General features: G+C 61.4%; 45 protein-coding genes and 1 pseudogene. 29 read left to right on the top strand and 17 right to left on the bottom strand.

Translation table 11 applies throughout. The features are described from left to right. Positions 1-21 precede the first annotated feature (21 nt). Together ABDB87_RS01730 and rquA are read right to left on the bottom strand one after the other, a co-directional pair. The gene (locus ABDB87_RS01730; RefSeq protein ID WP_345923526.1) at positions 22-225 is read right to left on the bottom strand and encodes a cold-shock protein; all 204 of its coding nucleotides are present in this window, start codon (positions 223-225) and stop codon (positions 22-24) included. Between the two features lie 253 nt (positions 226-478). Next, positions 479-1,237 carry a rhodoquinone biosynthesis methyltransferase RquA gene (rquA, locus tag ABDB87_RS01725; protein ID WP_345923524.1) on the bottom strand — a complete coding sequence of 253 codons (759 nt, stop codon included), beginning with the start codon at positions 1,235-1,237 and terminating at the stop codon, positions 479-481. A gap of 216 nt (positions 1,238-1,453) precedes the next feature. On the opposite strand from rquA, the gene pyrG reads away from it, so the two are divergent. The 5 genes from pyrG to ftsB all read left to right on the top strand — a co-directional run bounded on the left by pyrG (position 1,454) and on the right by ftsB (position 6,116). Further along, positions 1,454-3,088, top strand: a complete 1,635-nt coding sequence (gene pyrG, locus ABDB87_RS01720) for a CTP synthase (RefSeq protein WP_345923522.1) — start codon at positions 1,454-1,456, stop codon at positions 3,086-3,088. After that, complete coding sequence (gene kdsA / locus ABDB87_RS01715) at positions 3,085-3,924, top strand: 3-deoxy-8-phosphooctulonate synthase (protein WP_345923520.1); 840 nt, start codon at positions 3,085-3,087, stop codon at positions 3,922-3,924. Before pyrG ends, kdsA begins: the two co-directional genes overlap by 4 nt. Before the next feature lie 52 nt (positions 3,925-3,976). After that, positions 3,977-4,270 (top strand): Dabb family protein, encoded by a 294-nt coding sequence (locus tag ABDB87_RS01710; protein ID WP_345923518.1) that lies wholly within the window; start codon positions 3,977-3,979, stop codon positions 4,268-4,270. Positions 4,271-4,419: 149 nt separating this feature from the next. Beyond that, on the top strand, positions 4,420-5,709 hold the full coding sequence (eno, locus tag ABDB87_RS01705; RefSeq protein ID WP_345923516.1) for a phosphopyruvate hydratase: 1,290 nt from the start codon (positions 4,420-4,422) through the stop codon (positions 5,707-5,709). 113 nt (positions 5,710-5,822) lie between these two features. Next, positions 5,823-6,116, top strand: a complete 294-nt coding sequence (gene ftsB, locus ABDB87_RS01700) for a cell division protein FtsB (protein WP_345923514.1) — start codon at positions 5,823-5,825, stop codon at positions 6,114-6,116. Positions 6,117-6,129: 13 nt separating this feature from the next. On the opposite strand, the gene ABDB87_RS01695 is transcribed toward ftsB, so the two are convergent. From ABDB87_RS01695 to ABDB87_RS01685, 3 genes are all read right to left on the bottom strand, one after another. Next, on the bottom strand, positions 6,130-6,612 hold the full coding sequence (locus ABDB87_RS01695) for a C40 family peptidase (RefSeq protein WP_345923512.1): 483 nt from the start codon (positions 6,610-6,612) through the stop codon (positions 6,130-6,132). A 73-nt stretch (positions 6,613-6,685) separates the two neighbouring features. Then, positions 6,686-7,123, bottom strand: a complete 438-nt coding sequence (gene dtd, locus ABDB87_RS01690) for a D-aminoacyl-tRNA deacylase (protein ID WP_345923510.1) — start codon at positions 7,121-7,123, stop codon at positions 6,686-6,688. After that, positions 7,120-7,647: a gamma carbonic anhydrase family protein gene (locus ABDB87_RS01685; protein ID WP_345923508.1), complete on the bottom strand. Its 528-nt coding sequence runs from the start codon at positions 7,645-7,647 to the stop codon at positions 7,120-7,122. The genes dtd and ABDB87_RS01685 overlap by 4 nt, the downstream gene beginning before the upstream one ends. Positions 7,648-7,987: 340 nt before the next feature. Between ABDB87_RS01685 and ABDB87_RS01680 the strand changes: the two genes are divergently transcribed. The 3 genes from ABDB87_RS01680 (at position 7,988) to ABDB87_RS01670 (ending at position 10,747) form a co-directional block, all read left to right on the top strand. Next, positions 7,988-8,425: a pilin gene (locus ABDB87_RS01680; RefSeq protein WP_345923506.1), complete on the top strand. Its 438-nt coding sequence runs from the start codon at positions 7,988-7,990 to the stop codon at positions 8,423-8,425. 86 nt (positions 8,426-8,511) lie between these two features. Continuing rightward, positions 8,512-8,928, top strand: a complete 417-nt coding sequence (locus ABDB87_RS01675) for a pilin (protein WP_345923504.1) — start codon at positions 8,512-8,514, stop codon at positions 8,926-8,928. A 124-nt stretch (positions 8,929-9,052) separates the two neighbouring features. Beyond that, entirely contained in the window at positions 9,053-10,747 is a 1,695-nt protein-coding gene (locus ABDB87_RS01670) for an O-antigen ligase family protein (RefSeq protein ID WP_345923502.1), read from the top strand. A gap of 42 nt (positions 10,748-10,789) precedes the next feature. On the opposite strand, the gene ABDB87_RS01665 is transcribed toward ABDB87_RS01670, so the two are convergent. The 8 genes and pseudogenes from ABDB87_RS01665 to ABDB87_RS01630 form a co-directional block, all read right to left on the bottom strand. After that, on the bottom strand, positions 10,790-13,516 hold the full coding sequence (locus tag ABDB87_RS01665; RefSeq protein WP_345923500.1) for a nitrate reductase: 2,727 nt from the start codon (positions 13,514-13,516) through the stop codon (positions 10,790-10,792). A 9-nt stretch (positions 13,517-13,525) separates the two neighbouring features. Then, a complete protein-coding gene (locus ABDB87_RS01660; RefSeq protein ID WP_345923498.1) occupies positions 13,526-14,347 on the bottom strand; it encodes a type IV pili methyl-accepting chemotaxis transducer N-terminal domain-containing protein in 822 nt (273 codons plus the stop codon). Between the two features lie 205 nt (positions 14,348-14,552). Further along, positions 14,553-15,749 (bottom strand): annotated as a pseudogene (locus ABDB87_RS01655) (NAD(P)/FAD-dependent oxidoreductase); the annotation flags it as partial. 303 nt (positions 15,750-16,052) lie between these two features. Then, complete coding sequence (locus ABDB87_RS01650; protein ID WP_345923496.1) at positions 16,053-17,738, bottom strand: bifunctional protein-serine/threonine kinase/phosphatase; 1,686 nt, start codon at positions 17,736-17,738, stop codon at positions 16,053-16,055. An 83-nt stretch (positions 17,739-17,821) separates the two neighbouring features. Beyond that, positions 17,822-19,030 carry a nitrate/nitrite transporter gene (locus ABDB87_RS01645; RefSeq protein ID WP_345923494.1) on the bottom strand — a complete coding sequence of 403 codons (1,209 nt, stop codon included), beginning with the start codon at positions 19,028-19,030 and terminating at the stop codon, positions 17,822-17,824. 293 nt (positions 19,031-19,323) lie between these two features. Then, positions 19,324-20,115, bottom strand: a complete 792-nt coding sequence (locus ABDB87_RS01640; RefSeq protein WP_345923492.1) for an ABC transporter ATP-binding protein — start codon at positions 20,113-20,115, stop codon at positions 19,324-19,326. 10 nt (positions 20,116-20,125) lie between these two features. Beyond that, positions 20,126-21,061, bottom strand: coding sequence for a nitrate ABC transporter permease (gene ntrB / locus ABDB87_RS01635; protein ID WP_345923490.1), 936 nt, complete (start codon positions 21,059-21,061; stop codon positions 20,126-20,128). A 65-nt stretch (positions 21,062-21,126) separates the two neighbouring features. Beyond that, positions 21,127-22,380 carry a CmpA/NrtA family ABC transporter substrate-binding protein gene (locus ABDB87_RS01630; protein WP_345923488.1) on the bottom strand — a complete coding sequence of 418 codons (1,254 nt, stop codon included), beginning with the start codon at positions 22,378-22,380 and terminating at the stop codon, positions 21,127-21,129. A 492-nt stretch (positions 22,381-22,872) separates the two neighbouring features. Here ABDB87_RS01630 and rpsF point away from each other — a divergent pair, with 492 nt between their 5' ends. The 4 genes from rpsF to rplI are packed head-to-tail and all read left to right on the top strand — an operon-like array spanning position 22,873 to position 24,316. Next, positions 22,873-23,259: a 30S ribosomal protein S6 gene (gene rpsF, locus ABDB87_RS01625; protein WP_345923485.1), complete on the top strand. Its 387-nt coding sequence runs from the start codon at positions 22,873-22,875 to the stop codon at positions 23,257-23,259. Further along, on the top strand, positions 23,259-23,573 hold the full coding sequence (priB, locus tag ABDB87_RS01620; protein ID WP_345923483.1) for a primosomal replication protein N: 315 nt from the start codon (positions 23,259-23,261) through the stop codon (positions 23,571-23,573). The genes rpsF and priB overlap by 1 nt, the downstream gene beginning before the upstream one ends. Positions 23,574-23,575: 2 nt before the next feature. Further along, positions 23,576-23,851 (top strand): 30S ribosomal protein S18, encoded by a 276-nt coding sequence (gene rpsR / locus ABDB87_RS01615; protein ID WP_345923481.1) that lies wholly within the window; start codon positions 23,576-23,578, stop codon positions 23,849-23,851. 15 nt (positions 23,852-23,866) lie between these two features. After that, a complete protein-coding gene (gene rplI, locus ABDB87_RS01610; protein ID WP_345923479.1) occupies positions 23,867-24,316 on the top strand; it encodes a 50S ribosomal protein L9 in 450 nt (149 codons plus the stop codon). A gap of 148 nt (positions 24,317-24,464) precedes the next feature. On the opposite strand, the gene thrC is transcribed toward rplI, so the two are convergent. The 4 genes from thrC to ABDB87_RS01590 are packed head-to-tail and all read right to left on the bottom strand — an operon-like array spanning position 24,465 to position 28,975. Next, on the bottom strand, positions 24,465-25,895 hold the full coding sequence (gene thrC, locus ABDB87_RS01605; RefSeq protein ID WP_345923476.1) for a threonine synthase: 1,431 nt from the start codon (positions 25,893-25,895) through the stop codon (positions 24,465-24,467). Positions 25,896-25,939: 44 nt separating this feature from the next. After that, positions 25,940-27,250: a homoserine dehydrogenase gene (locus tag ABDB87_RS01600; RefSeq protein ID WP_345923474.1), complete on the bottom strand. Its 1,311-nt coding sequence runs from the start codon at positions 27,248-27,250 to the stop codon at positions 25,940-25,942. Then, positions 27,247-27,696, bottom strand: coding sequence for a GNAT family N-acetyltransferase (locus tag ABDB87_RS01595; RefSeq protein WP_345923472.1), 450 nt, complete (start codon positions 27,694-27,696; stop codon positions 27,247-27,249). The genes ABDB87_RS01600 and ABDB87_RS01595 overlap by 4 nt, the downstream gene beginning before the upstream one ends. After that, entirely contained in the window at positions 27,689-28,975 is a 1,287-nt protein-coding gene (locus tag ABDB87_RS01590; protein WP_345923470.1) for a pyridoxal phosphate-dependent aminotransferase, read from the bottom strand. Before ABDB87_RS01590 ends, ABDB87_RS01595 begins: the two co-directional genes overlap by 8 nt. A gap of 134 nt (positions 28,976-29,109) precedes the next feature. On the opposite strand from ABDB87_RS01590, the gene ABDB87_RS01585 reads away from it, so the two are divergent. From ABDB87_RS01585 to pgeF, 17 genes are all read left to right on the top strand, one after another. Next, on the top strand, positions 29,110-29,490 hold the full coding sequence (locus ABDB87_RS01585; protein ID WP_345923468.1) for an Mth938-like domain-containing protein: 381 nt from the start codon (positions 29,110-29,112) through the stop codon (positions 29,488-29,490). Between the two features lie 112 nt (positions 29,491-29,602). Further along, positions 29,603-30,058 (top strand): peroxiredoxin, encoded by a 456-nt coding sequence (locus ABDB87_RS01580; protein WP_345923465.1) that lies wholly within the window; start codon positions 29,603-29,605, stop codon positions 30,056-30,058. A 58-nt stretch (positions 30,059-30,116) separates the two neighbouring features. After that, the gene (locus tag ABDB87_RS01575; protein ID WP_345923463.1) at positions 30,117-31,541 is read left to right on the top strand and encodes a PhoH family protein; all 1,425 of its coding nucleotides are present in this window, start codon (positions 30,117-30,119) and stop codon (positions 31,539-31,541) included. 131 nt (positions 31,542-31,672) lie between these two features. Next, entirely contained in the window at positions 31,673-32,209 is a 537-nt protein-coding gene (locus ABDB87_RS01570) for a C40 family peptidase (protein ID WP_345923461.1), read from the top strand. 171 nt (positions 32,210-32,380) lie between these two features. Beyond that, positions 32,381-33,202: an ABC transporter ATP-binding protein gene (locus ABDB87_RS01565; protein ID WP_345923459.1), complete on the top strand. Its 822-nt coding sequence runs from the start codon at positions 32,381-32,383 to the stop codon at positions 33,200-33,202. Further along, the gene (gene mlaE / locus ABDB87_RS01560) at positions 33,202-33,990 is read left to right on the top strand and encodes a lipid asymmetry maintenance ABC transporter permease subunit MlaE (protein ID WP_345924661.1); all 789 of its coding nucleotides are present in this window, start codon (positions 33,202-33,204) and stop codon (positions 33,988-33,990) included. The genes ABDB87_RS01565 and mlaE overlap by 1 nt, the downstream gene beginning before the upstream one ends. 2 nt (positions 33,991-33,992) lie before the next feature. Next, positions 33,993-34,469, top strand: a complete 477-nt coding sequence (gene mlaD / locus ABDB87_RS01555) for an outer membrane lipid asymmetry maintenance protein MlaD (protein ID WP_345923457.1) — start codon at positions 33,993-33,995, stop codon at positions 34,467-34,469. Between the two features lie 15 nt (positions 34,470-34,484). After that, complete coding sequence (locus ABDB87_RS01550) at positions 34,485-35,192, top strand: MlaA family lipoprotein (protein WP_345923455.1); 708 nt, start codon at positions 34,485-34,487, stop codon at positions 35,190-35,192. 24 nt (positions 35,193-35,216) lie between these two features. Further along, entirely contained in the window at positions 35,217-35,825 is a 609-nt protein-coding gene (locus ABDB87_RS01545) for an MlaC/ttg2D family ABC transporter substrate-binding protein (RefSeq protein WP_345923453.1), read from the top strand. After that, a complete protein-coding gene (locus ABDB87_RS01540; protein ID WP_345923451.1) occupies positions 35,822-36,130 on the top strand; it encodes an STAS domain-containing protein in 309 nt (102 codons plus the stop codon). The genes ABDB87_RS01545 and ABDB87_RS01540 overlap by 4 nt, the downstream gene beginning before the upstream one ends. Beyond that, on the top strand, positions 36,123-37,037 hold the full coding sequence (locus tag ABDB87_RS01535; protein ID WP_345923449.1) for an ABC transporter ATP-binding protein: 915 nt from the start codon (positions 36,123-36,125) through the stop codon (positions 37,035-37,037). The genes ABDB87_RS01540 and ABDB87_RS01535 overlap by 8 nt, the downstream gene beginning before the upstream one ends. Further along, entirely contained in the window at positions 37,034-37,789 is a 756-nt protein-coding gene (locus tag ABDB87_RS01530; protein ID WP_345923447.1) for an ABC transporter permease, read from the top strand. Before ABDB87_RS01535 ends, ABDB87_RS01530 begins: the two co-directional genes overlap by 4 nt. 3 nt (positions 37,790-37,792) lie before the next feature. Beyond that, a complete protein-coding gene (locus tag ABDB87_RS01525; protein WP_345923445.1) occupies positions 37,793-38,044 on the top strand; it encodes a BolA family protein in 252 nt (83 codons plus the stop codon). A gap of 11 nt (positions 38,045-38,055) precedes the next feature. Beyond that, complete coding sequence (murA, locus tag ABDB87_RS01520; RefSeq protein ID WP_345923444.1) at positions 38,056-39,306, top strand: UDP-N-acetylglucosamine 1-carboxyvinyltransferase; 1,251 nt, start codon at positions 38,056-38,058, stop codon at positions 39,304-39,306. A 12-nt stretch (positions 39,307-39,318) separates the two neighbouring features. Further along, positions 39,319-39,972 carry an ATP phosphoribosyltransferase gene (gene hisG / locus ABDB87_RS01515; protein ID WP_385918431.1) on the top strand — a complete coding sequence of 218 codons (654 nt, stop codon included), beginning with the start codon at positions 39,319-39,321 and terminating at the stop codon, positions 39,970-39,972. Beyond that, the gene (hisD, locus tag ABDB87_RS01510; RefSeq protein WP_345923443.1) at positions 39,969-41,261 is read left to right on the top strand and encodes a histidinol dehydrogenase; all 1,293 of its coding nucleotides are present in this window, start codon (positions 39,969-39,971) and stop codon (positions 41,259-41,261) included. The genes hisG and hisD overlap by 4 nt, the downstream gene beginning before the upstream one ends. Continuing rightward, positions 41,258-41,988 (top strand): peptidoglycan editing factor PgeF (gene pgeF, locus ABDB87_RS01505; RefSeq protein ID WP_345923442.1); only part of this gene is annotated, 731 nt, incomplete at its 3' end. The genes hisD and pgeF, both read left to right, overlap by 4 nt.

Here is a 41,988-nt window from a genome sequence, read left to right as displayed (position 1 = left end):
CAGAGCAAACAATCCGTCCGCTTATTCGGGGCGAATGTTGGAAGCTTGCTTGCCCTTCGGGCCTTCGGTGATGTCGAAAGCCACGCGCTGGTTCTCAGCCAGGGTGCGGAAACCCTTCGACTGGATGGCGGAGAAGTGAGCGAAAAGATCTTCGCCACCGCCATCAGGCGTAATGAAGCCGAAACCCTTGGAATCGTTGAACCACTTGACGGTACCAGTTGCCATGTTTGAAGCGTCCAGAAAAAAAGTACAAAAGTACCGGGCCGGGCCCGGCGTGGACGAGAATCAAGAAGGAGGGGATCACCACTGGAGCGCCGCCAGAGCGGGCACTGCGAGAAAGCCACTGCAACACTGCTTGAAAATCGTGTTTGTGACTATGGGGTCATAGCGGCGGATTTGGCAAGAACTTTTTGGTCACTTGATGCCGGATGGTTGCATATATGCCCGCAAGTGCCTGCCTGCTTGCGATTTTGATGTTTCAGCGCTGTTTTTTACGCGCACTCACAATCTGATATACACCGCCGAAAATTGTTTCCTTATGCCATTCGAAATCTGAGGCGTTGCTCGCGAAATGCGAGATCTCGTGTTGCCAGAGGGCATCGGCAAAGGGTTCGAGGAGGCGATTCACCCAGTGGAGGATGTAGCGCACGGGCTGCCAGCGACTGGGCCGGTGGTAATCCACGAACAGTACCTCGCCGTGCTCCGGGATCTGGCTCAGCATGTTGTCCACGATGCGCCGCTTCCAGTCGTCCGGCACCTCATGAAGCAGGAAGAAGCTGCAGATCAGGTCATAGGCCTGCGGGCCGGAAGGCTTGTGAAGCGCTGCGTCGTCCCGAATGACGCGTGCCCACGGCAGATGCCCGACCTTGCGTCTGCCATGCGCGATCTGGATCGGTGTGACGTCGGTGAGGTCGAACGCACCGTGTTCGCCGGTGCGTTCGGCGGCCAGTCGGACGAGGTCGCCATACACATGCGCGACCTGCCAGACCCTCATGCCGGGCTGGATGCGGGAAAGGTAGCGGCGCATCAGGCGACGATCGTTGCCGAACAGAAGTGTCTTGACGACTGCGTTGTGGTCAAGCCACCGCACCCAGGCAGGATTGACGTATGCCCAGTCATAGACTTCGCGCATGTATGAAGGCACTTCCTGGGCCCGGCAGGCTGGCGGGGGCAGGGCGTCGGTGTGGCCGGCAAGTCTGGCGGCTTGCTCGACCGTTTCGCAGGAGGACTTGGTCATAGCGGGAGACGGTTTTTGGATCGATCAACGATAGCAGCATTCAATTCTGCGGCCTTTGCGCTGAGCCAAATGCCGGGTATCTCGTGCGCTGAATGATACGGATGCCGTTGTTCTGCGAGGCTTGGTGCAAGCTGTCTCGCGTGTACGGGGCGCGTGTCTCATTTGAGCCTCCGGAGGCTCTGCGGTATCATTCTTATTTCCCGCTCTAGTACTCCCATGACCAAGTACGTTTTCGTCACGGGCGGTGTCGTGTCCTCCCTGGGCAAAGGCATCGCGGCTGCATCCCTCGGGGCAATCCTCGAATCCAGAGGGATCCGCGTCACCCACCTCAAGCTTGACCCCTACATCAACGTCGATCCGGGCACGATGAGCCCCTTCCAGCACGGCGAAGTCTTCGTGACCGAAGACGGTGCGGAGACCGACCTTGATCTTGGCCACTACGAGCGCTTCACCAGCGCCAAGATGACCAAGCGCAACAACTTCACCACCGGCCAGATCTATGACACCGTGATCCGCAAGGAGCGCCGCGGTGAGTATCTGGGCAAGACGGTTCAGGTGATCCCCCATATCACGGACGAGATCAAGGCTTCCGTCAAGCGCGGCGCGGAAGGCGCCGACGTGGCCATCGTCGAAGTGGGCGGTACCGTAGGTGATATCGAATCCCTGCCGTTTCTCGAAGCCATCCGCCAGATGGGTATCGAGGAGGGGCGCAACAACACCTGTTTCATGCATCTCACGCTGCTGCCCTGGGTGGCCACGGCTGGCGAGTTGAAGACCAAGCCGACCCAGCACTCGGTGAAGGAGTTGCGCGAAATCGGCATCCAGCCCGACGTGCTGTTGTGCCGCTGCGATCGCGAGATTCCGGTCGAAGAGCGGCGCAAGATTGCGCTGTTCTGCAACGTGATGCCGGAGGCCGTGATCGAGGTGCAGGACGCGGACTCGATCTACAAGATTCCGGGCATGCTGCATGGCCAGATGCTCGACGAGATCGTCTGTCACAAGCTCAACATCCTGGCCAAGGCCGCGGATCTTTCGATCTGGGACAAGCTGGTCCATTCGCTTGAAAACCCGAAGCTCGAGGTCGATATCGCCTTTGTCGGCAAGTATGTTGATCTGACCGAGTCCTACAAGTCGCTGATCGAAGCATTGAAGCACGCCGGTCTTCACACCGAGAGCAAGGTCAATCTGCACTATCTCGACTCTGAAGACATCGAGAAGAACGGCTGCGGCGTGCTCAAGGATATGGACGCGATTCTGGTGCCCGGTGGTTTCGGCAAGCGCGGCACCGAGGGCAAGATCGCGGCAATCCGCTATGCGCGCGAGAACCGGGTGCCCTATCTGGGGATCTGCCTCGGCATGCAGCTCGCGACCATCGAGTTCGCTCGTCATGTGGCAGGGCTAGAAGGTGCCAACTCGACCGAGTTCGAACCGCAGGGCCCGCATCCGGTTGTTGCCCTGATCACTGAATGGCTTGATCGCGAAGGTCGTATCGAGAAGCGCTCCGAAGGTTCGGACCTTGGCGGCACGATGCGCCTGGGCGCACAGACCTGCCCGATCAAGGCGGACACGCTGGCCGCCAGCGTATACGGCGCGAAGGTGACTGAACGCCATCGTCATCGTTACGAGGTCAACAACGTCTACGTGCCGAAGCTCGAAGCGGCGGGGCTCATCATCTCGGCCCGGACGCCGACCGAAAACCTGCCGGAAATCATGGAGCTGCCCCGCGAAACCCACCCGTGGTTCATGGGCGTGCAGTTCCACCCGGAATTTACTTCCAACCCGCGTACCGGCCATCCGCTCTTCATCGCCTATGTGAAGGCGGCCATCGCTCAGCGTGAGGGCAAGCAATGAAACTGTGCGGATTCGATGTTGGTCTCGACAAGCCCTTCTTCCTGATTGCCGGCCCCTGCGCCATCGAGTCGCGCGAGCTGGCGCTCGAAACCGCCGCCGAGCTGAAGGCGATCACCAGTGAGCTGGGTATCCCTTTCATCTACAAGTCGAGCTTTGACAAGGCCAATCGCAGCTCCGGCAAGAGTTTTCGCGGACCGGGCATGGAGGAAGGTCTGAAGATCCTCGCCGAGGTGCGGGAGAAGATCGGTGTACCGGTGCTGACCGACATCCATGATGAAAGCCAGATCGAGGCAGTGGCCGCGGTTGTCGACGTGCTGCAGACTCCTGCCTTCCTGTGTCGCCAGACCGACTTCATTCACGCCGTGGCGCGCTGCGGCAAGCCGGTCAACATCAAGAAGGGGCAGTTCCTCGCACCGGGTGACATGAAGCAGGTGGTGCTGAAAGCCAAGGAAGCCAGTGGCGGCGCGGACAACATCATGGTCTGCGAGCGCGGCGCTTCGTTCGGTTACAACAATCTCGTGTCCGATATGCGTTCGCTGGCGATCATGCGCGAGACGGGGTGCCCGGTGGTCTTTGACGCGACCCATTCGGTGCAATTGCCGGGCGGGCAGGGCGACAAGAGCGGCGGTGCGCGCGAGCATGTGCCGGTTCTTGCTCGTGCAGCCGTGGCGGTCGGCGTGGCCGGTCTGTTCATGGAGACTCACCCGAACCCGGCCTGTGCGCTGTCTGATGGTCCGAACTCCTGGCCGTTGGGACGCATGCGCGAATTGCTCGGCACGCTGAAAATCATCGACAGCGCCGTCAAGCAGGCGGGTTTCATCGAGACCAGCCTGTGAGGCAAAGGCTGGCAGGGTCTTTCCCGGCGCATCAGCCAGGTGGAGGCGGAGCATGATCACTCATGTCGTGCTTTTTCGCTTCCTGCCGGGTGTGGCGCCGGATGGTCCTGCCGCCCGGGCGTTTCATGACGCCATGATGGGCCTGCCCGGGCAGATCCCGCTGATCCGTTCCTGGCAGTGCGGTTTCAACACGGTGGTGGATACGCAGGCCGCAGACTATGTTCTGGTGGCCGGGTTCGAGAGCGAGGCCGATCTGTATGCCTATTTCGAGCACCCGGCGCATGTGCGCGTACTGGATGAGCTCAAGGATGTTGCCGACCTTCAGTTCGGAGACATCCCGCGCTGAAAGCGTGCAAGTTCTGTGTCCGGTCAACCGGATGAAACCTGAGTTGCGTAGAATTACGCGGTTTTGTAACCGACAGGCGCCCCCTCGTGCCGGTTGGCAAGCCCGGCGAGAGCCGGAAGTCATTGAATCGATTAACAAGGGAATAACAGATGAGTGCAATTGTTGACGTGATCGCCCGTGAAATCCTCGACTCCCGCGGCAACCCCACGGTCGAAGTCGATGTGTTGCTGGAATCCGGCGTGATGGGCCGTGCTGCGGTGCCGTCGGGCGCTTCGACCGGTTCGCGCGAAGCCATCGAACTGCGTGATGGTGACAAGTCCCGCTATCTGGGCAAGGGCGTGCTGAAGGCCGTCGAAAACGTCAACACCGAAATCTGCGAAGCTCTGATCGGCCTGGATGCTGAAGAGCAGGCTTACATCGATAAGGTCATGCTGGACCTCGATGGCACCGACAACAAGAGCCGTCTGGGCGCCAACGCGCTGCTGGCCGTGTCGATGGCGGTTGCCCGTGCTGCTGCTGAAGAAGCCGGCCTGCCGCTGTACCGCTATTTCGGCGGCTCCGCACAGATGATCCTGCCGGTGCCGATGATGAACATCATCAACGGCGGCGCGCACGCCAACAACAGCCTGGACTTCCAGGAATGCATGATCCTGCCGGTGGGCGCCAAGACCTTCCGTGAAGCGCTGCGTTGCGGCGCTGAGATCTTCCACAACCTGAAGAAGATTCTCGACAAGAAGGGCTACCCCACCACCGTGGGTGACGAAGGCGGTTTCGCGCCGAACGTGGCCGGCGCCGAAGAAGCCCTGACCCTGATCGTCGAAGCCATTGGCGCCGCTGGCTACAAGGCCGGTGACGACGTCCTGATCGGTCTGGACTGCGCGGCTTCCGAATACTACAAGGACGGCAAGTACGTCATGGAAGGCGAAGGCAAGACCTTTACCTCCGCTGAAAACGTTGCCTTCCTGGCGAGCCTGGTCGAGAAGTTCCCGATCATCACCATCGAAGACGGCATGGCCGAACAGGATTGGGATGGCTGGAAGCTGCTGACCGACGCTCTGGGCAAGAAGGTGCAGCTGGTGGGTGACGACCTGTTCGTGACCAACACCAAGATCCTCGCTGAAGGCATCGAAAAAGGCATCTGCAACTCCATCCTGATCAAGGTGAACCAGATCGGTACCCTGACCGAAACCTTCGCTGCCGTGGAAATGGCCAAGCGCGCCGGCTACACCGCCGTGATCTCGCACCGCTCGGGCGAAACCGAAGACAGCACCATCGCCGACATCGCCGTGGGCCTGTCCGCTGGTCAGATCAAGACGGGCTCCCTGTCGCGTTCGGACCGCGTTGCCAAGTACAACCAGATCCTCCGCATCGAGGAAGATCTGGGCGAAATCGCGATCTACCCGGGTCGTTCCGCCTTCTACAACCTGCGCCTGAAGTAAGCCGCGCAGCCAGAAAGCGAAAAGGGGCGCACTGCGGTGCGCCCCTTTTTTCTGCCGGCCCGGCATAATCCGGAAGCACTCAGCACTCAGCACTCAGCACTCAGCATCCTCCCATGCGTTGGCCAGCCCTCATATTCCTGATTCTCCTCGCGGCATTGCAGTATCCGCTCTGGTTCGGCAAGGGCAGCTGGCAGGAGGTTCATGAGCTCGAAACCCGCCTCGCCGCGATGAAGGAAGCCAACCAGAAGCTCGAGCAGCGCAATGCCGACCTGGCTGCCGAGGTCAAGGATCTGAAAAACGGCTACGAAGCCATGGAAGAAAAAGCCCGCTTCGAGCTGAATCTGGTGAAGCCCGGGGAAGTATTCGTGCAGGTGCCGGACGAGCATCTGCAAGCCGGCAATCGCTGAGCGAGAGTCCGCTTCAGTCTCCGAACAAGGTTCGGGCGCCGGTAAAGCGTGTCGAAAAATAGGCGAGATCCAGACTTTCGAGTCTGACCTTGCCGCGAGACGAAGGCGCATGCACGAAGCGCCCGTCCCCCAGATAGATACCCATATGCGAGAAAGGCTTGCCGCTCGTATTGAAGAATACGAAATCACCGGGGCGCATCTCGTCGGCGGAAATCTGCCGTGTCTGCGCCGCGATCTGGGCTGCGTTGTGTGGCAGGCGCCTTCCGGTCACTTTCTCGACCACCAGACTCACCATGCCGCTGCAGTCCAGCCCCGCTTCCGGATTCCGACCGCCAAAGCGGTAGCCCGTATCCAGGAGCGCCATGGCCTGCATCACGATTTCATTCGCTTGAGCCTGCTGCTCGGGCGTGGCGTACCCGCGGCTCGATGATCCGCGCGATCCGGTCTGTGGTTTTTCTGCCGGAACGCTCGAGCAGGCCGCAAGAGTCGCAAGCATCAGCGCGCCCAGCGGCATGCGAATCGCATCAAGAGCCTTAAAGGGGCTGTACGCGGTGGCTCTGCTTCTCAAATCAGCTCTCCAGCCAGAACGTGACCGGCCCATCGTTAATCAGGCTGACTTTCATGTCCGCACCAAATTCGCCGGTTGAAACATGCGGATGGGCGCTTCTGGCCAGCGCGACCAGGTAATCGAACAGCGTACGAGCCATCTCTGGCGGCGCAGCGGGGCTGAAGCTGGGCTTGCTGCCCTTCTTGGTGTCTGCGGCCAGCGTGAATTGGGAAACCAGCAGGAGTCCGCCACCGGTGTCGGCAAGCGAGCGATTCATGCGCCCCACTTCGTCCCCGAATACGCGGTAGGCCAGGAGTTTTTCAAGCAGCCGCTTCGCGCGAGTCTCGTCGTCTTCGCGCTGAATACCGATCAAGGCAAGCAGGCCGTTGCCGATTTCGCCGACTAGTTTGCCTTCAACTGTGACTGAGGCCGAACTGACGCGCTGGATCAGCGCAATCATTCCGCGACTTTCTTCAAACCGGCGCGGAAGCGTTCCGCGTTCTCCACATAGTGAGCCGCACCAGCCTTCAAGCGCTCGACTTCCTCGTCGCTCAGTTCGCGGATGATCCGCCCTGGCGTGCCGACAACCAGCGAACGATCCGGAATCACTTTCCCCTCGGGAATCAGCGTCTTGGCGCCGATCAGGCAGTGCTTGCCGATCACCGCGCGATTCAGGATCGTTGCATGCATGCCGATCAGCGAGCCGTCACCCACCGTGCAACCGTGCAGCATCGCCATATGCCCGACGGACACGTCTTCCCCGATTGTGAGCGGCACGCCTTCGTCGGTATGCAGCACCGCGCCATCCTGGATATTGGTCCGTGCGCCCACCACGATTGGCTCGTTGTCCCCCCGCAGCACGGCGTTGAACCAGACGCTCACTTCGGACGCCAGCACCACATTGCCCACCACCTGTGCCGAGTCTGCGACCCAAGCCTTGTTGCCCAACTCCGGGACGTACTCATCCAGCGAATAAACAGCCATTCAAGATCCTTCCAATGCAGCCCTGGCGGCGTGGAGGATGATAACAGCCGGTCGTCGGTGACGCGCGGATGACTTGTGCCTTGAGCCGCCTGCAGGAAAACAGGCGGTTTTGTCGCGCTGACCGTCTGAAGTGACGAGGAGGGCGCATGAAGTGCCGAAAAACGTCACCAGAGCCAGCCTGTGTTTTCCGATGAGTGGTCTGAATGGCGAGAATTTGTGGTTAAGGGTATGAAAAATATCGTTTTTTGCTCTGCGGATCAGCGGAAAGTACCGCTGGCACGCAGCTGGCTTATAGTCCTGCAACGGAATCCATCCGTTTCTTTAACTGGAGAGAAAACTCATGAAGCGCGTTCAACAAGGTTTCACCCTGATCGAACTGATGATCGTTGTGGCGATCATTGGCATTCTGGCGGCTGTCGCGCTGCCTGCTTATCGTGATTACATTGCAAAATCGCAGATCACTGCAGCCTTGGCCGAAGTCACTCCGGGTAAAACTCAGTCCGAGGTGAAGATCAACGAAGGTTTTAGCGACGATATTACGACTGCTGATGCTATCGGTCTTGCTACCTCCGCTCGCTGTACCGCGATGACTGTGAGTGTCAAAAATACGGGTGCGGCATCGATCGCATGTACGGTTGCTGGTAACCCGGAAGTGAATGGTGCTAAGGTGACCCTGACCCGCGATGCAAGCACCGGTGCTTGGTCTTGTGGTTACACTGTTGCAAGCGGTAAGGATGCTGACGGGAAGTACGCTCCTAAGGGCTGTCCGAAGGTTTAATTGTTTGCCTCCACGGATGCAACCCGTGGTGTAAGTAGCCAAAGCAGGGTTCCTTTGTAGGGACTCTGCTTTTTTTTGGGGGCTCTATGCGGAAAAATACTGGTTTTACTCTGATCGAGTTGATGATTGTTGTGGCTGTCATCGGTATTCTCGCCGCAGTTGCATTGCCCGCTTATCGGGACTACGTGACCAAGTCGCAATTGGGGGCGGCACAACATGAGCTGGATTCGGGGCGAATCCTGTTTGAATCACATGTGGTAACAGACGGGGTGGCTGCCGTCACTTTGGCGGATATTGGCATGCAGGAGAATACGCCGCGTTGCACAAATGCGGTGGCGTATGATCCTTCTACGGGGGTGGGCAGTATTACCTGTACCTTAATTGGTAGCCCGGAAATTCGCGAACGTACGCTCGTACTAGAGCGTTCATCTTCCGGAGTCTGGACTTGCGTGGCTGGCGCCACGATTGATGCGCGTTTTCTGCCCCCAGGATGTTCTCACTGAAATCGGTAGTTGAGTTGAGTTATAAGCCCCGCTTATTTGCGACTCTGGTTGTCAGCACACATTCGTGCTTCGCGGAAGCGGGGCATCCAAATCATGCTGTGCTTTGCTCTGAGCGCACTCGAATATGAGTATTGTTGGGCGAACGCCCTTTTTAACGGAAAACAGAGCAGCGTTCATCTCAAAGTCCCTTGCTTTCATTGCCTTCTGTGTGCCGACGCTGCTAGCTGCCCCGCTACGCCCTCAGCCTACTTTCTTGGTGGAGGTATTGCTCTCGTTACTTCTGCTGTTGGGGTTGAGTGTGGAACCATTCAGCAAACGTATCCCCCAACCGGGTTTGCTTGTTCCCGCTGCGTCTTTATTGTTTTTATGCGCCGTATTGCTTCACGGTGGTGATGCTTGGGGTTATGCATCTTGTATTATTCTCTTTGTCCTTGCCTACTGCTATGGCACTGCATCGAGTGAGGGCATCGATCGTGCTGTGGGCTATGGTTTATTGCTCTGTGCGATTCTGCAGTCCTTCGTCGTATTCATTCAGCTTTTCCCAGTCGGTTCAGTGGAATGGATTCCGCCGCTGGCTGCAGGTCGCGCCACCGGCATGGTGGGACACCCGAACCTGTTGTCTGATCTGCTGCTGTTTGGCCTTGCGGCGCTGTGTCATCCTGTTTTGTACGGTCGGCTATTGAGGTGGCGTCTGCTTGTGGCCGTAGGTCTTGGACTTGCTTTGGCTGCGACTGGCTCACGCGGCGCATGGCTCGGGATTGCTGTCTTCTGCGTCATCGGCATTCTTTGTCGACGCGCTAAGGAGCAGAACGCAGGTTCGAGCCTTGTGTGGATTGCGGTTTCAGCAGTTTTGGGGCAGATCGTATACGCCTTGCTGCAACATTCGGGATTGACGCGTGGTGTCGGCGCGATTGCCCGGAATGGAGCGCAGACTTCCAATGACATTCGCGGCTACTTGGCGCAGATATCTTGGGAGGCGATCAAAGGTAGTCCTATGTTCGGACAGGGAGCAGGTTCTTTCTGGAAGGTGTCGGTCGACGCTATGCAAATTTCACCCGCACGCGGCTTCTCGATGCTAGGTGAGCATGCCCACAATTTGCCTTTGAACCTTGCGGTGGAGTTTGGTCTCCCCATGAGTATCCTGATCTGTTCCCTGTTGCTGTATTGGGGGTGGGCGCGATTGCGGTCACTCAATCCTGAGCGCGCTTGGGCTATGGCCTGTGTCGGTGTGGTGTTTGCCCATAGCATGGTTGAGTATCCTCTTTGGTACACTTTCCTGATGGTGCCTTGCGCACTTTGCATGGGGTTCGTCGATGCTGGTAGATCGGTGCGATTGGGCCAGTGGTCTGCGAGTTGCATCCGAATGGCCGGTCTCGCCGGGGTGCTAGCGTGCTTTGTGATGGTAATGGACTGGATGCATGTCAGGTTGGCTTGGCTGCAGTTGGCCTCTGCCGGTGACATGACCGCTCGGGTCATGAGTCTCAGCGCTAGGGATGAGCTTGACCAGGTTTCAAAACTTTCGGTGTTCGGCCAGCAGGTCACCAGTCTAAGGTTGCAGTCATACCAAGTCGGAATGGATGATTTGCAGGTGGCGCTTCGTGATTGCGAGGAGCATTGGGAAGAACGGCCTACATGGTTCATGTTGAAGTCCTGTGGTGAGGTTTTTTCTGCAGCAGGACGTGAAGATTTGCTGAGCCGACTTGTTAATGTTCAATGCAAGGGGTATCCAGCCCAGCACGAGCAGCTTCATGACTGGGCCCTAAGCTATGACGCGAGCGGTAAAGGTTTAATCAAGCTTGTTGGCCGGGGTTGTATGTAGGTCTGTGCGGTCCTGCTTCGCTTTGAACTGCGCTTGTTTGCCTCAGGGGACGAGCGCTATGACGTATGAGTTTTCGAGGCGCCTGACCTCCGGCACGCACGACCCGCAAGAAGTTCCGCACTTGAGCGTTTCCTGAAGTTTCGCGAAATCCGCACCCCCGGCAACGGCGGTGCGGATTTCGTTTTCGGAGACGTTCATGCAGGTGCAGACGATGCGTCCGCGGCTGTTGCCTGATACGGGGGGCGTGGCGAGGGGGGCGAGGATCCAGCGGCGGAGGGCGTCGGTGGCGCTGCGTTCGACCATCAGATCCTTGAGCCAGACTGCCGCGGCCGTTTCACCCGTCAGGCGCAGGCCGGTGAGGAGGCCTTCTTCGATGAGGGCGCGTTTGCTGATGCCGCGGCCGGTGTCGGCATAGCTCAGGCATTGCCCGCCCTGCAGGTCCATCAGTGCATCCAGTTCTTCCAGCCATTCTGGCGGGATGGGCGTGGCGTTCGCGATGCGTAGCACAACGCTCGGGAATTCGCGTCCCGCAAGGGAGGCCGAGGCGTAGTCGAAGCGACGCAGCCAGGGCTCCAGTGCAGCGAGGCGTTCGAGTGCGAGGCCGTTGGCGGCGTCGGCATACACCGCGCTGCGCATCAGCAGCGCCTGGCAGGGCAGCTCGACCTTTTCGATCCGGATGGCGGCGTGCTTGAGCTCGGGCTGTTTCGAGAACGGATCGAGCGCGTTGAGCGTGAGTTCATTGGCGCCTGACGACGAGAGCAGGTTGCGCCCCCAGTGCATGGCAACAAAGGCATGGCCACTGCGGATTTCGGCAGCACTTCGTGCCCGCAGGATGACGGAACCGCGCCGGCTGCTGACGCGGATCAGTTCGCCATCATCGATGCCTGCGCGCTGAAGGTCCACCGGATGGAGGTCGATGCTGGCTTCGTCCGTGTGGCTGTAGAGACGGGCAGCCTTGCCGGTGCGGCTCATGCCGTGCCACTGGTCGCGCAGGCGGCCGGTGGTGAGGCGGAGCGGAAACGCTTCATCGACTGATTCCGCCGTCAGTGCTTCGGCCGGTATGACGAAACGGGCCTTGCCGTTTGCGCTGGCAAACTTGCCATCGGCATAGAGGCGAACGCGCCCCGTCTGCGCGCCTTCGGGGAAGGGCCATTGCTGGGGACCGTGTTCGTCGAGCACGGCATACGACAAGCCGGTGATATCGAGGTCCCTCCCGCGTGTGCTCTCCACATGCTCCTGGAATACGCTCTCGGCGCTTGGGTAGTCGAACAGCCGGGCGGTCGATGCATGCCCAAGCCTGTGGCCCAGGCGCAGGGCGAAATCCCGCGCAATGACCCAGTCGGCGCGCGTTTCGCCGGGTGCCGTGATCGCCGGATTCACATGGGTGATGCGCCGCTCCGTGTTGGTGACCGTACCTTCTTTCTCGGCCCAGGTTCGCGCGGGCAACAGCAGGTCAGCGTATTTCGCTGTTTCGGTGTTGCCCCAGGCTTCCTGCACGACGACGAATTCGCATTGCTCCATCGCTTCGCGGATCAGGGCCTGGCTGGGCATGGAGTGAGCCGGGTTCGTGCAGGCAATCCACAGGGCGCGGATCTTGCCGGCACGGACGGCCTCGAACATCTCGATGGCGGAGAGCCCGGGCTTCTCCGGCACGGACGGCACGCCCCAGAGTGCGGCCACTTCGGCGCGATGCTCAGGGTTGGCGAGGTCACGATGGGCGGAGAGCAGGTTGGAGAGACCGCCGACTTCGCGGCCGCCCATGGCGTTGGGCTGGCCAGTCAGCGAGAAGGGGCCGCAGCCGGGCTGGCCGATCTTGCCGAGTGCCAGCGAGAGGGCGATGAGTGCCGTGCCATTGTGCGTGCCGTGATGCGACTGGTTCAGGCCCATGCACCAGAGCGAGAGCGGTGCGGCCGCTTCGCCCCACCACCGGGCTGCCGTGAGGATGTCTTCTGCCGGCACGCCGCAGACCTTTGCCGCGACTTCCGGCGTGATGGCGCGAAGGTGTTCGCGCAGGGCGTCGAAACCTTCGGTGTGCGCTTCGATCCAGGGGGCATTCACGCGACCTTCGGCGATCAGCACATGGAGCATCGCGTTGAAGAGCCAGATGTCGGTGCCGGGCAGGATGGCGAGATGCAGGTCGGCACTGGCCGCGGTATCGGTGCGACGCGGGTCGACCACGATCATCTTCATGCCGGGGCGTGCCGCGCGGGCGGCCTCGATGCGGCGGAACGCGATCGGATGCGCGAAAGCCGGGTTCGCACCGGCAATCAGCAGGCAGTCGGTGTGGTCGAAATCCTCATAGGCGCAGGGCGGTGCGTCGGCACCCAGGGTCTGCTTGTAGGCAGCGACCGCGCTGCTCATGCAGAGGCGCGAGTTGGTGTCGACGTTGTTGGTGCCGATCAGCCCCTTTACCAGCTTGTTGAAGACGTAATAGTCCTCGGTCAGGAGCTGGCCGGAGAGATAGAAGCCGACGGCGTCAGGCCCGCTTTCCTTTATGACACTGGCAAAACGTTCCGCTGCGGCATCGAGTGCGTCATCCCAGCTGACCCGGCTCCTGGGCAGGTCGCGGGCCTTGCGCAGGCTCGGGTAGAGCAGGCGGCTTTCGGGGCGGGCCGTGAAATGCAGGGTGGAGCCCTTGGTGCAGAGCCGGCCGAAATTGGCCGGGTGGGCCGGGTCACCGCGCACTTCGATGACGCGTGCGCCATCGTGCTGGATGATCACGCCGCAGCCGACGCCGCAGTAAGGACAGGTTGCCTTGGTTTCCGCCATGGTGCGCTTTCAGCCGAGTCGTGCGTAGAGTTCGGTGAGCTTGTCCATCACCTGCAGGATGTTCTCCGAGCTCGTGGCGACGTTGCTTTCGAGATAGCCATGGTCGCCTTCCTTCGCAGAGCGCATCAGTGCGTCGTCAAACAGCATCCACTGCATGTCGGCCAGCTTGAGCCAGGACTGGGTGTCTTTCGTGTTCTCCGGCGCGGCGCGGAGGAGTTGCATCGCGGAGACGAAATCGGTGCGGGCACTGTCCAGTCCCTTGCGCATGTCGGTGGAGTCCATGCCACTGGCAATGAAGAAATAGAATTTGGACATGCGCTGCGAGAGCATGCGCTGCCGGCCCGCCACATTCACCAGCTTGCCCAGCGAGCTGCCATTGAGTTTCTCGAATTGCACCGTGCCCTGCTGCGCAGAGGCCAGCACCTGCTCATTGAGCTGCGCGACGCGCTTGAGACCCTCTTCACCCGGCCTCGCGCTGATGACGGCACGGTAATCGGACCACAGTGCGCTCATCTTTTCATAGGTCGCGACGATCTCCGGGGCGTTCCGCGCGAGGGCGGTGAGTCTGAGCGCCTCCATCTGCGTCTCGAAGATCTGCATCGAGTCGCCAGTGAGCTTGCGGGCGTCCGATTCGCGCACGCCCCGCAGCTGCTGCGCATAGAGCTTGGCCAGGCGTTGCGAGAGCATGCGCTGGCGGCCAGCCTGGTTGATGGCCTCGATCAGGTTCAGCGGCGCGGGGGCCGCGATGGCAGCGGTCGCAAGACAGGCCAGTGGCAGGGATCCGAGCCCCAGGACGAGTGCGCGGCGCCGGATATTGAATTCGTTTTGCATGGCGTTTCCTTCTCTCTCTTCGGATGGTGGGTGTGCCAGATCGTGGTGGATGCCGCGGCCTGATTCAGGAATGCGTTTCTTCGTCGTCAAAGCCGAAGTCGGTTTCCCATTCGCTCATGGCGTGCTCCTTGAAAATCGGGTGATGTGCGGCTCAGACCGCGCAGGTCTCGTTGCAGGCAGTGGAGGTGGCGGCGGACTGCGGCGGCCCGAAAAGCAGGTGGTTGCGAATCGGGGTGATGTCACGCCCTTCGCGCAGCAGCTGCAGATACCAGGCGCCATCGGCGGTATCGCCGTAGGCCAGCGCGCCAACGATGCGGTTCTTGCGGATCACCACGCGCTTGTAGATACCGGCGCCCGGGTCGAAGAGCTGAATGTCTTCACAGCCTTCGCCGCCCATGAAATTGCCGGCCGAGAACACGTCGATGCCGGTCACCTTGAGCTTGGTGGAGAGCACCGAGCCGGCGTAGCGGCCGATTCCCATTCCGGCGAGATGATTCGCGCAGACGCGGGCCTGCTCGTAGAGCGGCGCCACCAGCCCGTAGGCCGTGCCGCGGTGGCTGGCGCATTCGCCGACGGCGTATATGCGCGGGTCATAGGTTTGCAAGGTGTCGCTGACGACGACTCCGCGCTGGCAATGCAGGCCGGCCGCTTCCGCAAGGGTCGTGTCCGGACGGATGCCGGCCGCCATCACCACCAGGTCTGCCGGCAGCACGCCGCCATCCTTGAAACGTATGCTGCCAATGCGCCCCGATTCGGCTGCTAGCAGTGCTTCGGTATGACTGCGCAGGCGGAAGCGGATGCCGCGCGCTTCAAGTGCCTGCTGCAGCAGATGGCCGGCGGTGCGATCAAGCTGGCGCTCCATGATCCACTCGCCGACGTGAATCACGGTGACTTCCATGCCGCGCTGGCTGAGTCCGTTCGCTGCTTCAAGGCCCAGCACGCCGCCACCGATGACGACGGCATGCCGGTGTGCCTGCGTTGCGGCAATCATGGCTTCGGTGTCTGCAATGTCGCGATAGCTGATGACGCCCGGCAGGTCGTTTCCCGGAACGGGCAGGATGAAGGGGCGCGAGCCGGTCGCCAGCAGCAGCCGATCGTAAGGCGCTTCGCTGCCGTCTTCGGCAATGACCTGGCGTGCGGCGCGATCGATGCGCGTCACGCGGCAGCCGGTGCGCAGCGTGATGCCATGCGCGCGATACCAGTCGAGATCGTTGAGGATGATGTCCTGGATCGTCAGCTCGCCGGCCAGCACCGGCGAGAGCATGATCCGGTTGTAGTTCGGATGCGGTTCGGCGCCGAAGACCGTGATGTCGTACATGTCCGGTGCGAGCTTGCACAGCTCTTCGAGCGTGCGTACGCCGGCCATGCCATTGCCAACCATGACGAGTTTCTGCTTTTTCATCACGACGATCCCTTGCTCGAACTTCAGGGCTTGAGCCCTGCGGGGTGAATCCAGTCACACCGGAGATCGTCGTTGATCCAGCTTTCCGCCACTTCGTCGCGGCGGGAAGAGCGCGGCCCCGGGCGGGGGCGCGTGATGCGTAATCGACTGCTTTCAAGCAGGACTTGTGCCAGTGCGATTTGCGCGGTTCAAGTGATTGTTATGTATGGAAAAATCATTCTTTGGCTGCGCGGCAGGCGGGGGTGTCATGGCGGTGCTGCATCGAAGCGGGTCACGCGCTGCGCCGCCGGGGTGCATCCTTCGTCAGCGGACGAAGAGCAGGATCGCCAGAACGAGATTGGCCAGCAGCGAGCCCGCGGCCAGGAGTTTCAGCCCCATCTGTGGATCGCGCTCCAGAAGCGGGCGCCTGCGCGGCACGCTGAGCGGCCGGTGTGCGCCACGTTGCAGTGCGAGCAGGAACTCCTCTGCCGTTTCAAAGCGACGCTCTGCATCGCGCGCAACCGCCTTGAGCAGGATGGACTCGAACCACTCCGGCAGTTCCGGGCGGAAGCGGGTCGGTGGAACCGGGTCGCCAAAGCGCGGGCGCTGGAAGGCTTCGATTTCACCGTGGGGAAACCTGCGCGTGGCAGCCTGATACAGGGTGATGCCCGCGGCATAGAGGTCGCTTGATTCGTTGCAGCTCCCGCCTTCGAAGAGCTGCGGCGCCATGTAGCTGGGTGTGCCCGGATTGTTGATCTCGTTGAAGCGTTCGTCGGCACCGCTGTCGGAGGCGGCGACACCCAGATCCAGCAGGCGCAGGCGGCCGTCGCTGCCGAGATGGATGTTCTCCGGCTTGACGTCGCGGTGGATGATGGTCAGCCGGTGCAGCGCGGCCAGTGCCTTGAGCAGGCGGGTCGCCAGCTCGACCAGTTCGGCAAGGCTGAAGCGATGGCCGCGGGCGATGCGCTGCGCCAGGGTTTCGCCGTCATGCCAGCTCATCAGGTAGTAGAGATGGCTGCGCGCCGGCCAGTCGGTGACCTGCGGGAAGGCTGCGTCCGTGACGCGGCGCGCCAGCCATTCCTCATGCGCCAGCGCGGCGGTGTCCTGCAGGTCGCTGCCCTCGCGCAGGGTCTTGAGTACGAAGGGCTGACCGTCCTGGCTGCGCACGCGGTAGAGCAGGGTGACACGTGATTCGTGCAGCACTTCGACGATCTGCAGCCCGTCCAGCGTCTGCCCCGGTTTGAGCGGGGGCGGCAGCGGCAACTCGCGGATGCGCGCCAGCGTGTCGCGCAGGCTGTCGGCCGGCAGCGTGCCGATGCGCAGCACGAGCGCGCTGCTGTTGTCCTGTGAGCCGCTGTCGACCGCGCTGCTTGCCAGCGCAAAGGCGGCCTCCTGCGCGTCGGCATGCTTCTCGGCGATCTGCCGGATGCGGGCGTCGGAGAGGCTGCCCCATACCCCGTCGGTGAGCAGGAGGAAGGTGTCGCCTTCGGCGAGCTCGCCCTCGGCGAAGTCGAGATTGATGTGACGATCGAGACCGACTGCACGCGAGAGCACGGTGTCGAGCTCCGGGTGCTCCCAGACGTGGTCCTGTGTCAGGCGGCTGAGCTGCCCGTCGCGCAGCAGGTAGATGCGTGAGTCGCCGGCATGCACGCAGAGCCAGCGCCGCCCGCGTACCACGATGGCTGCCAGCGTGGTGGCCATGCCGGCGGTCTCGTTGCGTTTCGCGCCTTGTGCAAACAGCCACCGGTTGGCTGCGACGATCACTTTCTCGAGTGACTTGCGCACGCTCCAGGTGTCCGGCGTGGCGTAATAGTCGGAGAGCAGGCTGCGCAGCGCGAATTCGGCGGCTTCGCGACCATTCGCATGCCCCCCCACACCATCCGCGATTGCCGCCAGCAAACCCTTGTTTTCGAGCTCTGCGGCCTCCGGCGTGACTGCGCCGACAAAATCCTCGTTCCGGGCACGAGGGCCGGTGAGCGAGGCGTGGCCGAGCGAGACGGTGAGGGGCATGCGGGTTTGCCGGGTGTGGTGAATCGGAGTGAGGCGGGGCGGTTCCGACTTTAGCGCGCTTCCCGCCCCGGGGTTGGGGAGATTCAGATTCGCGCGGCCACGGCAGCGCCCCAGGTGGTGCGCCAGCGACGCTTCACGCGGGTCAGCCCCAGCAGTGCCAGGACGGCCAGACCCGCGAAGATCAGGAAGCCGTTCTGGTAGCTGCCGGTCACCTGTTTCGAGTAGCCCAGGCTGGAGGCGAGATAGAAACCGCCGATGCCGCCGGCCATGCCGACCAGCCCGGTCATTACGCCGATTTCCTTGCGGAAGCGCTGCGGCACCAGCTGGAAAACCGCACCGTTGCCCATGCCGAGTGCGAGCATCGCGGCGACGAAGATGGCGGCCGCGAGCCATACCGTTGGCATGCCGGCGCTGGCAATGGCCAGCGCCACTGCGGCCAGTGCATACATGGCGGTCAGCGTACGGATGCCGCCGATGCGATCTGCCAGGTTGCCGCCGATCGGGCGCACCAGACTGCCCGCAAACACGCAGCCTGCGGTGAAGAACCCGGCCATCTTGGGGTCAAGCCCGTACTGGTTGTTGAAATAGATCGTGAGGGAGGAGGCGAGCCCGGAGAAGCCGCCGAAGGTGACTGCGTAGAAGAACATGAACCACCAGGCATCCCTATCCTTCAGCACGCTGATGTAATCGGAGAACTGCTTGGGCGGCGGGCAGTTCGGCGCATCTTTTGCGACCAGCAGATAGACCACGAAGACGATCGAGAGCGGGATCAGCGCCAGGCCGAAAACATTGCTCCAGCCGCAGGCCATGGCCAGGCTGGGGGCAAAGAGTGCGGCCAGCACGGTGCCCGAGTTGCCTGCACCGGCAATGCCCATGGCCGTGCCCTGATGCTCGGGCGGATACCAGCGCGAGGCCAGGGGCAGGGCGACAGCGAAGGATGCTCCCGCCACGCCGAGGAACACGGCCAGCACCAGCACTTCTGCATAGCTCCTGATGCCATGTTGCCAGGCCACGAAAAGCGCGGCGATCACGATGATCTGGGCAATGATGCCGGCGGCTTTCGGTTTGAGTTGATCGACCAGCACGCCCATCACGATGCGCAGGAAGGCGCCTGCCAGAAGCGGCGTGGCGACCATGAAGCCTTTCTGTGCCTGGCTCAGTCCGAGATCGGTGGCGATCTGCACGCCCAGCGGGCCGAGCAGTACCCAGACCATGAAGGCCATGTCGAAGTACAGGAAGGCGGCCAGCAGCGTGGGGGCATGGCCGGCTTTGAGGAAGGATTGTCTATTCATGGGTGCGATCTTTCGTGACGGGGTGCCAATGGTTCGGCCACCAGAGATCGCCTTTGACCCTGTGCCCCGATGACGACGTTGTCATGAGGCGGAATACGTTTCAAGCCGAAACGCACATGGTGTGTGCCTGCTGCCACAGGCAGCAGGCATGCCGGATTTTGAAGCCTGTTGAAAACAATGGGTCTGCGCCTTGCCGCCGCAGCTTGGCTTTGCCTCGCTTGCACTGCGTTGACGCGAGCAGCCTTGAAACAGAGCTGCGCGCCCGCCCCCGTGGGGGGGGGCGGGGTGGCCGTTCAGGCGGCCTTGCGCACCTGCTTCTGGTAGAGAAACTCGATGATGGCCGCACGACACCGGGTGTACTCCGCGTCGGTCGCGAGCGTCAGCCGGTCTCTGGGTTTGTCGAGCCTGACATCGAGGATTTCGCCGATCGTGGCGGCCGGACCGTTGGTGAGCATGACCACGCGATCAGACAACAGGACGGCTTCATCCACATCATGCGTCACCATCACCACGGTGGCGCCGGTCTTCTGCATCACGCCGATGAGCTCGTCCTGGAGCGCCGCGCGGGTCAGCGCGTCGAGCGCACCGAAGGGTTCGTCCATCAGCAGGATCTTCGGCTCCATGGCGAAGGCGCGGGCAATGCCGATGCGCTGCTTCATGCCGCCCGAAATCTCGCCCGGATACTTCGTTGCGGCATGGCCCATGTGCACCATTTCGATGGCGGCCTGGGTGCGGGCGCGCAGCTTGTCTTTGCCTTCCTTCTGGCCGAACACGCGCTCGACACCGAGATAGACGTTGTCGAAGCAGGTCAGCCAGGGCAGCAGCGAGTGGTTCTGGAAGACGACCGCCCGCTCGGGTCCTGGGCCGGCGATTTCGCGGCCATTGCAGATCAGTGCGCCGTCGGTGGGCAGGGTCAGTCCGGCAATGAGGTTGAGCAGCGTGGATTTGCCGCAGCCGGAGTGGCCGATCAGCGAGACGACTTCGCCTTCGTTGATCTGCAGATTGATGTCGCGCAGTGCCACGAAGCGGCCCTTCTTGGTTTCGAAGCTCATGCCGACGTTCTGGATCTGGACCAGGGGTTTCATGGGAGTCTCCTCAGCTGTTGCTGTCGTGGCTGAATTTTCGGGCGATCAGCAGCAGGGCCTGCTCCAGCAGGAGGCCGACCAGACCGATCACGAAGATAGCGATGATGATGTGTTCGACTTTCAGGTTGTTCCACTCATCCCATACCCAGAAGCCGATTCCGACGCCGCCGGTGAGCATTTCCGCGGCCACGATCACCAGCCAGGCGGTGCCGATCGAAAGCCGGATGCCGGTCAGCATGTAGGGCAGCACCGAGGGGAAGAGGATTTTGGTGAGGATCTTCCACTCGGAGAGATTGAGGACGCGGGCGACGTTCATGTAGTCCTGCGGCACGCGCTGCACGCCCTGGGCGGTGTTGAGGATCATCGGCCAGATCGAGCAGATGAAGATCGTCCAGGTGGCTGCCGGGTCGGCACGCTTGAATACCAGCAGGCCGATCGGCAGCCAAGCGAGTGGCGACACCGGTCGCAGCAGCGAGATGATCGGATCGAGTGCGGCGTTGAGAAAACGGAATCGCCCGATCAGGAATCCCAGTGGAATGCCGACGGCGGCGGCAAATCCGAAGCCTATGCCGACACGCTTGAGCGAGGACAGGATGTTCCAGCCGATGCCCTGGTCGTTCGGTCCGTTGCTGTAGAAGGGATCGGCAAACAGGCTGGCTGCGGCCTGCCAGACCGCGAGCGGACCAGGAATGCCCTTGGTCGTCATGGCTACGATGGCCCAGATGCCCAGCAGCAGGGCAAAGCCGAGCACGGGTGGCAGAATGATGCGCATGGCACGGCCGAGGGGCTCGGCCAGGTTTTTCGGAGCAGGCTTGCTCGCGACAACGGGGGCTGCACTGGTCATGTGACTCTCGGTTGGCTTGGCGGGGGAGGCGGGCGAGGCGGGTAAAAGAGGGGCACCGGTCTCGCTGTCGTCTGCTTTAAGGCTCAGGCTGGCTGCACTCATGATCTGGACTCCTCACCGGACGGGCTTGCGGGCCCGTCCGCCAGGTTGATACGAAACGACGCCGCTCAGGCCTTGATCTTGAAGCTCTCTGCGTACTTCTTCGGATCCTTGCCGTCCCACACCACGCCGTCGATGAGCTTCGAACTGCGCATGTCGGACTTCGGGATCGGCGCTTTCACGATGGCGGCTGCCTGCTTGTAGAGCTCGGTCTGGTTGATCTTCTTCGCCACGCCCAGATAGTCGACTTCGCCCTTGAGCAGGCCCCAGCGCTTGTGCTGGGTGAGGAACCACATGCCGTCGGAGAGGTAGGGGAAGTTCACTGCGCCGTCGTTGTAGAACTTCATGTAGTTCTTTTCCGACCAGCTCTTGCCCAGACCGTTTTCGTACTGGCCGATCATGCGGCTGCGGATCACGTCGGTGTCGGTGTTGATGTAGGCCTTGGCCGAAACCGTTTCCGCCGTCTTGCTGCGGTTGGCCGCACTGGCGTCGATCCACATCGAGGCTTCAAGAATCGCGCAGACCATGGCGCGCGCCGTGTTCGGATACTTCTGCACGAATTCTGCCGTCGTGCCCAGGATCTTCTCGGGGTGGTCCGTCCAGATGTCCTGGGTGGTGGTGGCGGTAAAGCCGATCTTGTCGATGATCGCGCGCTGGTTCCAGGGCTCGCCGACGCAGAAGCCGTCCATGTTGCCCACGCGCATGTTGGCCACCATCTGCGGCGGCGGTACCACGATGGTCTTCACATCGGTCAGCGGGTTGATACCGTTCGCGGCCATCCAGTAGTAGAGCCACATGGCATGGGTGCCGGTCGGAAAAGTCTGGGCGAAGGTGTATTCCTTGTCCTTCCTTGCAATCAGCTTCGCGAGCGAAGCACCGTCAGTTGCGCCCTTGTCGCGCAGCTCGTTCGAGAGCGTAATCGCCTGGCCGTTGTTGTTCAGCGTCATCAGGTTGGCCATGTCTTTCTTCGGCCCGCCGATGCCCAGGTGTACCCCGTAGATCAGGCCGTAGAGCACATGCGCCGCATGCAGTTCGCCATTGACGAGCTTGTCGCGAACACCTGCCCAGGAAGCTTCCTTGGTCGGATTGATCTTGATGCCGTACTTCTTGTCGAAGCCCATCACGCTTGCCATCACGACGGACGAGCAGTCGGTCAGCGGAATGAAACCGATATTCACTTCGGCGAGCTCGGGCTTGTCGCTGCCGGCCGCCCAGGCGCCGGTCGCGGGAAACAGGCTGGCTGCCGCCGCAGCGCCGCCGAGGATGGCGCCCTGTTTGAGGAAGCCGCGTCGGCCCAGGTTGGCTTGGTCTCTATCAGTCATTTTTCACTCCGGATTCGGGTTCGTGGGGTATGAAAAACAAAAACGGCGTCGCAGTCTGAGCTCCCGTTCGGGAGAGCAAGACTGGACGCCGTTGTCCGCGCAAGCCGCCGTTGGCTTGTCATCGAGAACTGTTAAGCATCGTCCGTGCCAATGTTTTTCATGTTTGTTAAGTTGTTGTTTTTGATTGAAAATTGCGGTTCTGCTCGGTGGTTTGTGTTGCAGCATTCATGCCCTTGCCGAGTGCATGGCCTTGCGACGAAGCACCAGCTTGACGACAACTGACCGTTCTGACCGGCCGACGAGGATTGAGAGTGCCGCAAGCGTCGAGAAGGGGCGAAGGATATCCAAGCCTGCCTGTATCGCACACGGCGGAGTTGCGTCGCCTGCGTGGGCTGACTTGCTCCGTCTGCTCCGCTCTGTTATATTCCGCGGTTCCCTTGCTCCACCGGTTCCGCATGCCGGGGGGCTGTTTTCAACCCGTAAGGAGTCCGCATGCGACACTACGAAATCGTATTCATCGTCCATCCGGATCAGAGCGAGCAGGTGCCCGCTATGATCGAGCGCTACAAGTCCCTCGTGGCTTCGCGCAATGGCCAGATCCATCGTCTGGAAGACTGGGGCCGCCGTCAGCTGGCTTACCCGATCCAGAAGATCCACAAGGCACACTACGTTCTGATGAACATCGAAGTCGATCAGCCGACCATCGATGAAATCGAACACGCCTTCAAGTTCAACGACGCCGTGCTGCGTCACCTCACCATCAAGACGAAGAAGGCCGTGACCACTCCGTCGCCGATGATGAAGGAAGAGAAGTCCCGCTCGCTGACCCCGACTGCCGCTGAAGAAGCCAAGCCCGAGGCTGCTCAGCCGGAAGCCTGATGGCGCTTGCGGGAGAAAACACGATCCGGATGACAGGGGTGATCGTGGCAAGGGAAGCCTTGCGATGGACGCCCGCCAGGGTGCCGGTGCTGGAAATCCGCATCGAGCATCAATCCCGGCAGATGGAAGCCGGGGCCGAACGTGAAGTCTCCTGCGAACTCGCCGTCAGGGCTGTCGGCCCAGCAGCACAGCAGATCGAAGTTGTAGCACTGGGAAGCAGGCTGGTCGTGGAAGGATTCCTCGCCGCCAAAAGCGCCCGTAACCGGAGTCCGGTGCTGCACATCAGAACATTTGAATTGTTGGAAGGAAATTGATCATGGCATTCAGGCCTGCAAAGAAAGACGACAAGAAGGGCGGCAACCGTGGTGGTGGTCTCTTCAAGCGTCGCAAGTTCTGCCGCTTCTCCGCAGAGAAGATTGAAGAAATCGACTACAAGGACATCGACATCCTCAAGGATTTCGTGACCGAACACGGCAAGATCATGCCGGCTCGCATCACCGGCACCAAAGCTGGTTATCAGCGTCAGCTGTCGACCGCCATCAAGCGCGCACGTTTCCTGGCGCTGATGCCTTACACCGACCTGCACCAGTAATCCGGGGGAATCACGATGCAAATCATTCTGCTTGAAAAAGTCGTCAACCTCGGCAGCCTCGGCGACGTGGTGAACGTGAAGGAAGGCTACGCTCGTAACTTCCTGATCCCGACCGGTCGTGCCAAGCGCGCGACCGCAGCCAGCTTGGCCGAGTTCGAAGCTCGCCGCGCTGAACTTGAAAAGCTGGCCGCTGAAAAGCTGGCCGCCGCTCAAGCTGCTGGCGCCAAGGCTGAAGGCGTGACCGTCCAGATCGTCCGCAAGGCGGGTGTGGATGGCCGTCTGTTCGGCTCCGTCAGCACGGCTGACATCGCTGAAGCGCTGGTTGCGCTCGGTCACCCGGTTGAAAAGGCTGGCGTTCGCCTGCCGAACGGAGCGATCAAGCTGGTCGGCGACCATGCGGTCGAGATCTCGCTGCACACCGACGTGGTTGTTCCGGTGACTGTTTCGGTCCTGGGCGAGCACTGATCCGCCGCGCTCTCCGGAGCGTTGCTGATTGAGAAAAGGCTGCGGATTCCGCAGCCTTTTTGCTTTTCTGCGCTGGCCGTGTCCTGCGTGCCGGCTGATGAAAAAAGAGGCGCCGAAGCGCCTCACTTGTTTTGTCGCAAGCGCGCGTTCACGCGGTGTGTTGCTTGACGAAATCCTTCACGGCCTGCACGTCGACCTCCATCACTTCGACACGCTGCGGCAGAGCTTCGATGTTCCGCATGCTCTCCGGGCGCCAGGGCTTCTCGCCCAGTGCTTCGATGATGGTTTCCTCGAACTTCGCGGGCAGGGCGGTTTCCAGCACGATGGTCGGGGTGTCGGCGTCGCGGTGTTCCAGCGCGACCTTGATGCCATCCGCCGTGTGGGTGTCGATCATCAGGCCGTAGTCCTTGTACACGCGGCGGATCGTGGCGAGGCGGTCGGCGTGCGAGCTCGAACCCGAGACGAAGCCGAACTCTTCCATGCGTGCCCAGTAAGGCGTGGCGGCGAGGTCGAAGTAGCCGCCTGAATCCACGGCTTTCCACAGATCGGCCACTACCTTCGGATCGCGACCGACCAGGTCGAAGATGAAGCGCTCGAAGTTCGACGCCTTGGAGATGTCCATTGACGGGCTGCTCGTGACCTTCACGTCCGCAGTCTTGCGCGGCTTGTAGGCGCCGGTGCGGAAGAACTCGTCGAGCACGTTGTTCTCGTTGGTGGCGAGAATGAGCTTTCTGATCGGCAGGCCCATCATGCGCGCGATGTGTCCGGCGCAGATGTTGCCGAAATTGCCCGAGGGCACGGCGAACGACACTTCCTGATCGTTGGAAGTCGTCGCGGAGAGGTAACCCTTGAAGTAGTAGATCACCTGCGCGGCCACGCGGCCCCAGTTGATCGAGTTCACTGCGCCGATCTTGTGCTGCGCCTTGAAATCCAGATCGTTGGACACGGCTTTGACGATGTCCTGCGCATCATCGAACATGCCGCGTACGGCGATGTTGAAGATGTTCGCGTCCTGCAGTGAATACATCTGGGCGCGCTGGAAGGCGCTCATGTTCTCGCGCGGCGAGAGCATGAAGACGCGCACGCCACGCTTGCCGCGCATCGCGTATTCGGCGGCCGAACCGGTGTCGCCCGAGGTCGCGCCGAGGATGTTGATTTCCTCACCGCGCTTGGTCAGCACGTACTCGAACAGGTTGCCCAGGAGCTGCATCGCCATGTCCTTGAAGGCGAGCGTCGGGCCGTTCGAGAGTTCCTGCAGGTACAGGTTGTTCTCAAGGCGGCGCAAGGGCGTGATCTGCTTTGCATCCGAATCCGGACGGCCGTTGCAGTAGACCTGCTCGGTGTAGGTCCTGGCGGTCAGCGCGCGCAGGTCGTCCGCCGGAATGTCAGTGGCGAACTTTGACAGGATCGTGAAGGCCAGCTCCGCGTAGCTCATGGAGCGCATGGCGGTGAGTTCGGCGTCGGTGACTTGCGGATATTCGGCCGGCAGCGACAGGCCGCCATCCTGCATCAGACCGCCGAGCAGGATGTCGGAAAATCCGAGTTGCGGGGACTGACCGCGGGTGGAAATGTATTGCATGGTCTGCCTTCCTGCTGCCGGGCGGGGTGTTGCCCGGCGGCTGTTCAGTTGAGTTCTTCGAGGCGGATCTTCGTGACCTTGCCGACGACGGTGCTGAGCCCTTCGATACGCACGATCGCCTCATTGACCTGGCCTTCGATGGCGACATGTGTCAGCAGGATGATGTCGGTCTGCGATTCGCCTTCGCCGGGCTCCTTCTGCAGCATGGCATCAATCGAGATGGCGCCGTCGGCGAGAATGCGGGTGATGTCCGCCAGTACACCGGTCTTGTCCTCGACGCGCATGCGCAGGTAATAGGCGGTCTGCACGGCCTCGATCGGCAGGATCGGCAGATCGACCAGCTTGTCCGCCTGAAAGGCCAGTGCCGGCACGCGATGTTCTGCGCTGGCGGTGGCGAGGCGTGTCACGTCGACCAGGTCGGCGATGACTGCCGAGGCGGTCGGTTCGGCGCCGGCACCCTTACCGTAGTAGAGCGTGGAGCCCACGGCATCGGCTTGTACCAGCACGGCGTTCATCGCGCCTTCCACGTTGGCGATCAGGCGCTTGGCCGGGATCAGGGTCGGGTGTACGCGCAGCTCCACGCCCTGTTCACGTCGGCGGGCGATGCCCAGCAGCTTGATGCGATAGCCCAGTTGCTCGGCGTACTGGATGTCCGCAGCTTCGAGTCTGGTGATGCCTTCGACATAAGCCTTGTCGAACTGCACCGGGATGCCGAAGGCGATGGCCGACATGATGGTGGCCTTGTGCGCGGCGTCGATGCCTTCGATGTCGAAGGTCGGGTCGGCTTCGGCGTAGCCCAGCGCCTGTGCTTCCTTGAGCACGTCGGCGAAGGGCAGCCCCTTGTCGCGCATCTCGGAGAGGATGAAGTTGGTGGTGCCGTTGATGATGCCGGCGATCCATTCGATGCGATTGGCCGAGAGGCCTTCGCGCAGCGCCTTGATGATCGGAATGCCGCCGGCCACGGCGGCTTCGAACGCTACCGTGACGCCCTTGGCCTGGGCTGCAGCGAAGATCTCCTTGCCATGCACGGCGAGGAGCGCCTTGTTGGCGGTGACGACGTGCTTGCCGTTCTCGATGGCAGCCAGCACCAGCTCCTTGGCGACGGTATAGCCGCCAATCAGTTCGATGATGATGTCGATCTCGGGGTCTTTGACGAGCTCGAACGCGTCCGCCGTGACGCGTGCAGCGCCCCCGGTGACCCGGGTGGCCAGCTCGGTGTTGCGGTCAGCTACCGCTGTGATGCGGATCGGGCGCCCCGCGCGACGGGTGATTTCTTCGGCATTGCGCGAGAGAACGGTCCAGGTGCCACCGCCGACGGTGCCGATGCCCAGCAGGCCTACATTGATCGGTTTCATACGAGCTGTTTCTTGAAGTTGTGAGAGAGGATGGAGAAGCCTTCACGGAAATAGAAGGCGTGTGCCCGGTGGCGCTGAACCCCCGAATCCAGGGTGATGCCGTCTGCGCCGCAATGGCGGGCGTGCCGTGCCAGGAGGGCCATCAGTGCCTTGCCGGCGCCGCTGGAACGATGGGCTTCGTCGGTGACGAGGTCATCGACATAGAACTTCACGCCGTTGTAGGTGTCTTCGAAGACTCGCCACACAGCCAGCCCGACGACCCGGGATTCCTGCGTGGCAAGGCTCATTCGTCCGCCACCGGCGAAGACGCGCTGCATCTTGCCGAGGTAGTCTGGCGGCAAGCTGGGGCGAAGCTGTCGGTGGACGGGCTCTGCTGCCGCCAGCCAGCCGGCCTCCGCAATGGCACCGGTTTCGGTGCAGACGTCGATCAGCTCGAACTCAGGCATGGCGTTTCCGGTAGCCGTCGAGGAAACGGGCAATCCGGTTGATGGCTTCGCGCAGATCGTCTTCATGTGGCAGGAAAACGACCCGGAAATGGTCCGGCGTCTTCCAGTTGAAGCCGGTTCCCTGAACCAGCAGTACGCGCTCGGCTTCCAGCAGTTCGAGGATGAACTGCTGGTCGTCCTTGACGGGATACATCTTCGGGTCAAGCCTGGGGAACAGGTAGAGCGCGGCTTTGGGTTTGACGCAGCTGACGCCGGGAATGGAGGTCAGGAGGTCGTGTGCAAGGTCGCGCTGACGGGCCAGGCGGCCGCCCGGACGAACCAGGTCATCAATGCTCTGATAGCCGCCGAGGGCGGTCTGGATCGCGAGCTGGCCCGGCGTGTTGGCGCACAGCCGCATCGAGGCCAGCATGTTGAGCCCCTCGATATAGTCGCGGGCGTGACGCTTCTCGCCGGACACGATCATCCAGCCAGCGCGGTAGCCGCAGGAACGGTAGTTTTTCGACAGGCCGTTGAAAGTCAGGAAGAGCACGTCATCGGCCAGCGAGGCGATGCTCGTGTGGACTGCGCCGTCGTACAGGGTCTTGTCGTAGATCTCGTCGGCGAACACGATGAGCTGATGTTCCCGGGCGATCTGGACGATCTGCTCCAGTATTTCACGCGGATACAGCGCGCCGGTCGGGTTGTTCGGGTTGATGATCACGATGGCCTTGGTGTTGGCCGTGACCTTGGCGCGGATGTCGTTGATGTCTGGCATCCAGTCGGACTGCTCGTCGCACATGTAATGCACCGGCGTGCCGCCGGACAGGGCGACCGCGCCGGTGTAGAGCGGGTAGTCCGGTGCCGGAAGCAGCACTTCGTCACCGGTATTGAGCAATGCATTCATGCCCATCACGATCAGTTCCGAGGCGCCGTTGCCGAGATAGATGTCATCAACCGTGACACCGGCAATGCCCTTCTGCTGGCAGTAATGGACGATCGCCTTGCGCGGTGCGAAGAGGCCCTTCGAATCGGTGTAGCCGGCTGCGGCTGGCAGGTTGCGGATCATGTCCTGCACGATCTCGTCGGGCGGCTCCAGACCGAAGTGGGCGACGTTGCCGATGTTGAGTTTCATGATGCGCTGGCCTTCTTCTTCCATCTGGCGGGCCCGCTCGAGAACGGGGCCACGGATGTCGTAGCAGACATTGGCCAGCTTGGCCGATTTCACCACCGCTCGCGCGGCCGCCGGAGCCGCGCTCTGGCTGTCCGGTTTCGCGATGTGCAGGGTGTGGCCTTGTTTCATGATGAGTGCTCCGGTTTCGGGCGAATCTGCCCGTGAACCCCCTATGATAGCGAAAGGCCGTCAAACGCCGAAATCCGGCCGCACGCGTCGTGTGCCGGTCAATCCGCCTGTACGCTTCAACTTCGGCAGAGAAAATGAGACTGAGCAAGGAAAATGCACCCGGCGTCACCCTGATTGATGCCTACGACAGAGCGTCGGTGAGTGTCGCCGGCAAGGTTTGCGCCGAGCCTGTGCTGATCGGGCCGTCAGTGGGCGTGCTGCCCTGGGCGGCTCGAGGTTTTGATGTGCTGAACGCCGAGGACTTTCTGCCCGTCATCGAACTGCGTCCGGCTGTTGTGCTGATCGGAACAGGTGCGCGCCAGCGCTTTCCCGCGCCGGCAGTGTTGCGTCATCTCATCGAAGCCAGGATCGGCTTCGAGGTCATGGATACCGGTTCTGCCTGCCGGACCTACAACCTGCTGGCGGCGGAGGGGCGTGCGGTCGTTGCGGCACTCCTTGTTGGCGAAAGCATGTAGCGAGACGAATCAAGGGCTTGGGCTCGAGGCTCGTACGACTGTTGCCCGGGCCTGAAAATGCCGATACGCTGGAGTCGTGCCATCAGGGCATCCGATAGCCGGGACAATGACAATGACATCCATGATCGCCCCTGACCTGAGCTTGCCGGCAACCGGCAATACCACGGTGTCGCTCGCTGCGCTGCGCGGCAGGAAGCTTGTGGTCTATTTCTATCCCAAGGACAGTACGCCGGGCTGCACGACGGAGGGCCAGGACTTTGCCCGCCTGCATCCCGAGTTCGTTGCGGCGGGGGCCGAAGTCTTCGGCGTGTCGCGCGACAGCGTGAAGTCGCACGAGAATTTCAGCTGCAAGCAAGGCTTTCCCTTTGCGCTGATTTCCGATCCCGATGAGCAGCTCTGCCAGCTCTTTGGCGTCATGAAGCTCAAGAACATGTACGGCAAGCAGGTGCGAGGCGTTGAGCGCAGTACCTTCGTGTTCGATGCAGAGGGCCGGCTTGTACGTGAATGGCGTGGCGTGAAGGTCAAGGACCACGCTCAGGAAGTGCTCGATTTCGTGAAGGGAGTCTGAGTCAGGATTCCGGCTTGCCCCCGCGCGTAACCCGTTTCCCCGTCACCGGTTCAAACACATGGCCACTCGAAAAAAAGCAGTCACGCCTCCGCCCACGAAGCTGTTTGTACTCGACACCAATGTGCTGATGCACGATCCGACCAGCCTGTACCGGTTTGAAGAGCACGATATCTTCGTTCCGATCATGACGCTGGAAGAGCTGGACAACAACAAGAAGGGGATGTCGGAAGTCGCCCGCAATGCGCGCCAGGCGAGTCGCACGATGGACGAGGTGGTCAGCACCTGCGAGCATCATATCGAGCAGGGGATTCCGCTGGCTGTGCCGTCACGCGGCCTGGCTGCAGGGCGTCTCTATCTTCAGACCGAGGCGATCGATGCCAGGCTGCCGGCCTCGGTGCCTACGGCCAAGGCGGATAACCAGATCCTGGCCGTGGTGATGCATCTCAAGGACAGGCGCGCAGATCGCCATGTCATCCTGGTGTCGAAAGACATCAACATGCGCATCAAGGCGAGAGCGCTCGGGCTGGAGGCGCAGGACTATTTCAACGACAAGGTTCTTGAAGACTCCGATCTGCTGTTTACCGGCATGCGCGAGTTGCCGCCCGATTTCTGGGATACGCACGGTCGCGACATGCAGTCCTGGAAAGAGGGGGGGCGCACCTATTACAAGGTTCGCGGGCCCATGTGTGCCGAGTTGTTCGTCAACGAGCTGGTCTTCCAGGAGGGCGAGAAGCCGCTGTATGCGACGGTCAAGCAGAAGGAAGGTCCGGTTGCCGTCTTCGAGTCCCTGATCGACTTCACCCACCAGAAAAACAACGTCTGGGGAATCGTCGCGCGAAACCGCGAGCAGAACTTCGCCCTGAATCTGCTGATGAATCCGGACATCGATTTTGTGTCCCTGCTCGGCCAGGCGGGCACCGGCAAAACGCTCATGACCCTGGCGGCCGGCCTGACTCAGGTGCTCGAAACCAAGCGCTACGCGGAAATCATCATGACCCGCGTGACGGTTCCGGTAGGTGAGGATATCGGCTTCCTGCCTGGAACGGAGGAGGAGAAGATGGCGCCTTGGATGGGGGCGCTCGAGGATAATCTTGATGTCCTCAACGGCAGTCCGGAAGACGGTGGTGGCTATGGTGGCGAGTGGGGCAGGGCGGCTACGCGCGACCTGATCCGTACGCGCATCAAGGTCAAGAGTCTCAACTTCATGCGTGGCAGGACTTTCCTCAACAAGTTCCTCATCATCGACGAGGCGCAGAACCTGACGTCGAAGCAGATGAAAACACTGATCACGCGCGCCGGTCCGGGGACCAAGGTGGTCTGTCTGGGCAATATCGCCCAGATCGACACGCCTTATCTGACAGAGGGAAGTTCCGGTCTTACCTATGTCGTAGATCGCTTCAAGGGCTGGTCGCATAGCGGCCATATCACCCTGCAGCGCGGGGAGCGTTCGCGTCTCGCGGACTACGCTGCCGAGGCGCTTTGATGCATTCCAGCGATACGGCGCCTTTTTGGGGGCCGTATCGTTGCGAAATGGTGCCATCGGCGGTGATCGGGTGACTGGCGGCGGGGACGCATGGTTTACAGTGTCAAGCCGGGAAGGTTATATTTCGTCACATGCACTTCCTGCCCAAAAGTCTTCTCGTTGCTCTGCTGACGCTCTCCGCTCCGGTTTTTGCCGCTGACGAGGCTGCTCCTGCCGAGGATGCACCGGGCGCTGTGGCGACCCTGATCGACAAGGGGTTTGGATTTCTGGGGATCAAGTACCGTCTTGGGGGCACTGGTCCCGAGGTCGGGGGCTTTGATTGCAGCGGTCTGGTGCGCAAGGTGTTTGGCGATGCGCTGGGTCTGAATCTTCCGCGTACCGCCTCTGAAATGGCCCGTCTGGGTGACAAGATCGGCTCGAAAGATCTGAAGCCGGGCGATCTGGTCTTCTTCAATACGATGCGGCGCACCTTTTCTCATGTGGGTATCTATGTTGGCGACAACAAGTTCCTGCATTCTCCTTCGGCGGGCGGCGTGGTTCGCGTTGAAACGCTGGACAGCACCTACTGGATGAAGCGCTTCAATGGTGCGCGCCGTCTGGTTCCCGATGCCCAGGCAGCCCCTTATTCTCCTGCCATCAAGGCGGTCGAAGGCTCGGGCGGCGAATAGGCTTGCGAGCAAGCTATCTGCGAAAGCCGGCATGCCGGCTTTTTTTGTGTCCGCGCAACCCGGATTGACGGCTTTTCAATTACCCGTCATGTCTGTCTTGATGCGCGCTTGCGTGCTTCGCAAAGGGCGCATGCTAAAATCACGGCTCTTGCGAGCAGGGCATCTACTGACTTGGAAACCATTAAGCCTCAACTTACTTCACTGGTCGAACTGCGGGATCTGCGGTTCGGTTACGGGAATCGTGATGTCCTGCATGGCGTGAACCTGAGTGTTCCGCGTGGCAAGGTTGTGGCCATCATGGGGGGGTCGGGCTGCGGCAAGACCACCTTGATGCGATTGATCGGCGGGCAACTGCGTCCGCGCGGTGGCCAGGCAACCGTGTGCGGTCAGGACGTGTCCGCGCTCGATCGCAAGGGTCTCTACGCGCTGCGTCGGCGGATGAGCATGCTTTTCCAGTTCGGCGCGCTTTTTACCGACATGTCGGTGTTCGACAATGTGGCCTTTCCGATGCGCGAGCATACGGAGCTGTCCGAGCCTGTCATTCGGGATCTGGTTCTGATGAAGCTTCATGCCGTGGGTCTGCGTGGTGCGGCGGGACTCATGCCCAGCGAGCTTTCCGGAGGCATGGCCCGGCGAGTCGCCTTGGCCAGGGCGATCGCGCTGGATCCCGAGCTGATGATGTATGACGAGCCATTTGCCGGGCTCGATCCCATTTCGCTCGGAGTGATCGGGCAGCTCATCCGGCGCCTGAACGATGCGCTGGGCGCGAGCTCCATCGTTGTGACACACGACGTACAGGAGTCGCTGAACATCGTTGATTACATCTATTTCCTGTCAGAAGGAAAGGTTGTTGCAGAGGGGACGCCTGACGAGATCCGCAATTCCCGGGATCCCTGGGTGCATCAGTTCGTGTGGGGCGAGGCCGATGGGCCTGTTCCTTTCCAGTATCCCGCCATGAAATACGAAGAAGCATTGCTCGGGGAACGCTCGTGATTGAATCAGTAGCAGGCTTCCTGCAGCGGCTCGGCGCGCGCGCTATCAATGTTGTCTGGAGAATCGGCTTCGCGGCGAGATTCCTCGCGGCCGTCGTGCTGGCGTCCGGTACCAGTTTCCGTCGCCTCAATCTGACTGTTCGCGAAATCTACTTTTCCGGCGTCCTGTCGCTGGTCATCATCATGGTTTCCGGGTTGTTCGTCGGAATGGTGCTCGGGCTCCAAGGCTATGACACCCTGGCACGCTACGGTTCGGAGGAGGCTCTGGGGGTTCTGGTTTCCCTGTCGCTCGTCCGCGAGCTCGGCCCGGTGGTGGCAGGGCTGTTGTTTGCGAGCCGGGCCGGTTCCGCAATTACGGCAGAGATCGGTTTGATGAAGGCGACCGAGCAACTCGATGCCATGGACATGATGGCTGTGAATCCGCTGGCGCGCGTCGTGGCACCCCGGTTCTGGGGCGGCGTTCTGTCGATGCCGCTTCTGGCGGCACTGTTTTCCGCGATGGGTGTGCTGGGTGGCTACCTCGTCGGGGTCGTGATGATTGGCGCGGACTCCGGCAGTTTCTGGGGACAGATGCAGGCCTCGGTAGACTTCAAGCGCGACATCCTCAACGGCGTGCTGAAAAGTCTTGTTTTCGGTGTGGCGGTATCGTGGGTGGCAGTGTTCGAGGGGTATGACTCCGACGCGACTGCCGAGGGCGTTTCGCGTGCCACCACCCGCACGGTTGTAACCTCGTCTCTGGCCATCCTGGGCCTGGATTTTATTTTGACATCTCTCATGTTCAGGGGCTGAAAATGAAGCGCACGACCATCGACATCTGGGTCGGGATTTTTGTGGTGATCGGGTTTGGAGCGCTGCTGTTTCTGGCGCTGCGAGTCGGCAACCTCGGGTCTGCGAAGATCCGGGAACCTTATGAACTGACGGCCCGCTTCGACAATATCGGCGGCCTCAAACTGCGTGCGCCGGTGAAGAGCGCCGGCGTGGTGGTGGGGCGGATCGAGAAGATCGTCCTCGATTCACATACCTACCAGGCGCTGGTGACCATGCAGATGGACAGCCGCTATCGTTTCCCGGTCGATACCTTCGCCAATATCAACACATCCGGCCTGCTTGGCGAGCAGTACATCGGACTCGAGCCCGGCGGGGACTCCGAGGAGATCCAGCCTGGCGGCACGATCAAGAAAACGCAGTCAGCTGTCGTGCTTGAAAAGCTCATCAGCCAGTTCATGTTCAACGCAGCCGAAGGCAACTCGGCTTCGGGCAGCAAGTAGGCAGCGGAGGCTCCCATGCTCAGGACCTGTCTGTGCGCGGCGTCACTTCTTTTGCTGACGCTTTCGGGCTGTGCCACCACGGCAACGAACCCGGCTGACCCTTGGGAGTCCGTCAACCGCAAGGTCTATGCGGTCAATGATTCGCTGGATCGTTATGCCCTGAGGCCTGTCGCCCAGGGCTACAAAACGGTGGTGCCCCTGCCGCTCAGAACCAATGTGAGCAATTTCTTCGGAAACATCGAAGACGTCTGGACGGGGCTCAACAATCTCCTGCAGGGCAAGCCTCGGGAAGGCGCGAGTGATTTCGGGCGCGTGGCCATCAACTCCACGATCGGCATCCTCGGCCTGTTTGATGTCGCGACCGATATCGGTCTGGAGAAGCATGAGGAAGACCTCGGACAGACGCTGGGCGTCTGGGGAATGGGGCCGGGGCCGTATGTCATGCTGCCCTTGCTGGGTCCCAGCACGGTGCGTGATGCAGGAGGAAGCGTGCCCCGCTATCTGCTGGATCCCTCAAGCGAGATCAGCCGCATTCCCTTGCGCAACTCGGTTACCGCTCTGAAGCTGGTGAATGCCCGTGCGCAATTGATCGGGGCGGACTCGGCACTCGATGAGGCGGCGCTTGACCGCTATGGCTACCTCCGGGATTTCTATCTCAAGAGTCGCCAGAGCCAGATCTTTGACGGCCATCCGCCGCGTGAAAAAGACGATTACTACGAATAACCCCCTTCGGACTGGAGTCTGGAAATGAAACTGTTCAAAACCGCTTTCGCTCTGCTGTTCTCGCTGAATGCCTGCTTCGCGCTGGCCCAGGAAGCGCCTGACGTACTGGCCAAGCGCGTCATGACCGAGGTCATCGAGATCGTCAAGTCCGACAAGGCGATCCAGGCCGGTGACCAGAAACGCATTGCTGAACTCGTTGATGCCAAGGTGCTGCCGTACTTCGACTTCAAGCACATGACTGCGCTCGCCATGGGCCGTGAATGGCGCTCGGCAACGCCTGAGCAGCGGGATGCGGTGACGGCCGAGTTCAAGACCCTGCTGGTTCGCAGCTATTCGAACGCACTCTCCCAGTACAAGAATCAGGTCATCGACTTCAAGCCCTTGCGCATGAAGCCGGAAGATACCGATGTCATCGTGCGGACGGAGGTCCGGCAGGCAGGAGCCAAGCCGGTGGCGATCGACTATCAGATGGACAAGCGCGAGGGGGCCTGGAAGGTCTACGACGTGATGGTCGCCGGCGTGAGCCTGGTGACGAATTATCGCGAAACCTTCTCGCAGGAAATCAAGTCCGGCGGCATCGATGCCCTGGTCAAGAGCCTGAAGGAAAAGAACGGCGAGGCAGTCAAGAAGTGATCAGCCTGCAAGATGATCAGATCCGGGTCGAAGGCGACTTCAACCAGCAGACGATTCCCGCGTTGATCGCGCAGGGCGAGGACATGGTGCGTGCAGGGGCCGGCGTCATCAACTTGGCCGCCGTTGACGCCGTGGATTCATCCGCGGTTGCTGCCGTGCTGGGATGGATGCGGCTCGCACGGGCGTCCGGGCGCGAATTGCGCGTTACGGCTGCGCCGGCAGCGTTTCGCAGTCTCTCCGACCTGTATGGCGTGAGCGGATTCATTTTCCAGGAAAGTGACGATAGCAACCGTGCCGGTGTCTGATACCCCAGCCATTGAGATTCGCGGGGCCGTCAAGCATTTCGGTTCGCTGAGTGCGCTTGCCGGTGTCGATCTGGAGATTCGCCCCGGAGAGTTCTTCGGCTTGCTCGGTCCCAACGGGGCCGGCAAGACGACCCTGATTTCCTCGATGGCCGGGCTGCAGCGGCTCAGTTCCGGCAGCATCCGGGTGATGGGGCATGACGTCGTCGAGGACTATCGCGAGGCGCGTCGTGCGCTCGGCGTCGTGCCGCAGGAGCTGGTATTTGATCCGTTCTTTTCCGTGCGCGAGATGCTGCGAATCCAGTCCGGATATTTCGGCCTGCGCCGGAATGACGACTGGATTGACGAGCTTCTGGTGAGCCTTGACCTGATGCCCAAGGCAGAAACCAACATGCGCCAGCTCTCTGGCGGCATGAAGCGTCGCGTGCTGGTTGCGCAGGCCCTGGTACACCGGCCGCCGGTGATCGTGCTCGACGAGCCCACGGCGGGCGTGGATGTGGAACTGCGTCAGACCTTGTGGCAGTTCATCCGGAAGCTCAATGCGGACGGTCATACCATTGTGCTGACGACGCACTATCTTGAAGAGGCGGAAGAGCTCTGCGGGCGGATCGCGATGCTCAAGGCGGGACGTGTCATCGCACTGGATTCCACCGTCAATATTCTGGGGCGGGTCAGTCAGCACACCCTGAAACTCCGCGTGAGCGACATGAACAGTTTGCCTGACTCGCTGGCGCCACTGGGCGCTCGCCTGGAAGACAGCGTATTGCGTTTCCCGCTTGAGACGCATGCACGCGTCGAGGGCATTCTGGCGGCCGTGCGTGAAGCGGGAGCCGTGATCACTGAAGTTGAAATCGCGAAACCCGATCTGGAACACGCGTTTGTTGAAATCATGCGTGGAGAAGGTTTGTGAGCGCGTTTCGTACCCTGCTCTACAAGGAAACCCTGCGTTTCTGGAAAGTGAGTTTCCAGACCGTCGGGGCGCCCGTACTCACGGCCGTGCTCTACCTGATGATCTTCGGCCATGTGCTTGAAGGGCGTCTTCAGCCCTACGAGGGCGTGAGCTACACCAGCTTCCTGATCCCCGGGCTGGTCATGATGAGCGTGTTGCAGAATGCCTTTGCCAACAGCTCGTCCTCGCTCATCCAGAGCAAGATCACCGGCAATATCGTATTCGTGCTGCTGCCGCCGATTTCCTGGGCCGAGTTCTATGCAGCCTATGTCATCGCTTCGATCGTGCGTGGCGTGGTCGTGGGGGCCGGCGTCTGGCTGGCGTCGCTGATCTTCGGTTCGCCAGTGGTTGCGCATCCGGTGTGGGCGCTGGTTTTCGTGCTGCTGGGCGGTGCCATCCTCGGCACGCTGGGCGTGGTTGCCGGGATCTGGGCTGACAAGTTCGATCAGCTGGCGGCCTTCCAGAACTTCCTGATCATGCCGCTGACCATGCTCTCCGGCGTGTTCTATTCCATCCATTCCCTGCCGCCGTTCTGGCAGGCTGTTTCCCATCTGAATCCGTTCTTTTTCATGATTGACGGTTTCCGGTACGGGGTGTTCGGCATGTCTGACGCTTCGCCCTGGCTCAGCCTCTCGATTGTCGGGTCAGCCTTGCTGGCCCTGGCGGTCGTGAGTCTTTCCATGCTGCGCAGTGGCTACAAATTGAGAGGTTGAAAGATGTTTCCCGCAAGTGAAATCAAGCGTCTGATCGAGCAGGGGCTGCCCTGCGAAGAAGTCGTCATCGAAGGTGATGACGGCGTGCACTTTTCCGGCATCGTGGTCAGCGCAGAGTTCGAGGGCAAGTTGCGTGTGCGCCAGCATCAGGCCGTTTACGCCACCCTTGGCGCCCTGATGGGGAACGAGATTCATGCGCTGCAGTTGCAGACCTTCACGCCCGCACAGTGGGCTGAGTTCCAGAAGACACTCTGAGTTGACGATCCATGGACAAGCTCCTGATTGAAGGCGGCACCCGCCTCGCTGGCGAAGTCAGCATTTCCGGTGCAAAGAACGCTGCGCTGCCGCTGCTGTGTGCAGCATTGCTGACCGACGAACCGGTGACCTTCACCAATGTGCCGCGTCTCAATGACATCGGCACCTTGCTGAAGCTGCTGGCTGACATGGGCATGAAGATCGAACGCAGCGACGATTCGGTCACGCTGCAGGCCGCGCACATCACCAAGCCGGAAGCCTCGTACGAACTGGTCAAGACCATGCGGGCCTCCATTCTCGTGCTATGCCCGCTCGTGGCCCGTTTCGGGGAAGCCAAGGTGAGTCTGCCGGGAGGATGCGCGATCGGCGCACGTCCGGTGGATCAGCACATCAAGGGTCTTCAGGCCATGGGAGCGGAGGTCGCGGTCGAACACGGTTATGTGCTGGCGAAGTCTCCGCGTCTCAAGGGGGCCCGACTGTTTACCGACATGGTGACTGTGACCGGCACGGAAAACCTCATGATGGCGGCATGTCTGGCCGATGGGGAGACCGTGATCGAGAACGCCGCCCGCGAGCCCGAGGTTGTCGATCTGGCGAACTGCCTGATCGCAATGGGTGCCCAGATTTCAGGAGCCGGCACGGATGTGATCCGCATTCGCGGCGTCAGCAGGATGCATGGCACCACCCACCGGATCATGCCGGACCGCATCGAGACCGGTACCTATCTTTGTGCCGCAGCGGTCACCGGCGGAGACGTCCGTCTGCTGAATACCTCCTCAGCCTACCTCGACGCCGTGGTGGACAAGCTCATGGATGCCGGCTGCGAAGTGAATTCCGAACGCAACGCCATCCATATCCGCGCGCCCGAGCGTCTGCGTGCGGTGAGTCTGCGCACGTCTCCCTATCCTGCCTTTCCGACCGACATGCAGGCGCAATTCATGGCGCTCAACTGCGTGGCCGAAGGTGCTGCAGTGATTCGCGAAACCATCTTTGAAAACCGCTACATGCATGCGGTGGAACTGCAGCGTCTGGGCGCCAACATCCGTATCGATGGCAGCACCGCCTTCGTCACGGGTGTGCGCAAGCTGCAGGGCGCTACCGTGATGGCCACCGACCTGCGTGCGTCGGCGAGCCTGGTCATCGCCGGACTGGTCGCCGAAGGCGAGACGACGGTCGAGCGGATCTACCACCTTGACCGTGGCTACGAAAAACTCGAGTCGAAGCTTGCAGCGCTGGGCGCCCGCGTGCGTCGCCTGAACTGAGGATCTAGAAGCGTGAGTGGAAACACAGGTATTACCCTGGCCCTGTCAAAAGGGCGCATCTTCGAAGAAACGCTGCCTCTGCTGGCAGCCGCGGGCATCGAGCCGGTCGAGAATCCGGAAAGCTCGCGCAAGCTGATCATCGCGACGAACCGGCCGGACGTTCGTCTCGTCATCGTGCGTGCGTCGGATACGCCGACTTATGTTCAGTATGGCGCTGCGGATCTCGGTATCGCGGGCAAGGACGTACTCATCGAGCATGGCGGAGCCGGGCTGTATCAGCCGGTGGACCTCGCCATTGCCAAATGCCGGATGAGCGTTGCCGTGCCCGAGCATTTCGATTACGCCGCTGCCGTGCAGCGCGGTGCCCGTATCCGCGTGGCATCGAAGTACATCAACATTGCCCGCGATCATTTCGCTGCCAAGGGCATGCATATCGATCTCATCAAGCTCTATGGCTCGATGGAGCTTGCTCCGCTGGTGGGGCTAGCCGATGCGATCGTTGATCTGGTGTCTACCGGCGGCACGCTGCGCGCCAACAAGCTGCGCGAGGTGGAAGAAATCATGCAGATCAGCTCGCGGCTGATCGTCAATCAGGCTGCACTCAAGGTCAAACGCGACTTGCTGCAGCCCGTCATCGAAGCCTTTGCCGGAGCGGTGAAGTCATGAAACTGCGTCGCATGCATTCGGACAGTCCGGCGTTTCTCGCCGAACTCGACGCCTTGCTGGCCTTCGATAACGGAACCGATGCGAGCGTCGATGCGGCGGTGACCGAAGTGCTGGCGGCCGTACGTCAGCGCGGAGACGCTGCGGTGCTGGACTACACCCGGCGTTTTGACCGGCTCGATGTCGGCAGCATGGCGGGGCTCGAGATGTCTCGCGATGCGCTGCATGCCGCACTCGACGGTCTGCCGGCGGATCAGCGCAGTGCGCTCGATTGCGCTGCCGAGCGCGTACGCAGTTATCACGAGAAGCAGTTGCTGGAATCCTGGAGCTATACCGAGCAGAGTGGTACTCGTCTCGGGCAGAAGGTGACAGCGCTGGACCGGGCAGGGCTCTATGTGCCGGGTGGCAAGGCGAGCTATCCCAGCTCTGTGCTGATGAATGCCATTCCGGCCAAGGTTGCCGGCGTGCGCGAGCTGATCATGGTGACCCCCACGCCTGCCGGAGAAAAAAATCCGCTGGTGCTCGCTGCAGCCGCGATTGCCGGTGTGGATCGTGTATTCACCATTGGTGGCGCACAGGCTGTGGCAGCCCTCGCGTATGGCACGGAGAGTATTCCGCAGGTCGACAAGATCGTCGGCCCGGGCAATGCCTATGTGGCCGAAGCCAAGCGCCGCGTATTCGGTACCGTCGGCATCGACATGGTGGCCGGGCCGAGCGAAGTCCTGATCATTTCGGATGGCACGGGCAATCCGGACTGGGTGGCGATGGATCTGTTCGCCCAGGCCGAGCATGACGAAGTCGCCCAATCGATCCTGCTTTGCACCAGCGCGAGTTTCATCGAAGAGGTGGCGGATTCGATTGCACGACTGCTTCCCGACATGCCGCGGAAAGACATCATTGCTGCCTCGCTGGCCAATCGCGGTGCGCTGATCAAGGTGGCAAGCCTGGACGAAGCCTGCGAGATCGCCAACCGGATCGCGCCCGAGCATCTGGAACTGGCCATCGAGCACGCCGAGCCCTGGGTCGAGAAGATCCGTCATGCAGGTGCCATTTTCGTGGGCCACAGTTCGGTCGAGTCCCTCGGGGATTACTGCGCGGGCCCCAATCATGTGCTGCCGACAATGCGCAGCGCGCGGTTTTCGTCGCCGCTGGGAGTGTATGACTTCCAGAAACGCACCAGCATCATTCATATGTCATCCCGGGGGGCTGCGGAACTCGCGCCGGTGGCGGCTACCCTTGCCTATGGCGAGGGGCTGCAGGCGCACGCGAAATCGGCCGAGTATCGCAAGTGAGCCTCGAACTCATCACGCCTGACTGGCCGGCTCCCGCAAGGGTAAAAGCCCTGTCGACAACCCGCCTCGGGGGCCTGAGTGGTGGTTCGTACGCGTCACTCAATCTGGCAGCGCATGTCGGTGACGTCGCTGGAGACGTCGAGCGCAATCGTGCCATCCTGGGCGAGCGTCTGCCGATGGAGCCGCTCTGGCTCGAGCAGGTGCATGGCGCCACGGTGGTGAATGCCGCAAGTACCTGTCCGGGCGCGCAGGCTGACGCCAGTGTGGCGCGCATGGCCTGGCGCATCTGCTCTGTCATGACAGCGGATTGTCTGCCGGTGCTGTTCTGCGATGAGGCCGGTACAGCGGTGGGGGCCGCACACGCCGGCTGGCGCGGGCTGGCCGCGGGCGTACTCGAAAACACGGTTCAGGCGATGAAGGTGCCCGCCGGGTCTGTCCTGGCCTGGCTTGGCCCTGCAATCTCGCAGGCGGCCTTCGAAGTGGGCGATGAAGTGCGCGAGGCTTTCATCGGACATCTGCCGGAAACCGCTGTGGCGTTCCTGCCGGGCCGGGAGAAGGGCAAGTGGCAGGCCGATCTCTATCAGCTCGCTCGCATCCGGCTGGCGGCGATCGGCGTGGTGCGCCTCTATGGCGGCACCCGCTGTACGTTCCGGGAGTCCGGCGTGTTTTTCTCGGCACGACGGGATGGCACCCGAAGCGGGCGACAGGCCTCGATGATCTGGCTCGA

This window comes from Uliginosibacterium paludis (assembly GCF_039631355.1).
In the GTDB taxonomy this organism is placed as follows: domain Bacteria; phylum Pseudomonadota; class Gammaproteobacteria; order Burkholderiales; family Rhodocyclaceae; genus Uliginosibacterium; species Uliginosibacterium paludis.
Note: the sequence above shows the minus strand (reverse complement) of the source record. Positions and strands in the feature narration are given on the sequence as shown.

What these genes read in the sequence shown, in the direction of transcription:
- ABDB87_RS01685 (WP_345923508.1), bottom strand. Translation starts at nt 7,647, where the DNA reads ATGGCTGTTTATTCGCTGGATGAGTACGTCCCGGAGTTGGGCAACAAG.
- ABDB87_RS01710 (WP_345923518.1), top strand. Translation starts at nt 3,977, where the DNA reads ATGATCACTCATGTCGTGCTTTTTCGCTTCCTGCCGGGTGTGGCGCCG.
- ABDB87_RS01585 (WP_345923468.1), top strand. Translation starts at nt 29,110, where the DNA reads ATGAGACTGAGCAAGGAAAATGCACCCGGCGTCACCCTGATTGATGCC.
- ABDB87_RS01590 (WP_345923470.1), bottom strand. Translation starts at nt 28,975, where the DNA reads ATGAAACAAGGCCACACCCTGCACATCGCGAAACCGGACAGCCAGAGC.
- ABDB87_RS01645 (WP_345923494.1), bottom strand. Translation starts at nt 19,030, where the DNA reads ATGAATAGACAATCCTTCCTCAAAGCCGGCCATGCCCCCACGCTGCTG.
- ABDB87_RS01595 (WP_345923472.1), bottom strand. Translation starts at nt 27,696, where the DNA reads ATGCCTGAGTTCGAGCTGATCGACGTCTGCACCGAAACCGGTGCCATT.
- ftsB (WP_345923514.1), top strand. Translation starts at nt 5,823, where the DNA reads ATGCGTTGGCCAGCCCTCATATTCCTGATTCTCCTCGCGGCATTGCAG.
- rquA (WP_345923524.1), bottom strand. Translation starts at nt 1,237, where the DNA reads ATGACCAAGTCCTCCTGCGAAACGGTCGAGCAAGCCGCCAGACTTGCC.
- hisD (WP_345923443.1), top strand. Translation starts at nt 39,969, where the DNA reads ATGAAACTGCGTCGCATGCATTCGGACAGTCCGGCGTTTCTCGCCGAA.
- ABDB87_RS01525 (WP_345923445.1), top strand. Translation starts at nt 37,793, where the DNA reads ATGTTTCCCGCAAGTGAAATCAAGCGTCTGATCGAGCAGGGGCTGCCC.
- ABDB87_RS01665 (WP_345923500.1), bottom strand. Translation starts at nt 13,516, where the DNA reads ATGGCGGAAACCAAGGCAACCTGTCCTTACTGCGGCGTCGGCTGCGGC.
- ABDB87_RS01695 (WP_345923512.1), bottom strand. Translation starts at nt 6,612, where the DNA reads ATGCTTGCGACTCTTGCGGCCTGCTCGAGCGTTCCGGCAGAAAAACCA.
- ABDB87_RS01550 (WP_345923455.1), top strand. Translation starts at nt 34,485, where the DNA reads ATGCTCAGGACCTGTCTGTGCGCGGCGTCACTTCTTTTGCTGACGCTT.
- rpsR (WP_345923481.1), top strand. Translation starts at nt 23,576, where the DNA reads ATGGCATTCAGGCCTGCAAAGAAAGACGACAAGAAGGGCGGCAACCGT.
- pyrG (WP_345923522.1), top strand. Translation starts at nt 1,454, where the DNA reads ATGACCAAGTACGTTTTCGTCACGGGCGGTGTCGTGTCCTCCCTGGGC.
- priB (WP_345923483.1), top strand. Translation starts at nt 23,259, where the DNA reads ATGGCGCTTGCGGGAGAAAACACGATCCGGATGACAGGGGTGATCGTG.
- rplI (WP_345923479.1), top strand. Translation starts at nt 23,867, where the DNA reads ATGCAAATCATTCTGCTTGAAAAAGTCGTCAACCTCGGCAGCCTCGGC.
- murA (WP_345923444.1), top strand. Translation starts at nt 38,056, where the DNA reads ATGGACAAGCTCCTGATTGAAGGCGGCACCCGCCTCGCTGGCGAAGTC.
- ABDB87_RS01545 (WP_345923453.1), top strand. Translation starts at nt 35,217, where the DNA reads ATGAAACTGTTCAAAACCGCTTTCGCTCTGCTGTTCTCGCTGAATGCC.
- thrC (WP_345923476.1), bottom strand. Translation starts at nt 25,895, where the DNA reads ATGCAATACATTTCCACCCGCGGTCAGTCCCCGCAACTCGGATTTTCC.
- ABDB87_RS01730 (WP_345923526.1), bottom strand. Translation starts at nt 225, where the DNA reads ATGGCAACTGGTACCGTCAAGTGGTTCAACGATTCCAAGGGTTTCGGC.
- ABDB87_RS01575 (WP_345923463.1), top strand. Translation starts at nt 30,117, where the DNA reads ATGGCCACTCGAAAAAAAGCAGTCACGCCTCCGCCCACGAAGCTGTTT.
- kdsA (WP_345923520.1), top strand. Translation starts at nt 3,085, where the DNA reads ATGAAACTGTGCGGATTCGATGTTGGTCTCGACAAGCCCTTCTTCCTG.
- ABDB87_RS01630 (WP_345923488.1), bottom strand. Translation starts at nt 22,380, where the DNA reads ATGACTGATAGAGACCAAGCCAACCTGGGCCGACGCGGCTTCCTCAAA.
- ABDB87_RS01670 (WP_345923502.1), top strand. Translation starts at nt 9,053, where the DNA reads ATGAGTATTGTTGGGCGAACGCCCTTTTTAACGGAAAACAGAGCAGCG.
- ABDB87_RS01660 (WP_345923498.1), bottom strand. Translation starts at nt 14,347, where the DNA reads ATGCAAAACGAATTCAATATCCGGCGCCGCGCACTCGTCCTGGGGCTC.
- ABDB87_RS01600 (WP_345923474.1), bottom strand. Translation starts at nt 27,250, where the DNA reads ATGAAACCGATCAATGTAGGCCTGCTGGGCATCGGCACCGTCGGCGGT.
- ABDB87_RS01680 (WP_345923506.1), top strand. Translation starts at nt 7,988, where the DNA reads ATGAAGCGCGTTCAACAAGGTTTCACCCTGATCGAACTGATGATCGTT.
- rpsF (WP_345923485.1), top strand. Translation starts at nt 22,873, where the DNA reads ATGCGACACTACGAAATCGTATTCATCGTCCATCCGGATCAGAGCGAG.
- ABDB87_RS01650 (WP_345923496.1), bottom strand. Translation starts at nt 17,738, where the DNA reads ATGCCCCTCACCGTCTCGCTCGGCCACGCCTCGCTCACCGGCCCTCGT.
- ABDB87_RS01675 (WP_345923504.1), top strand. Translation starts at nt 8,512, where the DNA reads ATGCGGAAAAATACTGGTTTTACTCTGATCGAGTTGATGATTGTTGTG.
- eno (WP_345923516.1), top strand. Translation starts at nt 4,420, where the DNA reads ATGAGTGCAATTGTTGACGTGATCGCCCGTGAAATCCTCGACTCCCGC.
- ABDB87_RS01570 (WP_345923461.1), top strand. Translation starts at nt 31,673, where the DNA reads ATGCACTTCCTGCCCAAAAGTCTTCTCGTTGCTCTGCTGACGCTCTCC.
- ABDB87_RS01580 (WP_345923465.1), top strand. Translation starts at nt 29,603, where the DNA reads ATGACATCCATGATCGCCCCTGACCTGAGCTTGCCGGCAACCGGCAAT.
- dtd (WP_345923510.1), bottom strand. Translation starts at nt 7,123, where the DNA reads ATGATTGCGCTGATCCAGCGCGTCAGTTCGGCCTCAGTCACAGTTGAA.
- ntrB (WP_345923490.1), bottom strand. Translation starts at nt 21,061, where the DNA reads ATGAGTGCAGCCAGCCTGAGCCTTAAAGCAGACGACAGCGAGACCGGT.
- mlaD (WP_345923457.1), top strand. Translation starts at nt 33,993, where the DNA reads ATGAAGCGCACGACCATCGACATCTGGGTCGGGATTTTTGTGGTGATC.
- ABDB87_RS01640 (WP_345923492.1), bottom strand. Translation starts at nt 20,115, where the DNA reads ATGAAACCCCTGGTCCAGATCCAGAACGTCGGCATGAGCTTCGAAACC.